Raw genomic sequence first — 57671 nt, forward strand, 5'->3', positions numbered from 1 at the left:
CGCGGTCGGGACTTCGGAGCGGTCCTGGTGGGCATCCTCGGGCCATGGCCCTGAAAATATCGTGGCTGAACCACGCGATCGCCGACGCCGGTCTCGTCACCCTGTACTGGTTCCCCGAGGAGGCCGACGAGGCCGAGGGCGCCGTTCCGGGCGGGCTGGACTCCTCACGCGTGTCGCGCACCCGCCTGCGGGTGGCCAGCACCCAGCAGGAGGTGACCGCCTGGAATGCCGCTGCCCTCGCCTACCTGGGTGAACTCGCTCCTGCCATAGCGGAATTGGAGCGGGTCGAGGAGCGTGTCCGGCGATGGCGCAGGCGGTTGGTGAGCCGACGGTGGGCCGAGGCAACGTACGGGCGGGCCAAGGCGGCCTTCCTGGACCGGGTGGAGCCCGCGGCAGCCGCCTACCGGCCGGTGCGGGAGGCGGTGGAGCGGCGGATCGCCGAACAGGAGGCCCAGCGTATCGAGGCGGGCCGACGTGCCTACCGGGAACAGGAACGGCGGCGGTCGGAGGCCCGTGCCCGGTTCGAGGAGTGGGAGTGGCGCCAGGCGGCCGCGGACCGCCCGCTGCCGCTGCCCGGCGGGAGCACTCCGCGGGAACTGGCGGCGCGGGGCGAGACACCGCAGGCATGGCCCGCCGAACTCCGGGAGACGGTCGGTGACATCGACGCGTGGTGGCAGCGCGTCCGCGCCTCGGTCCGCAACGAGCGGGCCCGCGAGGAGGCCGTACGAAAGGTGGCCGGGGTGATCACCGCGACCGCGGCGGCCCTGGAGGCCGCCGGCCGGCCCGGCATCAGCGCGGTCAAAGACAGGCCGTCCGAGGTGCGCCACGGCTGGTGGGTGTACTTCACCTGGTCCGGCCTCCCGGACGCCACCTGGCTCAGGACACCGCCGGACATGCCGATGGGGCACTTGTACGCAGGGCAGTGGCACGACGACTCGTACCAGCCGAGCCGGATCCTCCTCATGTGGAGGCCGTCCGGCGCCTACGGTCTGGCGGGCGTGACCAGTGAGAGGATCGCGAACGGACTGGCCACCCGGCACATGTGGTGGGAATGGGAGATCGAACGGTTCGCGCAGGCGCTGGTCCCCGACGGACTCGTCTACCGCACTACCCACACGTTCGAGGCCGCGGTGCGCCTGCGCGTCACCGACCACGCCGACCCGGCCGTCTTCGTGCCGTACGCCGACGCGGACGCCGCGCAACCGCGGCCTTCCGGGCGGTGGCGGCCGGTTCGGGCCTGGCCTGATCCGGAAGACGCGGCCTAGCCTGAGGGAATGCGGCCCGACGCGACCACGCCCGACGGCACCACCGACGACGCCGGGACGCCCGACGGCGCCCCGGCATCCGGTCCGGACCCGGGGCTCTTCGGCCCCGGGTCCGTCACCTGGCAGCTCCACGGCGACCCCGTCATGTGGATCGGCGGGGTGCGCGCCCTGTACCTCCAGGCGCTGCACCCGGTCGCCGTCCGCGGAGTCATGATCAACAGCGACTTCCGGCGGGACGCCTGGGGCCGCCTCATGCGGACCGCCGCCTTCGTCGGCGCGCTCAGCTACGACACCAGCGAGGCGGCCGAGGCCGCGGGCGCCCGGGTGCGCAGGATCCACCGGCTGCTCGGCGTGGACGACCCGCACCTGCTGCGCTGGGTGCACTGCGCCGCGATCGACTCGTACCTCCACGTCCTACGCCGCTCCGGCATCCCCCTCACCGACGCCCAGGCCGACCGATATGTCGACGAACAGCGCGTTTCCGCCCGGCTCGTGGGCCTCGACCCCGACGAGGTGCCCGGCAGCACCACCGCCCTCGCCCGCTACTTCGAGGACATCCGGCCGGAACTCGCAGGCGGCCAGGACGCGCGCACCGTCGACGCCTTCCTGCGCCGGCCCCCGGTGCCGCCGGTCCTCCGGCCCGCGCGCGAGGTGATCTGGCGGCGCGTGGCGGCCCTCGCGTACGACACCCTGCCTCCGTACGCCCACGCGCTCTACGGCCGGCCGGCGCCGCCGCCCGAGACCGTCACCCACCGGCTCACCGCCACCGCGAACCTGCTGCGCTGCGTGCCGGACCGGCTGCGCTGGCGGCTGCCGCCGCGGCACATCCTGCGCGCGATGGAACGGCTCGGCCCGGAGAGCCGACCCGCGCCGTACAGACTGCGCGCCACGGCCGCCATACTGGACGGGCCGGGGAAGGAGCGGCACGACAACGGGGCAAACGGGGGCGACAGCACGCGATGGCGGACACGGACACCAGGCTGATCCAGGGCCGGTACCGGCTGCACGAGGTGATCGGTCGCGGCGGTATGGGCGAGGTGTGGCGCGCGACCGACGAGTCGCTCGGCCGGCGCGTCGCCGTGAAGTGCCTCCGGCCCCTCGGCCAGCAGCGCGACCCGGCGAACATGGCCGTGCTGCGCGAACGCTTCCGGCGCGAGGCCCGGGTCGCCGCCGCCCTCCAGCACCGCGGCATCACCGTCGTGCACGACTTCGGCGAGTCCGACGGGGTGCTCTTCCTCGTCATGGAGCTCCTCGACGGGCGCAATCTGAGCCAGTTGCTCGCCGACAACCGCAAGCGGCCGCTGCCCGTCGCCGAGGTCGTCGACATCGCCGAGCAGGTCGCCGACGCCCTCGCCTACACCCACCGCCAGGGCGTGGTCCACCGCGACCTCAAGCCGGCGAACATCGTGCGGCTCGTCGACGGCGCCGTGAAGATCTGCGACTTCGGGATAGCGCGGCTCGGCGCCGACATCGGCTTCACCTCCCGCCTCACCGGCACCGGCATCGCCATGGGCACCCCGCACTACATGAGCCCGGAGCAGATCGGTGGCGGCGAGGTCGACCACCGCAGCGACCTGTACTCCCTGGGCTGCGTGCTCTACGAACTGGCCACCGGCGTTCCGCCCTTCGACCTGGGCGACACGTGGGCCATCCTCATCGGGCACCGTGACACCGCGCCCGCGCCGCTGCGCAGCCACCGCGCCGACCTCCCGGGCTATCTCGACCTGGTCGTCCTCGACCTGCTCGCGAAGACCCCCGACGGCCGTCCGTCCGACGCGGCCGTGCTCCGCGACCGCCTCGCCTCGGGCCGCGGCACGGCCTTCCCGGTCTTCTCGTTCCCGACGTCGGCGTCCGTGTCGGCGTCCGTGTCGGCGTCCATGTCGACGCCGATGTCGACGTCGGCGGGCCTGCCCGAGCTCCCGGCCTGGGCCCGCGCCATCGGCACCGGCCGCGCCGCCACCACGACCCTCGCGGGGCGCGCCGCGCCGCCGTACGACCCGGCCACGGCCCTGACGGGCGAGTGGACCCGCGCGGGGCGCCTGACGGCGTCGGGCCCGGTACCGGTCCGGCCCGAGCCTCCCGCTTCCCCTGCTTCCCCTGAGTCCCACCCTCATTCCGCTTTTTCGTCCCGGCCGTCCGGCGCCGCCCCGGAGCTCGTCGCCGTGCTCGCCGGGCGGCACCGGGCCGGGCTGGGGCTCGGACGGCTCGGCCGGTGGGAGGAGGCCGCCGATCTGCTGCGTACGGTCGTACGGGACCGGGCGCACGTCCTCGGCGCCGACCACCCCGACACCCTCGCCAGCGGCTACGAACTCGCCTTCGCCCTGGCCCGCCTCGGCCGGTCCGCCGAGGCCCTCGGCCAGTTCGGCACGGTCGCCGAGGGGCGGGCCAGGGCCCTCGGCGCCGACCACCCGGAGACCCTCGCGGCACGCCAGGAGATCGCGTACGTCCTGGGCGGACTCGGCCGTCACGCCGAGGCGCACGCGGTGTACGAGGCGGTGCTCGCGGCCCGCGAACGGACCGTGGGCGCCGAGCACCCCGACACCCTGCGCTGCCGCCACAACCTGGCCTTCACGCTCGGCCGGATCGGCCGGGTCGCCGAGGCGTACGCGACCGCGTGCGAGGTCGCCGACGCGCGGGCCCGGCTGCTCGGCGCGGAGCACCCCGACACGCTGGCCACCCGCCACGAGGTGGGGCACGCGCTCGGCCGGCTCGGACGCTGGGCCGACGCGCTCGGCCACCACCGCGAGGTGGCGGACCTGCGCGGCACGGTCCTGGGCCCCGAGCACCCGGACACGCTCGCGGCCCGCTACGAGGTCGGCATCTGCCTGGGCCGCCTCGGGCGCGCGGAGGAGGCCGCCGCGCTCTACCGGGAGCTCGTCGACGCCCGCACCAGGACCGCCGGCCCGGAGGACCCGGAGACCCTGCGCGCCCGGCACGGCCTCGGCGTGAACCTCGGGCGCCTCGGCCGCTGGGACGAGGCCCTCGCCGAAGCCCGCGCTGTCTGCGCCGCCCGCGCCCGCGTCCTCGGCGCCGACCACCCGGACACGCTGATCAGCCGGCGCGAGACCGCCATCGCCCTGGGCTGGCTGGGCCGTTGGACGGAGGCCCTCGCCGAATACCGCGGCGTGACCGAGGCCCGCACCCGCCTCCTCGGCCCCGACCACCCGGCCACCCGCTCCGCCCGCGCGGACGAAACCCACTGCCGCGAACGCCTGGGCACCGCCGCCCCCTAGCCCCGGCCCGCCGCCCGGGCCGGGCTCGACCCCCCCCGGGAGTCTGGGCGACCTGGCACCCCCCCCGGTGGTCTGCTTGCCCTCAACGCCCTCCGCTCAGAGGTTCCCCCTCACCTGGACGAACCGGTGGCCGCCCAGCGCCGACGCGAAGTCGGCCAGGAAGTCCGGGGCGAGGGCCGGCCAGTCCCAGAAGGCGAAGCCCAGGTGGGCGAAGGCGAAGAAGTTCTGGTCCCAGGTCCACGCGGTCAACTCGGTTGCGCGGCCGCACGTGTCGCAAGCGGCCGTGGCCGTTCCCGTGCGCTGCCATACGCCTATGGACGCGGCGAAGGAGTCGAAGGCGCCCTCGACGGCCTCCCCTTCGTCGTCGAAGAAGCGGGTGCGGGCCTCGCAGTGCGGGCAGACCGCGTGCGCGCAGAAGAACGGGCAACCGTGGAACACCGTCCGCCCGGCGTGGACCGCGACGCCGCCGCCGGACCCCCGGCGCGGATCGGCGACCGCCCGCGCCCACCCGGGGCCCGGCAGGTGCCCGTACTCCGCGAAGAAGACGCAGTCACGGACCCGTTCGGCGCGCACGATCCCGGCCGCGACCAGCCAGCCGAGCCCCCGCCCGGCCAGCTCCTCCGCCTCCTCCGGCCCGACGTCCGGGACGACCAGCGTCCGATAGTGGTTCCCCATGGCCCCCGACCGTAGAGCACGCCACTGACACCGGCGCCCTACCGGCCGCCGTCTCCCGCCGGTTCGGGGTCGAGCGAGTCCGCCGAGGTCAGGCGCTCGACGAAAGACCGGAAGTCCCGGGCCAACGGAAGCTCCGTGACGGAATCCGTGCCCGACTCCGTGTCGAACCATGTCACCGACGGCTCCCCGTGCGGTCCGCAGGCCCGGTAGTCGAGCGCGATCCAGCAGTGGCCGTCGCCGGAGAGCAGCACCAGGGGCGACGGCAGACCCCACTCCTCGACCAGCGAGGGGGACTCCAGCAGCGACCACTCGTCCCCGGGACGGCCGACGCCCAGCAGCTCGTCGAACGGGACATGGGTCTCGCTCCAGGAGGTCGCCACGTCCGTGGGGAAGGCGTTCCAGGCGTCCGCCACCAGGCCGCCGTTGCGGATCCGCAGGATCTCCAGGAGCGCCTGCGGCAGACGGACGCCGAGCCGGCGCTCGGCCTCCCGCACGACCGGGTCGGTCAACGGGGCGAGCGACCCGTGCGGGTCCTCGTCCCAGAAGGTCGCGCAGATGTCGTCGAAGCGTGCCACCCGCCGATCGTACGCAGCCCCGCGGCCGGACCGGACTCACCGCCCCGGCCCCTGGTGGCAGCGCCGCCGAGGTGCTAGCAAGAGGCATGACCGCACCGCAGAGCTCCTACGACGCCGTCATCGTCGGCGGCGGACACAACGGCCTCGTCGCCGCCGCCTACCTCGCCCGCGCCGGGCGACGGGTCCTCGTCCTCGAGCGGCTCGGTTCCACCGGCGGGGCCGCCGTCTCCACGCGGCCCTTCGCCGGGGTGGACGTCCGGCTGTCCCGCTACTCGTACCTCGTCTCGCTCCTCCCCGAGAAGATCGTGCGCGACCTCGGGCTGCGCTTCGCGGTGCGAAAACGGTCCGTCTCCTCGTACACGCCCTACCGCACCCCGGCCGGCGGCTCCGGCCTCCTCGTCGGCGGCGACGCCGACCGCACCCGCGCCTCCTTCGCCGCGCTCACCGGCTCCGACCGCGAGTACGAGGCATGGCGGGCCTTCTACGGCCGCACCGCGCGCGCCGCGCGCCGGATCTTCCCGACCCTCACCGCACCGCTGCCGAGCCGTGCCGAGCTGCGCGCCCGGGTCGACGACGCCGAGACCTGGGACATGCTCTTCGAGCAGCCCATCGGCGTCGCCGTCGAGAAGCACTTCGCCGACGACCTGGTCCGCGGGGTCGTCCTCACCGACGCCCTCATCGGCACCTTCGCCGACGCCCACGACCCCTCCCTGCTCCAGAACCGCTGCTTCCTCTACCACGTCATCGGCGGCGGCACCGGTGACTGGGACGTCCCCGTGGGCGGCATGGGCGCCCTCACCGACGCCCTCGCGGACGCGGCACGCGCCGCCGGGGCCACGATCCTCACCGGCCACGAGGTCAACCGGATCGACACCGACGGCACCCGCGCCGAGGTCGCCTACCGCACCGCCGACGGCGAGGGCGTCGTCGCCGCCGGACACGTCCTCGTGAACGCCTCCCCGCACGCCCTCGCCGCCCTCCTCGGCGAACCGGCCCCGCCGCCCGCCGAGGGCGCCCAGCTCAAGGTGAACATGGTCCTCACCCGGCTGCCGAGGCTCCGCGACCGCGCGGTCGACCCGCGCGAGGCGTTCTCCGGCACCTTCCACATCGCCGAGGGCTACGCGCAGTTGGCGACCGCCTACGCCGAGGCCGCCGCCGGGCGCCTGCCCGCCGCCCCGCCCTCGGAGATCTACTGCCACACCCTCACCGATCCCGGCATCCTCGGCCCCGAGGCCGCCGCCCGCGGCTACCAGACCCTCACCCTCTTCGGACTCCACGCGCCCGCCCGGCTGTTCGCCGCCGACCCCGACGGCACCCGCGACGCCCTCCTGAAGGCGACCCTGGAGCAGCTCGACGCCTGCCTCGACGAACCGATCGCCGACTGCCTGGCCCGCGACGCCGACGGCCGGCCGTGCGTCGAGGCGAAGAGCCCGCTCGACCTCGAACACGAGCTGCGGCTGCCCGGCGGCCACATCTTCCACCGCGACCTCTCCTTCCCCTACGGGGAAGAGGAGGGTGGAGCCTGGGGTGTCGAGACCGCCCACGCCAACGTCCTGCTGTGCGGGGCGGGCGCCGTCCGCGGCGGCGGGGTGAGCGGTGTCCCCGGCCACAACGCGGCCATGTCGGTGCTGGAAGGGGCGGCGGGTTGACGTTCGGACCGCCCGCCGCCAGCGGCGTGAAGCTGATCTGCGAGGCCGCTTAAGAAAACCTCGATGGACCACGGGCCCGACGTACGGAAGATTTCCTCCAGGGATCTTGGGCGCTTCGCCGCGCCCTGACCCGTACATCACAAGGACGCGTACGTCGGGAGCCGTGACATTGAAGGCACTGGTCAAGCAGAAGGCGGAGCCGGGACTCTGGCTCACGGACGTGCCCGAGCCGGAGACAGGCCCCGGTGACGTCCTGATCAAGGTCAAGCGGACCGGGATCTGCGGCACCGACCTCCACATCCGCTCCTGGGACGGCTGGGCCCAGAAGACCATCGACACCCCGCTGACCCTCGGCCACGAGTTCGTCGGCGAGGTCGTCGAGACCGGCCGCGACGTCACCGACGTCCAGGTCGGCGACCTGGTCAGCGGCGAGGGCCACCTGGTGTGCGGCAAGTGCCGCAACTGCCTGGCCGGCCGCCGCCACCTGTGCCGCGCCACCATCGGCCTCGGCGTCGGCCGCGACGGCGCCTTCGCCGAGTACGTCGTGCTGCCCGCCTCCAACGTCTGGGTCCACCGCGTCGCCGTCGACCTCGACGTCGCCGCGATCTTCGACCCCTTCGGCAACGCGGTGCACACCGCGCTCTCCTTCCCGCTCGTCGGCGAGGACGTCCTGGTCACCGGCGCGGGCCCGATCGGCATCATGGCCGCGGCCGTCGCCAAGCACGCCGGCGCCCGCCACGTCGTCATCACCGACGTCAGCGAGGACCGCCTCGACCTGGCCCGCAAGACCGGCGTCTCGCTCGCCCTGAACGTCGCCGAGCAGACCATCGCCGACGGCCAGCGCATCCTCGGCCTCAAGGAGGGCTTCGACGTCGGCCTGGAGATGTCCGGCAACCCGCGCGCGATGCGCGACATGGTCGCCAACATGACCAACGGCGGCAAGATCGCCATGCTCGGCCTGCCCAGCGAGGACTTCTCCGTCGACTGGGCGAAGATCGTCACCTCGATGATCACCATCAAGGGCATCTACGGCCGCGAGATGTTCGAGACCTGGTACGCCATGTCGGTGCTCCTCGAAGGCGGACTCGACCTCTCCCCGGTGATCACGGGCCGCTACGCGTACACCGACTTCGAGGCCGCCTTCGACGACGCCGCCTCCGGCAGGAGCGGCAAGATCATCCTCGACTGGACCGTCTGACCTCCGGACCACAGCACTCAGGAGCCCTTTCCATGTTCGACTCCGTCCGCGACGACCTGCGCGCCACCCTCGAAGACATCCGGCAGGCCGGACTGCACAAGCCCGAGCGGGTCATCGGCACCCCCCAGTCCGCGACCGTGGCCGTCACCTCCGGCGGCCGCCCCGGCGAGGTGCTGAACTTCTGCGCCAACAACTACCTGGGCCTCGCCGACCACCCCGAGGTCGTCGCCGCCGCCCACGAGGCCCTGGACCGCTGGGGCTACGGCATGGCGTCCGTCCGCTTCATCTGCGGCACCCAGGAGGTCCACAAGGAGCTGGAGGCGCGCCTGTCGGCCTTCCTCGGCCAGGAGGACACGATCCTCTACTCCTCCTGCTTCGACGCCAACGGCGGCGTCTTCGAGACCCTCCTCGGCCCCGAGGACGCGGTCGTCTCCGACGCCCTCAACCACGCCTCCATCATCGACGGCATCCGCCTCTCCAAGGCCCGCCGCTTCCGCTACGCCAACCGCGACATGGCCGACCTGGAGCGGCAGCTCAAGGAGGCGACCGAGGGCGGCGCCCGGCGCAAGCTGGTCGTGACCGACGGCGTGTTCTCCATGGACGGCTACGTCGCCCCGCTCGACGAGATCTGCGACCTGGCCGAGCGCTACGACGCCATGGTCATGGTCGACGACTCGCACGCCGTCGGCTTCGTCGGCCCCGGCGGCCGCGGCACCCCCGAGCTGCACGGCGTCATGGACCGCGTCGACATCATCACCGGCACCCTCGGCAAGGCCCTCGGCGGCGCCTCCGGCGGCTATGTCGCGGCCCGCGCCGAGATCGTCGCCCTGCTGCGCCAGCGCTCCCGCCCGTACCTCTTCTCCAACACCCTCGCCCCGGTGATCGCCGCCGCCTCGCTCAAGGTCCTCGACCTCCTGGAGTCCGCCGGAGACCTGCGCGAGCGGCTGAACGCCAACACCGAGCTGTTCCGCCGCCGGATGACCGAGGAGGGCTTCGACATCCTCCCCGGCGACCACGCCATCGCCCCCGTGATGATCGGTGACGCCGCCGAAGCCGGACGCATGGCCGAGCTGCTCCTGGAGCGCGGCGTGTACGTGATCGGCTTCTCGTACCCGGTCGTGCCGCAGGGCCAGGCCCGCATCCGCGTCCAGTTGTCCGCCGCCCACTCCACGGACGACGTCAACCGGGCCGTCGACGCGTTCGTCGACGCGCGCGCCGCCCTGCGAGACTAGGGGCATGATCGAAGCGCGGCGGCTGCACATCCTCCGGGCGGTGGCCGACCACCGCACCGTCACGGCGGCGGCCGCCGCGCTGTATCTCACCCCGTCCGCCGTCTCCCAGCAGCTCGCCGCCCTGGAACAGGAGACCGGGCACCGTCTGGTGGAGCGGGGCGCCCGGGGCGCCCGGCTGACGCCGGCCGGCGAGATCCTGCTGAACCACGCCAACGCCGTCCTGGCGCAACTGGAGCGGGCGGAGGCCGAGCTCGCCGCGTACGGCTCGGGCGAGGCCGGTACGGTGACGGTGGCCGCCTTCGCCACCGGCATCGGCCTCGCCGTCGCCCCCGCCATCGGCTCCCTCGCCCGCACCGCGCCCGGCATCCGGGTCCGGGTCCGGGACGCCGAGGGCGACGAGAGCCTCCTCATGGTCCTGGACCGGCAGGTCGACGTGGCCGTGGCCGTCGAGTACCGGGGCGCGCCCGGTGAGGACGACGCCCGGCTCACCCGCGTCCCGCTCTACGCGGAGCCGTTCGACGCGGTCCTCCCGCCGGACCACCCGCTCGCCGCCCGGGAGCGGATCGCGCTCGCCGACCTCGCGAAGGACCCCTGGATCGGCCAGTCCGCCGGCAACCCGTGTCATGACGTGACCGTCCTGGCCTGCGAGTACGCCGGTTTCGCGCCGCGTCTGGAGCACTCCTCCGACGACTTCCGGGCCGTCGTCGCCCTCGCGTCGGCGGGTGCGGGCGTGGCCCTGGTGCCGCGCTCGGCCCTGCGCGGCACGGACCTCACCGGGGTGTTCGTCCGTCCGGTGGACGGCGTCGCCCCCACCCGCCGCGTCTTCGCGGCGGTCCGCCGCGGAGCCGAGGACCATCCGCTGATCCGGCCGGTCCTCGACGCGCTGCGGGACGCGGCCGTTCCGCGGGACTGAGCCCGCCGGGACCCGGCGACCTCGGTCCCACCACCGTGACCGTGGCCCAGGACCGTGGCCCGGGACCGTGTGCGACGCGGCCGGCTCGACGGCGGTCGACGCGGTCGTCGCCGTCGGGCCGGTCGTGGCGGCCGCGGGGGACGGCGCCGCGAGCGCCGTGATCAGCGTGGCGAGGAGGGCCAGGGACAGCGCCCCCCGGCCACGCGGACAGGACGGAGCGGCGCGCGCCCGGCGCATCCGTGCGCAGACCGCCCCCGGGCGCGGACAGGGTGTCAGTCCGCCGACCGCACCCAGCCCTGCGCCTCGACGCGCGCCCCGTCCGCCGGCCGCATCTCGTCGAACAGCGGGCGCCCCGCCGCGTCGAGCACCCGCAGCGCGTCCACGTACACGCCCCGGCCCACGTACCGCCGGTCGGTGGCGTAGCGCCAGCGCAGCCGTACGGGCCCGGTGGCCGGGTGCGGGCCCTGGGGCAGCGCGGCCCTGACGGTGTGCCAGGCACGGCCGGACCAGCCGCTCGCCGCGCCCGAGGGGTGCGAGCGGGGCTCCTCGCCGGGCCGCGCGCTCGTGAACGGCACCGCCGACCAGCTCGCCCCGCCGTCCCTCGACGCCTCCAGGAACGCGCCGTCCGCGCCCGGTTCGGTGTCCCACCACAGGGCGCACTCGAGGCGCGCCGCCTCCGGGAGGTCGGGCAGGGTCAGCGTGGCGGTCGTGGCGCTCGCCATGCCGGCGAACCAGGCGGTGCGTCCCCGGGCCGGGCGTACGGGCACGGCGCGGGCGAGGGCGTCGGCGGTGGCGACCCGGGGCGCGGAGCCGGAGCGCCAGCTCCGCACGGGGTGCACGGAGTTGCCGAGGACGACGAGGAAGGCGTCGGCGGTCGGGTCGAGGACGAGGCTGGTGCCGGTGAAGCCGGTGTGCCCCGCGGTGCGCGGGGTGGCCAGGGCGCCCATGTACCAGTGCTGGTAGAGCTCGAAGCCGAGACCGTGCTCGTCGCCGGGGAAGGCGGTGTTGAAGTCGGTGAACATGAGCTCCACCGAGGCGGGGGAGAGGATGCGGGCGTCGCCGTACGCCCCGCCGTTGAGCAGGGTGCGGGCGAGGACGGCCAGGTCCCAGGCGCGGGAGAACACCCCGGCGTGGCCGGCCACCCCGCTCATGGCGTAGGCGTTCTCGTCGTGGACCTCGCCCCACACCATGCCGCGGTCCAGACCGGACCACGGCTTGCGGGCGTCCTCCGTGGCGGCGATGTCCGGCCGCCAGGAGAGCGGGGGATTGAAGCGCGTGCGGTGCATCCCGAGCGGAGCGGTGATCTCGGTCCGGAGCAGGTGATCCAGAGTGTGACCGGTGATCTTCTCCAGGATGAGCTGGAGGGTGATCAGATTGAGGTCGGAGTAGAGGTAGACCGTGCCGGGCGGATGCGCCGGCTTCTCGTTCCACAGCAGCCGCAGTCGCCCCTCCCGGGTCGGCTCCTTGTAGAGCGGGATCCAGGCGCGGAAACCGGAGGTGTGGGTGAGGAGCTGACGGACGGTGATGTCCTGCTTGCCGCCGCCCCCGAACTCCGGCAGATACGCCGTGACGCGCTCCTCCAGCGTCAGCGCGCCGCGCTCGATCTGCTGCACCGCCAGGATCGAGGTGAACAGCTTGGAGACCGAGGCCAGGTCGAAGACCGTGTCCTCGCGCATGGGGATCCGCTGGTCCTCCGGCAGCTCGACGCCGGTGTCGGTCTTCTCGTCGTACGCCGCGTAGCGCACGGCCATGCCGATCGGCCGGTGCAGCGCCACGGTCCCGCCGCGCCCGGCGAGCAGCACGGCGCCCGCGTACCAGGGGTGGACGGGAGAGGGGCGGAGGAAGGATTCGGCGTCGGTGACAAGCCGGTCCAGGTGCTCGGGCAGCAGTCCGGCCCGCTCGGCGGAGCCGCGCCGCAGGGTCGTCCGCCGCGCGCCGCCGCCCGTACCACCGTCGGCCGTACCACCGCCGCCCGCGGCGCCGCCCGAGTCGCCCTCCGCGGGCCCGTGGGCGGCCGCTCCCGGCACCGCACCGAACATCAGGGCTCCTCCCAGGGCCAGGACCCCGCCGCCGAACGCCCTGCGGCTCGGACCCCGTCCCTCGCTCCTCGACTGCTCCGTCATGTCCACCCTCTCACCGCTCCCTGAAAGAAAACTTCGGCTGCTCCGGCAAGATCTGAAACTTTCCTACCGGAGGGGGAGCGGGACACGGAAGCGCGCGGCACCGCAAAGAATCTGACATGGCATCAGAAAATCTCTTCCCTCGGCACGACCGCTGCGGCATCCTGCCGCCCATGAAGACGGAGCTGAGTCGCACCCTGGGGATCGAACACGCCATCTTCGGCTTCACGCCCTTCCCCGCGGTGGCCGCCGCCATCACCAGAGCCGGCGGGTTCGGCGTCCTCGGCGCGGTGCGCTACACCGCACCCGGCGACCTCGCCCGCGACCTCGACTGGATGCAGGCCCACACCGACGGACTGCCCTACGGACTCGACGTCGTCATGCCGGCGAAGAAGGTCGACGGCGTGACCGAGGCCGACGTCGAGGCGATGATCCCCGAGGGACACCGCGCATTCGTCCGCGCCACCCTCGCCCGGTACGGCGTCCCCGAACTCGCCGACGGCGAGCCGTCCGGCTGGCGCATCACCGGCTGGATGGAACAGGTCGCCCGCGGCCAGCTCGACGTCGCGTTCGACTACCCCATCAAGCTGCTCGCCAACGCCCTCGGCTCCCCGCCCGCCGACGTCGTCGCCCGCGCCCACGACCACGGCGTCCTCGTCGCCGCCCTCGCCGGCAGCGCCCGGCACGCCCGCCACCACGCCGACGCCGGCATCGACATCGTCGTCGCCCAGGGCTACGAGGCCGGCGGCCACACCGGCGAGATCGCCTCCATGGTGCTCACCCCCGAGGTCGTCGAAGCCGTCGCCCCGCTGCCCGTCCTCGCCGCCGGCGGCATCGGCAGCGGCGAGCAGATCGCCGCCGGACTCGCCCTCGGCGCCCAGGGCGTCTGGCTCGGCTCGCTCTGGCTCACCACCACCGAGGCCGAACTCCACTCCCGGGCCCTCACCGAGAAACTGCTCGCCGCCGGCTCCGGCGACACCGTCCGCTCCCGCGCCCTGACCGGCAAACCCGCCCGCCAACTGCGCACCGAGTGGACCGACGCCTGGGACGACCCGGCGGGACCCGGACCGCTGCCCATGCCGCTCCAGGGCCTGCTGGTCGCCGAGGCCGTATCCCGGATCCAGAAGTACGAGGTGGCGCCGCTGCTCGGCACGCCCGTCGGCCAGATCGTCGGCCGGATGAACTCCGAGCGCAGTGTCCGGCAGGTCTTCGACGACCTCACCCGGGGCTTCGAGAGGGCGGTCACCCGGATCAACCGCATCGCCGGAAGGAGCGCGCGGTGACCGAGAACCCCACCGGCTTCTGGGCACAGGCCGCCGCCGACCCGGGCCGTACCGTCCTGATCGCCCCCGACGGCGAGGAGTGGACCGCCGGACGGCTGCTCACCGACGCCAACCGCCTCGTCCACGGCCTGCGCGCCGCCGGAATGGAGCAAGGCGACGCCTTCGCCGTCGTCCTGCCCAACGGCACCGCCTTCCTCACCGCCTATCTCGCCGCCGCCCAGGCGGGCTTCTACCTCGTCCCCGTCAACCACCACCTGGTCGGCTCCGAGATCGCCTGGATCGTCTCCGACTCCGGCGCCAAGGTCCTCATCGCCCACGAGCGCTTCGCCGAGGCCGCGACGGCCGCCGCGGACGAGGCGGGCCTCGCCCGGAGCCACCGCTACGCCGTCGGCGAGGCCCCCGGCTCCCAGGCCCCGGGCTCCCGGGCCATCGGCTCCCGGGCCCCCGGCTCCCAGGTCCCCGGCTTCCGCCCGTACGCCGAACTCCTCGACGACCGCCCGGACTCGACGCCCGCCGACCGCACCCTCGGCTGGGTCATGAACTACACCTCCGGCACCACCGGACGCCCCCGGGGCATCCGCCGCCCCCTGCCCGGCAGGCTCCCCGAGGAGACCCACCTCGGCGGCTTCCTCGGCATCTTCGGCATCAAGCCCTTCGACGGCAACGTCCACCTGGTCTGCTCGCCGCTCTACCACACGGCCGTCCTCCAGTTCGCCGCCGCCGCGCTGCACATCGGCCACCCGCTCGTCGTCATGGACAAGTGGAGCCCCGAGGAGATGCTGCGGCTCATCGACACCCACCGCTGCACCCACACGCACATGGTGCCCACCCAGTTCCACCGGCTGCTCGCCCTCCCAGCGGAGACCCGGAACCGCTACGACGTCTCCTCCCTGCGCCACGCCATCCACGGCGCCGCGCCCTGCCCCGAGCACGTCAAGCGGGCCATGATCGACTGGTGGGGCCACTGCGTCGAGGAGTACTACGCGGCCAGCGAGGGCGGCGGCGCCTTCGCCACCGCCGAGGACTGGCTGAAGAAGCCCGGCACCGTCGGCCGCGCCTGGCCCATCAGCGAGCTCGCCGTCTTCGACGACGACGGCAACCGGCTGCCGCCCGGCCGGCTCGGCACCGTCTACATGAAGATGAGCACCGGCGGCTTCCGTTACCACAAGGACGAGGCCAAGACCGCGTCGAACCGCATCGGCGACTTCTTCACCGTCGGCGATCTCGGCCTCCTCGACGAGGACGGCTACCTCTTCCTCCGCGACCGCAAGATCGACATGATCATCTCCGGCGGGGTCAACATCTACCCCGCCGAGATCGAGGCCGCCCTCCTCGCCCATCCCGCCGTCGCCGACGCCGCCGCCTTCGGCATCCCGCACGCCGACTGGGGCGAGGAGGTGAAGGCCGTCGTCGAACCGGCCGAGGGCCACGAGCCCGGCCCCGAGCTCGCGGCGGCGATCCTCGCCCATTGCGCGAGCCACCTGGCCTCGTACAAGCGTCCCAAGTCGGTCGACTTCATCGCCCACATGCCCCGCGACCCCAACGGCAAGCTCTACAAGCGCCGCCTGCGCGACCCCTACTGGGAGGGCCACGACCGCCCCTTGTAGCGGGCCGCGGCGCACGGACGGCGGACCGGCCCCGAACGGAGGGCGGTCCGTGCCGGTATGGCAGGATTCACGGCATGAGTGCGCGTACGGCAGGACTGACACGACAGTGGACCACCTGGGGGCCGGTCGTCGCGGCCGTGGGGCTCGCGCTCGGCTGGGGCCGCGACCTGCCGGGCTTCGCCGTGGCCCTCATCGCGGTCTGCCTCTTCGCCGCCGTGCTCGCCGCGGTCCACCACGCCGAGGTCGTCGCCCACCGTGTCGGCGAGCCCTACGGCTCCCTCGTCCTCGCCGTCGCCGTCACCGTCATCGAGGTCGGACTGATCGTCACCCTGATGGCCGGAGGCGGCGACAAGGCCGCGACCTACGCACGGGACACCGTCTTCGCCGCCGTCATGATCACCTGCAACGGCATCGTCGGTCTGTCCCTGCTCGTCGGCGCACTGCGCAACCGCGTCGCCGTCTTCAACGCCGAGGGCTCCGGCGGTGCGCTCGCCACGGTCTGCACCCTCGCGACCATGACCCTCGTCCTGCCGACCTTCACCACCAGTCACGCCGGACCCGAGTTCTCCCCCGCCCAGCTCGCCTTCGCCGCCGTCGCCTCCCTCGGCCTGTACGGGGTGTTCGTCGCCGTCCAGACGGTCCGGCACCGCGACTACTTCCTGCCGGTGCCCCGGCCGGTCGCCGCGGACGGCAACCTGGCGGAGTCCGAGGACGAGCACGCCGAACCGCCGACCGCCCGCGCGACCTGGATCAGCCTCGGCCTGCTCGTGCTCGCCCTCGTCGCCGTCGTCGGCAACGCCAAGCTCGTCTCGCCCACCATCGAGGACGGCGTCGAGTCCGCCGGCCTGCCCAAAGCCGTCGTCGGCGTCGTCATCGCCCTCATGGTGCTGCTCCCCGAGACCCTAGCCGCCGTCCGCGCGGCCCGCCGGGACCGGATGCAGACCAGCATGAACCTGGCCTACGGCTCCGCCATCGCCAGCATCGGCCTGACGATCCCCGCGATCGCGCTCGCCTCGATCTGGCTCTCCGGCCCCCTGGTCCTCGGCCTGGGCGCCCTCCACATGGTGCTGCTCGTGCTCACCGCCGCGGTGAGCGCCCTGACCGTGGTGCCCGGACGGGCCACGCTCCTCCAGGGCGGCGTCCACCTCTCGATCTTCGCCGCCTTCGTCTTCCTGTCGATCAGCCCCTGACCGGCCTCAGCCTCTGACCGGCCTCAGTCCCTGACCACCACGACCCGCAGCTCCGGCGAGCGCAGGATGTCCTTCTCGCAGAAGCGGGAGGTCACCCACCGCTCGCCCGCGTACAGACGCGTCTGGTCGCTGTGGTGCGGCGAGTTCGGGTTCGAGGACTGGGAGTACGTGAGCAGGGTGCGGGCCACCGGGCAGCGGCCGCCGTCCCAGCCCACCGCCTGGACGTGGCTCGTGCCGTGCGCCACCTCCGTGTAGCCGCCGCTCGCCGGGTTCCACACGGGCTCGGTCTTGTTCCAGACGCCCAGCGCCTCCGTGCCGCCGCTCACCGGGATCCGCGCCCCGTTCCGTACCACGAACTGGTGCGCGCCGAGCGGGGCGTCGAGGGCGATCCCGGCCGCCCGCAGCTCCGCCACCGCGCCCTTGAGGGCCGCGGCGAAGGCGGGGGAGTCCGTGTCGAGGGTGTGCGGGGTGCGCACGGGATCGGCCGCCGAGAACGGCACCTTCCACTGCTCGGCCGGCTTCGCCGCCGCCGTGAACTTCCGCCAGAAGCGGTCGAAGAGCAGCGCGCCCCGGCTGCCGGCGTCCATGGTGCGGTCCCAGGCCGCGATCACCCGGCAGGGCTCGGGGTCGTCGGCGAGGACGGCCGCGCAGGCGCGGGCCGTGTCGGCCGCCGCCAGGTCACCGGCCGGGGCCCGGTCGGCGAACTGCTGGCGCTGGAGGTCGGCCACGGTGAGGCCGCCCCGCCCGGCCATCGCCGCCACGTCCTCGATGCCGCCACGGGTGCGCAGCGAACGCGGGGTGCCGAGGGTGCCGAAGATCCGCTCGTAGCCGGTGATCGGCCGGTCCGCGTGGGTGAGCCAGGCGCTGTCGTTGGAGTTCGCCACGTACGGGGCGTCCCGCAGGACCGGCATCCGTGCGGGCCCGAACACCCCGGGCTGCACCGCGTCCGGGTCCGAGCCGAGCGCGCAGTCGCCGCGCGAGCCGTCGAGGACCGCGACGCCGGACGCCGGATAGGTGGCGCGGCCGAGCGGCGTGGAGCAGCGCCGGTCCAGTTCGTCGGTGATCCGCGGCAGCACCTGCGCCTGCGTGAAGAGGGTGTGGCCCGCCGCGTCGGCGGCGATGGTGTTGACCCAGGGCAGCCCCTGGGTGCGGCGCAGCGTGTCGGCGATGTCCGCGGTGGAGCGGGCCTTGGCGAAGCCGAGCGCCGTGTCCGAGCCCCGCAGGTTGAGCGCGTTGGGGTCGCCCAGGGCGAAGGCCGTCGTCGCGGTCCACGGCAGCGGCAGTTGCGCGCCGAGCCCGGAGACGACCGGCCCGTAGCGGGTCCACCACTGGGTGCGGGTGACCGGGGCGCCGTCCTCGACCGCGACCGTGACCGTGCGCGGGGTCATCCGCTCGGGCCTGCCGTCCACCAGGTACGTGGTGGGGTCGGCCGGGTCGAGGGTCAGTTGGTGCAGGTTGAGGGGGACGCCGGTGGCGACGGTGTGGCTCCAGGCGACCTTGTCGTTGAAGCCGATGTTGACGACGGTGGTGCCGAGCAGGGAGGCGCCGGAGACGTTCAGCTCGCCGGGTATGGTCTGCTGGGACTGCCAGAAGCGCCGGCCGCCGTGCCAGGGGTAGTGCGGGTTGCCGAGCAGCAGCCCGCGGCCGTTCGCGGTGGTGGAGCCCTGGAAGGCGACGGCGTTGGACCCCATGGTGGCGTGTTCGGCCGCGAAGAGCTCACGGGCGGCGGCGGCCGTACGGGCCGGGTCGGGCACTCCGGCTTCCGTCGCCCCGGAGGCCGTCGGTCCGGAGGCCGGCGGGCCGGCCGGTGGGCGGGCCGCGACGATGCCGTCCACCGCCCGGCCCTGGCCGCCGAGGACGGAGACCGCCCAGCCGCGGCGCGCCACGTCGAGCGCCGTCACCGGCCGCACCCAGTCGGCGCCCGCACAGGCCGGATCGGTGACGCGGTTCTTCCGCAGCCAGGCGTTGTAGCCGGCCGCCCAGCCCCGCATGAGCTCCCTGAGCTGCCGGCTCGGCCCGGCCGGGGCGGGCAGGGCGAGCACCGCCTCGACCGTTCCCGCCTCCTTCACCCCGCGGAAGAAGAGGTCGCTGGACAGGTTCTTCGTCGCCGACGACAGTGAGCCGTCGGGGGCGGCGTCCGCGCCGAAGTACCGGGAGCGCTCGCCGTTCACGGTCACGAAGCCGTCGGCGAGGACACAGACCTGGTCGGCCGCCTGCGCCCAGCCGGTGCCGAAGCCGAGGCTCGCGTAGTCCTTGCCGACGATGTGCGGGATGCCGTACTCGGTGTAGCGGATGACGGCCGACAGGCCCCGGTCCGAGGGGTGATGGGTCCGGTCGGCCGGGTCGGCCGCAGCGGCCGGCAGCGAGGCGGTGACGGTGGCGAGGGCGGCACCGACGAGCGCCAGACGCCTCAGCCGGGTGGGGAAGAAGGTGCGGAAGTGCAACGTGCCTCCCAACGAGCATGCGGGTCGTGCGGGTTGGGGTCATGCACTCAGGTGAGCGCTTGCTTTGTCAACATGCCGTTCGGTATCCGAGGTCCGCCGCGGGGTCCGCAGCGGGGTCCGCGCGGGGCCCGCCCGGCGCCGGCCGGGTACTTGACCGTCCGCCCGGCCCCACCGAGGATCGTCGGTCATGGACCGAGTACCGCGCAGACTGCTCACCCGCACCGTCGACGGCGTCCTGCGCATGAGCGCCCAGCGCGTCCCCGACCGGATCGCCGTGCGGTACGCGGACCGGACCTGGACCTACGCCGAACTGGACGCCGCCGTCACGACCGCCGCGGCCGTGCTGCGCGAGCGCTGGGGCCTGGCTGAGTACGACCGGGTGGCGGCCTACGGGCACAACTCCGACGCCTACCTGATCGCGTTCCTGGCCTGCTCCCGCGCCGGCCTCGTCCACGTGCCGGTCAACCACCACCTCACCGGTGACGACCTCGCGTACGTCCTGGAGCAGTCGGGCAGTTCGCTCGTCCTCGCCGACCCGGCCCTCGCGGAGCGCGTACCGGACGGCTTCGCCGTGCGGCCGCTGCGGGACGGCACCGGTTCGCTCCTCGCCGAGGTCTCCGGCCGCCCCGACACGTACGACACGGACCGCGACGCCCGCGATCTGGTCCAGTTGCTCTACACCTCGGGCACCACCGCCCTGCCCAAGGGCGCGATGATGACCCACCGGGCCCTGGTCCACGCCTACGCGAGCGCGATCGAGGCCCTCGACCTGGACGAGGACGACCGTCCGGTGCACTCGCTGCCGCTCTACCACTCGGCGCAGATGCACGTCTTCCTGCTGCCCTATCTGGCGGTCGGCGCGGAGAACACCATCGTCGACGGGCCGGAGGCCGGGCTCCTCTTCGACCTGGTGGAGTCCGGGCGCTGCGACAGCCTGTTCGCCCCGCCCACCGTGTGGATCGGGCTCGCCCGGCACCCCGAGTTCGCCACCCGTGACCTCTCCGCCCTGCGCAAGGCGTACTACGGTGCCTCGATCATGCCCGTACCGGTCCTGGAGGGGCTGAGGTCCCGCCTGCCGGCCCTGCGCTTCTACAACTGCTTCGGCCAGTCGGAGATCGGCCCGCTCGCCACCGTCCTCGGGCCCGACGAGCACGAGGGCCGGATGGAGTCCTGCGGACGCCCGGTCCGTCACGTCGAGGCGAAGGTCGTGGACGAGGACGGCCGGGACGTGCCGGACGGCACCCCCGGCGAAGTCGTCTACCGCTCGCCCCAGTTGTGCTCCGGATACTGGGACAAGCCCGACGAGACCCGGGAGGCGTTCCGGGACGGGTGGTTCCGCTCGGGCGACCTCGCCGTGCGCGACGCGGAGGGCTACTTCACGGTCGTCGACCGGGTCAAGGACGTCATCAACTCCGGCGGCGTCCTCGTCGCCTCCCGCCAGGTCGAGGACGCCCTCTACACCCACCCGGCCGTCGCCGAGACCGCCGTCGTCGGCCTCCCCGACCCGCGCTGGATCGAGGCGGTCACCGCCTTCGTCGTGCCCCGGGGCGAGGTCACCGAAGCCGAGCTCCTCGCCCACGCGCGGGACCGGCTCGCCCACTTCAAGGCCCCGAAGCGGGTGGTCCTGGTCGAGTCGCTGCCCCGCAACGCCAGCGGCAAGATCCTCAAGCGGGAGTTGCGGGACCGTCACGCGGCCCCGTGAGACCGCCCCGCCGATCCGCTCAGTCCCGCCCGTCCTTCGGGGCGCGCAGGTCCACGATCCGCCTGATCTTGCCCACGCTCCGCTCCAGCGTCTCCGGATCGACGACCTCGACCGCGACCGAGACGCCGATGCCGTCCTTGACCGCCGCGGCGATCACCCGGGCCGCCTCCGCGCGCTGCTCGGGGGTCGCCTCGGGGCGCGCCTCCGCCCGTACGGTGAGGGCGTCGAGCCGGCCCTCGCGCGTCAGCCGGAGCTGGAAGTGCGGTGCCACGGCGGGCGTGCGCAGCACGATCTCCTCGATCTGGGTGGGGAAGAGGTTCACCCCGCGCAGGATCACCATGTCGTCGCTGCGGCCCGTGACCTTCTCCATGCGCCGGAAGACCCGCGTCGTCCCCGGCAGCAGCCGGGTCAGGTCGCGGGTGCGGTAGCGCACCACCGGCATGGCCTCCTTGGTGAGGGAGGTGAAGACCAGCTCGCCCGCCTCCCCGTCCGGCAGCACCTCGCCGGTCATCGGGTCCACGATCTCCGGGTAGAAGTGGTCCTCCCAGACGTGGAGTCCGTCCTTGGTCTCCACGCACTCCTGGGCCACACCGGGGCCGATCACCTCCGAGAGCCCGTAGATGTCGACCGCGTCGAGGGCGAAGCGCTCCTCGATCTCCCGGCGCATCTCCTCCGTCCAGGGCTCGGCGCCGAAGACGCCGACCTTCAGGGAGGTGCCGCGCGGGTCGACGCCCTGGCGCTCGAACTCGTCGAGCAGGGTGAGCATGTACGAGGGCGTCACCATGATGATCTCAGGGCGGAAGTCCTGGATCAGCCGCACCTGGCGGGCCGTCATGCCGCCGGAGGCCGGGATGACCGTGCAGCCGAGCCGTTCGGCTCCGTAGTGCGCGCCGAGGCCGCCGGTGAACAGCCCGTAGCCGTACGCCACATGGACCTTGTGGCCGGGCCGGGCGCCGGCCGCGCGCAGGGAGCGGGCGACCACCTCCGCCCAGGTGTCGAGGTCCCGCTGGGTGTAGCCGACGACGGTCGGCTGCCCGGTCGTCCCGCTGGAGGCGTGGATGCGGCGGATCCGGGACGGGTCGACGGCGAACATGCCGAAGGGGTAGTGCTCGCGCAGATCGGCCTTGGCGGTGAAGGGAAAGCGGGCCAGGTCGGCGAGCGAGTCGCAGTCCTCGGGGCGGACGCCCGCCTCGTCGAAGGCCCGCCGGTAGAACGCCACGTTCTCGTAGGCGTGCCGCAGGGTGGCGCGCAGCCGCTCGAGCTGGAGGGCCTCCAGTTCGTCCCGTCCGAGCCGCTCGCCCGCGTCCAGCAGGTCGTCCATGCGCCGCCGCTCCCTCCGCCCAAAACGGGCGACCGATCATTCGGTAGATCCTGTGTCGGCTAGTTAAACCGGCGCTCCCCGGGTCTTGGCAAGAGGGCGGCCCGGGATTTCCCGGCTCGTACGCGTGCACGGACGGCGGAGCACGCACGGCGCTCGGCGGGCGGTCGCACCCTCGCGGCGCACCGGCCCGGCCACGCCGGTCGTCCGGGGCGACGGCGACCATGCGTTCCCGCGCGGCGCCGGGGCGCGCTCATCTCTTCGGGTGCGATTGCCCGCGCGAGCGCGCGATCCGCGCCGGGGGAGGGAAGGGACCGACGATGAGGCCGTCCGGCTTCCCCTGCCCGCCCCCGGACGAAATGGACCGTCATGTCCGACCGCACTCGCCCCACGACAGCGGCGGTGGCCCGATGACCACGACCACACACCCCGAGACCCCCGACGACGCGACCGAACCCCAGGTGCACTTCTGGGCCGTCCCCGACCTCGACGGACTCACCTTCGACCCGCTCCTCGCCAAGCTCCTCCACGAGGACCCCGTCACCCGCGTCCGCCTCCCGCACGGCGAGGGCCACGCCTGGCTCGTCACCCGCTACGAGGACGTCAAGTTCGTCTCCGTCGACCCCCGCTTCAGCCGTCAGGCCGTCTACGGACGCTCCATCACCCGGCTCGCGCCCCACTTCATCCCCATGGAGGGCGCCGTCGGCTTCGCCGACCCGCCCGACCACACCCGGATGCGCCGCGTCGTCGCCCGCGCCTTCAGCGCCCGCGCCCTGCGCTCCCTGCGCGACCACGCCCAGGACGTGATGGACCGGCTCCTCGACCGGCTGGAGGAACACGGCCCGCCGGCCGACCTCATGGAGATGGTCAACCGGCCCTTCCCGCTCGCCATGGTCAGCGAACTCATGGGCGTCCCCGAGGGCGACCAGCCCCTCATGGCCCAGTGGTCCGACACCATCATCTCCGCCGGCGCCGGACGCGAGGCCAGCGAGAAGGCCAAGGCCGAGATGGCCCGCTACTTCACCGAGCTCATCGGACGCAGCCACGGCACCGGCAAGGAGTTCCTCGCCGCCGTCCTCGCCGACGCCGTCGACGACACCACCCTCGACGAGCAGGAGGCCGTCGGCCTCGCCGTCCTCATCCAGATCGGCGGCGCCCACGCCGTCCGCAACAACAGCGCCAACATGGTCTACGCGCTGCTCACCCACCCCGAGCACCTGGCCAGACTGCGCGCCGAACCCGACCTCCTCCCGCAGGCCGTCGACGAACTGCTCCGCTACATCCCGCACCGCAACGCCGTCGGCCTCTCCCGGATCGCGATGGAGGACGTCGAGGTCGGCGGTGTCACCATCCCCGAGGGCGACCCCGTCTACGTCTCCTACCTCACCGCCAACCGCGACCCCTCGGTCTTCCCCAACCCGGAGAAGCTGGACTTCGACCGCGGCTACAACCCGCACGTCGCCTTCGGCCACGGCCCGCACTACTGCCCCGGCTCCGCCCTCGCCCGCATCGAGTCCGAGATCCTCCTCGACTCCCTGTGGACCCGCTTCCCCGACCTCAGGCTGGCCGTCCCCGAGGAGCGGATCCGCTGGCAGCGCGGCGCCCTCATCCGCGGCCCCGAGACCCTGCCCGTCACCTGGTGAGAGGAACGACGCCACGATGCCCCTCAGCGGACTCATCGTGCCGCCCGGGGAGGGCAGGACCCTGTCCACCCCGGCCCAGCACGTCACCTTCAAGGTCACCGGCGAACACACCGCCACCGCCTCCACCTTCGAAGTCCTCGTCCCGCCGGGCTTCGACGTCGGCGCCCACACCCACGGCCGCGCCGAGGAGCTGTTCTACCTCCTCGACGGCGAACTGGAGGTGCTCGCCTTCGAACCGGAGGTCCGCACCGCCGACAGTTGGCGCGGCTGGCGCTCGGCCGACGGGCGGCACCCGGTGCGCGCCACCCCCGGCACCCTCATGCTCGTCCCGCCCGGCTGCCCCCACGCCTTCGCCAACCTCGGCGACACCCCCGCCCGCATGCTGTTCCAGGTCTCGCCGCCCACCTACCACGAGACCTACTTCGAGGAGCTCATGGAGATCCTCGGCGCCACCGGCCCCGGCGGCGAGGTCGACCACGACGCCATCGCGCGGCTCCGCGTCCGTTACGACATCGAACAGATCACCCCCCTCCGGCACGACGCCGGCGCCCGCCAGGAGACATCGCCCACCCCATGACCCCCGCCGAGCGGCACGGCCCGGTCGTCCACGACTGGGCCGTGGTCCCCCTGCCCGCCACCGCGTTCGACCCCCTGCCGTACCGGCTCCTCCACGAAGAACCCGTCGCCCGCGTCCGTCTCCCGCACGGGGAGGGCCACGCCTGGCTCGTCACCCGCTACGAGGACGTCCGGCGGATCGCCGCCGACCCGCGGCTGAGCCGGGCGCTCACCGTCGGCCGGCCGATCACCAGCACGACCCCGCACACCCCCGCCCCGGCCGGCGGCGTCGGCCGCGCCGACCCGCCCGACCACACCCGGCTGCGCCGCCTCATCGCCCCCGCCTTCGGCCGCCGCCGCATGCGGGCCCTGCGCGCCCACACCGCGCGCCGGGCCGACACCCTCGCCCTGCGCACCCTCGACGCCGGCCCGCCCGCCGACCTCACCGAGACCTTCATCGGCCCCCTGTCGGCCGCCGTCGTCGCCGAACTCCTCGGCCTGCCCGCGGCCGACCTCGACCGCGTCCAGGAATGGCGCGCCGGACTGCTCCGCCACGACACCACCGCCGCCGCGGCGGCCGCCGTCAAGAAGGACATCGCCGGCTACTTCGCCGACCTCGCCCGGCAGCGCGCCGAGCACCCCGCCGACGACCTGATCAGCGCGCTCGCCGCGGCCCGCGCCGCCGGCGGGATCAGCACGCCCGAACTCGTCTCCCTGGCCGTGATGCTCACCCTCAACGGCCTCGACGCCGTCCGCAACATCGTCGCCACCATGGTCTACGTGCTCCTCGACCACCCCGACCAGACGGCGAAACTCCGCGCCGACCCCGACGGCCTGCCCCGGGCCGTCGACGAACTGCTCCGCTACATCCCGCAGCGCGGCGGCGTCGGCCTGCCCCGGGTCGCCACCGCCGACCTCGACATCGGCGGCGTCACCATCCGCGAGGGCGAGGCGGTGTACGTCTTCTACCCGGCCGCCAACCGCGACCCCGCCGTCTACACCCACCCCGACCGCCTCGACCTCACCCGCGACGAGGCCCCCCACCTCGCCTTCGGCCACGGCGCCCACTACTGCGCCGGCGCCCAACTGGCCCGCATGGAGGCCGAGGTCATGCTCGCCACCCTGCTCTCCCGCTTCCCCGGCCTCGCGCTCGCCGTCCCGCCCGAGCGGGTCGCCTGGCGGTCCGGCTCCGTCAACCGGGGACCGGAGACCCTGCCCGTCACCTGGTAAAACCGGTGGCGCCACGGCCGCCGCCGGTGCTGGGGTGGGGGCCATGGACCTCACCGCGCTGCGCATCCGCTACGACCGACAGCTCCGCCTCGGCGCCCGCCCCGACGGGCCGGGCGCCCGGGTCGAGCGCGACGGGCTCGTCGTCTGCCAGACCGGCCCCGCGCACGGCTGGAACGGCGTGCTGTGGTCCGGCCTCGGCACCTACGACGCGGACGCCGCCATCGCCGCGCAGATCCGCCACTTCCGGGCCGCCGGCCGCTCCTTCGAATGGAAGCTGTACGGCCACGACGGCCCCGCCGACCTCGCCGCACGCCTCCTCGCCGCCGGCTTCACCGCCGACGAGCAGGAGACCCTGATGGTCGCCGAGAGCACCTGCCTGCCGGCGCACGAGGGCCTCCCCGAGGGCGTGGAGATACGACCGGTCACCGACGAGACCGGCGTACGGAACGTGGTCGAGGTGCACGAGCGGGCCTTCGGCACGGACTCCTCGCACATCGGACGGCGCCTCCTCGACCAGCTCGCCGCCGCACCCGGCACGGTCGCCGCCGTCGTCGCCCTCGCCGACGGCGAGCCCGTGAGCGCCGCCCGCCTCGACCTCCCGCCCGACACCGACTTCGCCGGACTGTACGGCGGCGGCACCGTCGAGGCGTGGCGCGGCCGCGGCCTCTACCGCGCCCTCGTCGCCCACCGCGCCCGGATCGCCGCCGAGCGCGGCTACCGCTACCTCCAGGTCGACGCCGCCCCGACCAGCCGCCCCATCCTGGCCCGCCTGGGCTTCGCGGAGCTGACCACCACGACGCCGTACGTGTACGCGATCGAGGGCCGGGACGACTGACCGCTAACGGGTCCAGTGCGCGGGGCGCTCGAAGCCCTCGGGCAGACGGGTGGCCGCGTCACCGCGGGCCGCGTTCAGTTGCGGCTGGGTCAGGAAGAGAGCACCCGTCAGATCGGCCCCCGACAGGTCGGCGTCCCGCAGGTCCGCGCCGATCAGATCGGCCAGCGAGAGGTCGGCCCCGCTCAGGTCGGCCGCGATGAGCAGCGCCCCGCGCAGGTCCGCGCCGCGCAGCTTCGCCCCGCGCAGCCGCTTGCCGATGAGATCCGCGCCCCGCTTGTTCTTCGGCCTGCCCCCGGCCGCCGCCCGGGCCAGGGAGCTGCTCTTCAGCAGAAGGGGATTCACCTCGGCGCGTACGGGGCCGACGTCCAGCTTCTCCAGCTCGGCGGCCGTCCCGGCGGTCAGCTCCGTCACCCGGGCCAGGGCGCGGTCGAGCTCGCGGTGCAGCGGGCGGGTGGCGGCGAGGCCCCGGGCCTCGGTGAGGTGGCGCAGCAGCTCGTGCAGGTGCCGCATCACCGGGAACACCTCGTACATCCGGCGTGCGGTCGCCGGATCCTCCCGCCAGGACACGCCGCCGAAGGTGACCTGCGAGACCTTCTGGCCGGCGCCGAAACAGTCGTAGACGGTGCAGCCGGGAAAGCCGCTGTCCCGCAGCTTGGTGTGGATGCCGCAGCGGAAGTCCTCCTGGAGGTTCCGGCACGCCTCGCCCGAGGACTTGTCCACCGCGAAGTCATGGGACCTGGCGAAGGGCAGGGCCACACAGCACAGTCCGAAGCAGTTCGCGCAGTCACCGCGCAGCTCGGCCGGGAGGAGGGCGGCCTGACGGGTCTCGGACACGGTGAAACGCATTCCTTCGCTGGTGGGGCGGGCCGGCGGCGGCGGACGACGGCGGACATCCCACCGTATCGCGCTCCCGGAGAACCCGGTTGCCGTGCCCTTCCGCCGACCTCCATGATCGACGGCATGCCTCAGTTCACGACGTACGACGGAACCGTGCTCTCCTACCGGACCCAGGGCACGGGGGAGCCTCTGCTCGTGCTGCCCGGCGGCCCCCTGCGCGACGCCGGCTACCTCGGCGACCTCGGCGGACTGACCGCACACCGCACCCTGCTCGTGCTCGACCCGCGCGGCACGGGCGGCAGCGAGGTGCCCGCCGACCCCGCGAGCTACCGCTGCGACCGCCAGGTCGCCGACGTCGAGGCGTTCCGCGTCCACCTCGGCCTCGACCGGATCGACCTCCTCGGCCACTCCGCCGGCGGCGCCCTCGCCCTCCTCTACGCCGCCGCCCACCCCGAGCGGATGCGCTCGCTCGTCCTGGTCACCACGGGCGGCCGGGCCGTCGGGCTCGACACGAGCGACGAGGAGTGGGACGAGGCCGTCGAGGTCTTCGCCGACCGGCCCTGGTACCCCGAGGCACGGGCCGCCCTGGAGACCATCGGCCCGGACACGCCGATGGAGGAGGCCGCGGCGATCGTGATGCCCTTCTCCTACGGCCGCTGGGACGAGGCGGCGCGGGCACACGCCGCGGGACTCCGGGAGCAGACCAACTGGGCCGGCGCGCGGGAGTACTACGCCGAAGGGGCCTTCGACCCCGAGGCCATCCGGCGCGCGCTGCGGGAACTGACCGCCCCGGTCCTCGTCCTGGCGGGCGCGTACGACGGCGGACCCACCCCCGCGAAGGCCGCCGCGATCGCCGCCTGCTTCCCGCACGCCGAGCTGGTCGTCCAGCCGGCCACCGCCCACTTCCCGTGGGTCGACGACGCCGGGGCCTTCCTGCGCCCGGTCGCCGCCTTCCTGGACCCGGAGGTCCGCACGGTCACCGTCGACGGCGTCCGCCTCGCCTACCGGGTCAGCGGACCCGAGGGCGCCCCGCCGGTGGTGCTGGTGCACGGCCGCGGCGAGAACGGCGCCGACTGGACCGACCTCGCGCGGGAGCTGGCCGCAGACCGGCGGGTCTACGCCCCCGACCTGCGCGGCCACGGGCTCAGCGACTGGCCCGGCACGTACGGCTTCGGTGTCTTCCGCGACGAACTGGGCGGCTTCATCAAGGCCCTGGGGCTGGCCGGCGCGACCGTGGTCGGGCACTCGATGGGGGGCGCGGCGGCCTGTCTCCTGGCCCAGCGCGAGCCGGAACTGATCGGCCGGCTGGTGCTCGAGGAGGCTCCGGTCTTCTTCCCGCTCGACCCGCCGCGGGGGCCCGCCGAGCCGCCGAGCGGCCCGGTCGGACTCGACTGGGCGGTGGTGGGCGCCACGGACGCGGAGCTGAACGACCCCGACCCGGCCTGGCGCGCGGACCTCTCCCGGATCACCGCGCCCACCCTGATCGTCGCCGGCGGCAGGAGCAGCCATCTGCCCCAGGAGCAGCAGGCATGGATGGCGGAGCAGATCCAGGACACCGCGCTGGTCACGATCAAGGGCGGGCATCTGGTCCATCGGAACCGGCCGGAGAAATTCCTGGCTGCGCTGCGGAAGTTCGGGGTCTGATCCGGCAGGTCAGGCGGTGTCCGCCTCCGCCGCCACCGAACGGGCCCAGCGGTAGTCCGCCTTGCCGCTGGGGGAGCGCTGGATGCGGTCGGTGAGGACGAGCCGGCGCGGCACCTTGTAGCCGGCGAGCCGGGTGCGGCAGTGGTCCTGCAGCGCCGCCAGGTCCAGCGGCGACGAGCCGGGACGTAGCTGCACCACGGCCGCCACATGACTGCCCCAGGTCGCGTCCGGCACGCCCGCCACCAGCGCGTCGTACACGTCCGGATGGGACTTGAGGGCCTGCTCGACCTCCTCCGGATAGACCTTCTCGCCGCCCGTGTTGATGCACTGCGAGCCGCGGCCGAGGACGGTGACGATGCCCTCCTCGTCCACGGTGGCCATGTCGCCGAGCAGCACCCAGCGCTCGTCGCCCTTCGTGAAGAAGGTCTCGGCGGTCTTGGCCGGGTCGTTGTAGTAGCCGAGGGGTACGTGGCCGCGCTGGGCGAGCCGGCCGATCTCGCCGACGGCGACGGGTTCGCGGGTGGCCGGGTCGACCACCTGGGTGCGCTCGTTGACGTGCAGCCGGAAGCCCTTCGCGGGGCCCGAGTCGTCGGTCGCCCGGCCGTTGGAACCGGACTCGGACGAGCCGAAGTTGTTGAGCAGCAGCACGTTCGGCACCAGGGCCTGGAACTCTTCGCGCACGGTGTCCGACATGATCGCGCCGGACGAGGAGACGCTGAACAGCGAGGACAGGTCGGTGCCCTTCAGCGGTCCGTGCAGGGCGTCGACCAGCGGCCGCAGCATCGCGTCGCCGACCAGGGAGACGCTGGACACCCGCTCCTTCTCGATGGTGCGCAGCACCTCCTCGGGCACGTACTTGCGGTGGATCACCACCCGCTGCCCGTAGTGGAAGGCGATGAAAGCGGTGAGGGTGGACGTGCCGTGCATCAGCGGGGGAGTGGGGAAGAAGGTGATGCCCGCGCCGCCGGCCGCGACCCGCTCGGCCAGCTCCTCGGGCCGCTTCACCGGCTCGCCGCTCGGGTCGCCGCCGAACAGACCGGCGAAGAACAGGTCCTCCTGCCGCCACATCACGCCCTTCGGCATGCCCGTGGTGCCGCCCGTGTAGATGATGAACAGGTCGTCGCCCGAGCGGGGCGGGAAACCGCGCCCGGGTGAGCCGGCCGCCTCCGCCGCCGCGAAGTCCACGCAGTCGAGCGCCGGGGCGTCCCCGGGCGGGGTCCCCACCCGCACGAGGTGCCGCAGCCTCTCCGTCCGCGGCAGCGCGGCCGCGACCCGGCCGGTGAACTCGGCGTCGAAGACGAGTGCCGCCAGGTCGGCGTCCCGGTAGAGGTAGACGAGCTCCTCCTCCACGTACCGGTAGTTGACGTTCACCGGCACGAGCCGGGCCTTCAGACAGGCCAGCACGGTCTGGAGGTACTCGACGCCGTTGTACAGGTGCAGCCCGACGTGCTCGCCGGGCCGCAGTCCCGCGTCGGTGAGGTGGTGGGCGAGCCGATTCGCCGCCGCGTCGAGCTCGGCGTAGGTCAGCCGGCGCTCGGCGCCGGTGCCGGGATGGTCGACGTAGACCAGCGCCTCGCGGTCCGGGACCACGTCGACGACCGATTCGAACAGGTCGGCAAGGTTGTACTCCACCGTTCCTCCTGATCCTGGCCCGGACTGACCCGTCGGTGACTGGCGCGGTCATTAGAGCGCCGACGGGCGGAGGGGGGAAGGGGCCGCGCAGAAGAATCTGACTGAGTGTCAGAAAACTATTGAAGTGAACTCCGCACTCCTGCAACCTGTTCCGGAAATGCCGGACGGCACCGCAGAGGAGACGCCCATGGGCGGCAGCACCGAGCACCTCGACGTGCGGCGCGAAGGCGCCACACTCGTCCTCACCCTGAACCGGCCCGAGGCCAGGAACGCGCTCTCGCTGCCGATGCTCGTCGGCCTCCACGACGGCTGGCTCGCCGCCGACGCCGACGACACCGTCCGCTCGGTCGTCCTCACCGGCGCCGGCGGCTCCTTCTGCGCGGGCATGGACCTCAAGGCCCTCGCCGGCAAGGGCATGGACGGCGACGAGCGCTACCGCGACCGCATGACCGCCGACCCCGACCTGCACTGGAAGGCGATGCTGCGCCACCACCGCCCCCGCAAACCCGTCATCGCCGCCGTCGAGGGCCCCTGCGTCGCCGGCGGCACCGAGATCCTCCAGGGCACCGACATCCGCGTCGCCGGCGACACCGCCACCTTCGGACTCTTCGAGGTCCGCCGCGGCCTCTTCCCGATCGGCGGCTCCACCGTCCGCCTGCCCCGCCAGATCGCCCGGACCCACGCCCTCGAAATGCTCCTCACCGGCCGCCCCTACACCGCCGAGGAAGCCGCCCGCATCGGCCTCGTGGGCCGCGTCGTCCCGGCCGGCACCGCCCTGGAGTCCGCCCTGGAGATCGCCGAGCGGATCAACGCCTGCGGCCCGCTCGCCGTGGAGGCCGTCAAGGCGTCCGTCTACGAGACGGCCGGGATGACCGAGGAGGAGGGCCTGGCGGCGGAACTCAAGCGCGGTTGGCCGATCTTCGCCACGGCGGACGCGAAGGAGGGCGCGAGGGCGTTCGCGGAGAAGCGCCCCCCGGTGTACCGGCGCGAGTGACCTCCCGGCCACAGGCACCACCCACCGCCGCCCCGCTCGCGCCCCCGCACCCACCAAGGAGCCCCATGACCGCCACCCCCGAAACGCTCCGCGCCCCCCTCGTCGTCGAGTTCCCCTTCACCCGGTCCCTCGGCCCCGTCCAGTCCGCCTTCCTCACCGGCCTGCGCGAGCGCACCCTCCTCGGCGTCCGCACCGAAGCGGGGCGCGTGCTCGTCCCGCCCGTCGAGTACGACCCCGAGACCGCCGCCGAGCTGCGCGACCTCGTCGAGGTCGACGCCACCGGCACCGTCACCACCTGGGCCTGGAACCCCGAACCCCGCCCCGGCCAGCCCCTCGCGACCCCCTTCGCCTGGGTGCTCGTCCGCCTCGACGGCGCCGACACCGCCCTGCTGCACGCCCTCGACGCGCCCCACCCCGACGCCGTACGCACCGGCATGCGGGTCCGGGTCCGCTGGGCCGCCGAACGGCACGGCGCCATCACCGACATCGCCTGCTTCGAACCGTACGAGAGCACACCGCGGCGGACTCCGCCCCGCCCGCACGACGGCCGGTTCGACGCGCCCGTCACCGGCATCGTCGCCCCCGCCCGCCTCGACTACACCTACAGCCCCGGCCGCGCCCAGACCGCCTACCTCCACGCCCTCGCCGAACGCCGCACCGTCGGCGAACGCTGCCCCTCCTGCGCCAAGGTCTACGTCCCGCCCCGCGGCGCCTGCCCCACCTGCGGCATCGCCACCACCGAGCGGGTCGAGGTCGGCCCCCGCGGCACGGTCACCACCTTCTGCATCGTCAACATCAAGGCGAAGAACCTGAACATCGAGGTCCCGTACGTCTACGCCCACATCGCCCTCGACGGCGCCGGGCTCGCCCTGCACGGCCGGATCGCCGGGATCCCCTACGACCAGGTGCGGATGGGCCTGCGGGTCGAACCCGTGTGGAGCGACGACGGGCGCTACCCCGACCACTACCGCCCCAGCGGAGAACCGGACGCCGACTACGACACGTACAAGGAGCTCCTGTGACAGCCTCCGCACGCCGGGACGTCGCCATCGTCGCCTTCGCCCAAACCGACCACACCCGGCGCAGCGACGAACTGTCCGAGGTCGAGATGCTCATGCCCGTCCTCCACGACGTGCTGCGGCAGACCGGCCTCAGGACCTCCGACATCGGCTTCACCTGCTCGGGATCCTCCGACTACCTCGCCGGCCGCGCCTTCTCCTTCACCATGGCCCTCGACGGCGTCGGCGCCTGGCCGCCGATCCCCGAGTCCCACGTCGAGACCGACGGCGCCTGGGCGCTGTACGAGGCATGGGTGAAGCTCCTCACCGGCGTGGCCGACACGGCGCTCGTCTACGCCTACGGGAAGTCCTCGGCCGGCTCCGTACGCGACGTCCTCACCCGCCAGCTCGACCCGTACTACCTGGCGCCCCTGTGGCCCGACTCCGTCGCGCTCGCCGCCCTCCAGGCACGGGCCCTGATCGACGCGGGCGACACCGACGAGCCCGCGCTCGCGGCGATCGCCGCCCGCAACCGCCGGGACGCCACCGCCAACCCGCACGCCCAACTGCCCGGCGCCCGCCCGCAGGGTGATTATCTGGTCGCCCCCCTGCGCACCGGCGACTGCCCGCCCGTCGGCGACGGCGCCGCCGCCGTGATCCTCGCCGCCGGCGACCGCGCCCGCGACCTGTGCGCCAGGCCCGCCTGGATCACCGGCATGGACCACCGCGTCGAAGCCCACTCCCTCGGCGTGCGCGACCTCACCGACTCGCCCTCCACCCGCCTCGCCGCCGAACGGGCCGGAGCCTTCGACCCGTCCGCCGGCCGGCCCCTCGACACCGCCGAACTCCACGCGCCCTTCACCTCCCAGGAGGTCGTCCTGCGCAAGGCGCTCCGCCTCGGCGACGATGTCCGCGTCAACCCCTCCGGCGGCCCGCTCGCCGCCAACCCCGTGATGGCCACGGGACTGATCCGCCTTGGCGAGGCCGCCGCCCGCATCCACCGCGGCGCCTCCGACCGGGCCCTCGCCCACGCCACCTCCGGCCCCTGCCTGCAACAGAACCTGGTGGCCGTCCTGGAAGGGGACCCGCGATGAGCAAGGAGCCCGTGGCCGTCGTCGGCATCGGCCAGACCAAGCACGTCGCCGCCCGCCGGGACGTCTCGCTCGCCGGCCTGGTCCGCGAGGCCGCCGTACGCGCGCTGGAGGACGCCGAACTGACCTGGGCGGACGTCGACGCCGTCGTCATCGGCAAGGCCCCCGACTTCTTCGAGGGCGTGATGATGCCGGAGCTCTACCTCGCCGACGCGCTGGGCGCGGTCGGCAAGCCGATGCTCCGCGTCCACACCGCCGGCTCGGTCGGCGGGTCCACCGCCCTGGTCGCGGCCGACCTGGTGGCCGCCCGGGTCCACCGCACCGTCCTCACCCTCGCCTTCGAGAAGCAGTCCGAGTCCAACGCCATGTGGGGCCTCTCCCTGCCCGTCCCCTTCCAGCAGCCCCTGCTCGCCGGCGCCGGCGGCTTCTTCGCACCCCACGTGCGCGCCTACATGCGGCGCACCGGCGCCCCCGACACGATCGGCTCCCTCGTCGCGTACAAGGACCGGCGCAACGCCCTCAAGAACCCCTACGCCCACCTCCACGAGCACGACATCACCCTGGAGAAGGTGCAGTCCTCCCCGATGCTGTGGGACCCGATCCGCTACTCGGAGACCTGCCCGTCCTCCGACGGCGCCTGCGCCATGGTCCTCACCGACCGGGCGGGCGCGGCCCGTTCGCCCCGCCCGCCGGCCTGGATGCTCGGCGGCGCGATGCGCAGCGAGCCCACGCTCTTCGCCGGCAAGGACTTCGTCTCCCCGAGGGCGGGCCGCGACTGCGCCGCCGACGTCTACCGGCAGGCCGGCATCACCGACCCGCGCCGTCAGATCGACGCGGTCGAGATGTACGTGCCGTTCTCCTGGTACGAGCCGATGTGGCTGGAGAACCTCGGCTTCGCGGAGGAGGGCGAGGGCTGGAAGCTCACCGAGGCCGGGGTCACCGAGATCGGCGGCGACCTGCCCGTGAACCCCTCCGGCGGGGTGCTGTCCACCAACCCCATCGGCGCCTCCGGCATGATCCGCTTCGCGGAGGCCGCCCTCCAGGTGCGCGGGCAGGCCGGCGCACACCAGGTCGAGGGGGCGCGCACGGCGCTCGGACACGCGTACGGAGGCGGCGCGCAGTTCTTCTCCATGTGGCTGGTCGGGGACCGGCCGCCCACCGCCTGAGGTCTGTCCGCGGCGCGGACCGGTCGCTACGCTGAGGCCCGGACACGCGGCACAGCGTGACGTGTGCGAGGCGAGCGTGACCCGTGCGAGGCGTGATGTGTGCGAGGCGAGGGGAGAACGGACGTGGCGGACAGCACCATGACCCAGGACACCTGGTCGGGGCGGGACCTGCCGGACCTCGACCTGTCGGGGGCCGACTGGCGCTCCGGCAGCCAGGGGGTGGGGGACGTCCAGATCGCGTTCGTCGAGGGCTTCGTCGCGATGCGGAACGGGCGGCGGCCCGGAGCGCCGTCGATCCTCTTCGACCCGGCCGAGTGGCGGGCGTTCGTCGCGAACGCCCGCGAGGGCGAGTTCGACCTCACCTGACGCGGGCCGGCCGGCACTTTCCGGGCACCGCCTAGGGTGGTGCCCATGCACGCAGAGCGCGATCTGACCCGGCTGCTCGCCGGGATGCGGCCGGAACTCCGTTCCGGCCGCTATGTCTTCACCACCGTGTCCGGCCCCGCGCCGGCGGGTCTCACCCCGGTCGTCACCGTCGCCGAGCGCGAGGGGTTGACGATGGTCGTACGTCAGGAGGAGGCCGACGCGGCCTCGCTGCCGTACGACTACGTGGCCGGCTGGATCACCCTGCGGGTCCACTCGGCGCTCGACGCGGTCGGCCTGACGGCGGCCGTCGCGGGAGCGCTCGCGGACGCCGGACTGAGCTGCAACGTGGTCGCGGGCTTCCACCACGACCACCTCTTCGTCGAGCACGCCCGCGCGGACGAGGCGTTGGCCGTGCTGGAAGCACTCGCCCGACGCGCCTGAGGCTTCTTCACGCCACCTTCACCATCCCGAGCGGTGAGGGCGGCACCCGGCGTACGCTGGGGCTTTCACGGGGCACCGCCTCGTGCGCACCCCTCGTGCGCCGGGCGTGCGCCCCTTTGTGCGGGGTGGGGGGACGATGACAGCACACACCGGCGGACCGTCCGGCCACGGCTTCCGTCTCTTCGAGCGCGAGGCCGAACTGGCCGTGGCCGAGGAGGCCCTGAACCTCCTGACGGGCCACGCCACCGACCCTTCCCGGCCGCCGCGGGATCCGGCCGCCACCGAGGGACCTACCGAGGGACCCGCCGACGGGCCCGTCCCGCCCGCGCGCCGCACCGGGACGGCGACGGTACTGCGGCTGGTGCGCGGGACGGGCGAGCCGGGTGAGTCGGATGGGTTGGGCGAGCCGGACGGCCCGGGGGCGCCTGATGGGTCGGGTGCGTCTGACGAGACGAGTGAGCCGGGTGGGTCCGGCGGTTCGGGCGACCCGAGCGGGCCGGGGGCGTCGGGTGGGTCCGGCGGTTCGGGTGACCCGAGTGCGCCGGGGGCGTCGGGTGCGCCGGATGGGTCCGGCGGTTCGGGTGAGCTGAACGGGCCGCGTGAGCCGCGCGGGCCGGGCGTGCCTGGTGGCTCGGGTGGGTCCGACGGGTCGACCGACCCGAGCGAACCTGGTGGCTCGGATGGGCCCGGCGGGGCGGGTGAGCCGGGTGAGCCGAGCGACCCGGACGCGCCCCGGGCGCCTCGTGGGGCCGGCCAGGGCGCGACGGAGCCCGCACGTCGGGCGGACCGGGCCGTACGCCGGGGCGGCGTGCTCGCGGTCGCCGCGGGTGCCGGGCTCGGCAAGACGACCCTGCTCGCCGAGATCCGGCGGCGCGCCACGGCCAAGGGCTGCACCGTCCTGTCCGCCCGCGGCGGCGACGAGGAGCGGTCGGGCGCCTTCCACGTGGCACGGCAACTGCTCCAGCCGCGGCTCGCCGCCGCCTCCCGCGCCGAGCTGCGGGAACGGCTCGGCGACCGGTACGACCTCGTCGGCCCCGCGCTCGGACTGTGCCCCGCCGGCGAGGACGGAACGCCGGACCCGCGCGAGCTGAGCGACGGGCTCGACCGGCTCCTGACCCACCTCGCCGTGCCCGGCGCCCCCCTCGTCGTCGTCCTCGACGACGCCCACGGGGCCGACCCCGAGTCCCTCCGCTGGCTCGCCGCCCTCGCGGCCCGCGCCGAGGAGCTTCCCCTGCTCCTCGTCGTCTCCTACCGGCCCGGTGAACTCCCCGCCGACGCCGCCGTGTTCACCATCACCCGCTCCGGCCGGCCGCCCCTCGCCCTGGAGCCGCTCACCCCGACCGCCCTCGCCCGGCTCGTCCGCGACCGCGTCGGCGCCCACGCCGACGACGGCTTCTGCCGCGCGTACTGGACGGCCACCTCCGGCAACCCCCTCCAGGCCGTCCGGCTCGCCGCCCGGATCCGCGACCGCGGTCTCGCACCCACCGCCGACCACATCGCCGACCTGCGCCACCTCGCCGCCGCCACCGGCGAGGACGGCGACCTCGTCGCGCGGATCGAACGGCTCGGCACCGACACCGTCCGCCTCGCCTGGGCCTGCGCCGTCCTCGGCACCGACATCACCCCGCGGCTCGCCGGTGCCGTCGCCGGACTCGGCGGCGAGGAAGTCGCCCGCGGCGCCGCCCTGCTGCGCCGCGCCGGCGTCCTCGCCGAGGCCCGGGGCGGCAGGGGAACGGACGAGGAGACCGCCGAGCTCGTCTTCGTCCACCCCTTCATCGCCACCGCCGTCTACGAGGCCATCCCCGCCGCCACCCGCGTCGCCCTGCACGGCCAGGCCGCCTGGTGCGTCGTCGAGGCCGGACTCGGCTCCACCGCCGCCGCCCGCCACCTCGTGGAGACCCACCCCGACGGCGACCCGTGGGTCGTACGGCACCTGCGCGCCGCCGCGCGGGACAGCCTGCGGGCCGGCGCCCCCGACACCGCCCGCCGCTACCTCGCCCGCGCCCTGCGCGAACCGCCCGACCGCGACGAGCGCGCCGCCATCCTCCGCGAACTGCGCCGCGCCCCCCTCCTCACCGAACCCGCCTCCCCGCTCGCCGAACCCGCCACCCCGATCGACCACGCCCGCGCCACCCCCGCGGACCCGCCGCCGTCCCCCGCCCCGCCGCACCACGGCACCGCCGACCGCCACTCCCAGGCCCTCACCCCCGGCGACCACCCCGTCGAACAGCTCGACGCCCCCGGCCGGCCGCGCACGCGACCCGACACACCCCTGCGCGCCGTCACCCCCGCCGACGGACCCGACTCGCCCGCCTTTCCCTCCTAGCGGACTGCCCCGCCGGGCGGGAACGGCAGGACACCCTGCGCGATCGCGCGGGCGCCCCATGTCACCGGCGGCCGGCGGAACGCCGGGACCCGCCCCGGCGCGCCGCATCCCGCGGCGGGGCACGTACCATGGCGGTATGTCCTTCCTCCGCCGCCGCAGCGCCGCCACACCCGCGGGCCCGGACTTCGACGTCCTGGCCATGGACCCCGGGGACTGGCCCGGCAATCTCGGCGCCGGCCTGCTTCCGGCTCCCGACGGAAGCTGCCAGGGCGTGTTCCTCCGCTACGACCTGTTCGGCGGCCGCGGACCCGCGATGATCATCGGCAATCTGCCGGAGGGCTCGCCCGCCCGCGAGCTCGCCGAGGGCCAGGTGCCCTTCGAGGTCGCCCAGCTCCTCGCCGCGCTGGAGAACGACGAGCCGGTCGAGGTCGTCGACAAGGAGGACGTGCCGGTGATGCAGGGCGACAACCTGCTCATCGTGCGCCGCCTGAAGCTCTCCGAGAGCCGGATCTCCTGCGTGCAGTTCGACCGCAGCGACAACGTCCTGGTCACCATCGCCAGTTGGGACCGGCCCATCACCGACGACCTGTATGCGCTGCTCAAGCCGCTGCCCGCCGAGCTGTTCCAGCAGGGCTGACCGGGAGGCGGGGGCCGATGAGCGCACGCGTCGACAGTTGGATCTGGGCCGTCCGGCTCACCAAGACCCGTTCCCAGGCCGCCGCGGCCTGCCGCGCCGGACACGTCAAGGTCAACGGGGAGCGGGCCAAGCCCGCGCAGCCCGTGAAGCCGGGCGACGAGATCCGCGTCTTCCACGGCGGCCGGCAGCGGATCGTCGAGGTGAAGCAGCTCCTCACCAAGCGGGTCGGCCCGGCCGTCGCCGCCGAGGCGTACGTCGACAACAGCCCGCCCCCGCCGCCGCGCGAAGAGGTCGTCGTGGCCGGTGTGCGCGACCGCGGCGCCGGCCGCCCCACCAAGCGCGACCGCCGCGAGCTCGACCAGTTGCGCGGCCTGCGCCCCTGACGACGGCGGTCCGCCCCCGGCTGACGGGGGCGGACCGTTTACGTCATGGCACCAGCGAACCGAACGCCGACGCGAGCCGCGCCGCCGAGGTCCCGAGACCGGTCGGCCCCCGGCGCGCGAGCGACGTCCCCGCTCCCATGTGGACGTCCCCCGGCCCGTAACGCCGTACGCCCCGGTGCCAGTTGAGGATGCCGGCGAGCCAGTCCTCCAACTCCCGCAGATACGCGCCGAACGCCGCCCGGCCCTCCGCGCCCAGGCCGAAGTCCTCGTACAGCAGCGGCACTTCGTGTCTCTTCACATGCTCGTACTGGCGCAGCCGGCCCCGCATCAGATCGTCGACCATCGCCACCGCCGTCGGATAGTCGCAGTCGAAGAACTTCTGCAGCACCAGGACGCCGTTGTGGATCTCTCCCTCGACCTCGATCTCCTTCTGGTACGAGAAGAGGTCGTTGAGCAGCGTCGCGTAGTCCATCACCGAGCCCTCCAGGGCCCGCACCGTGCCCGAGCGGAACAGCTCCGGCGGCAGGTCCCCGGAGTGCCGCAACCGGCACAGCGACATCGTCAGCTCCGAACCGAAGGTGCTCCGGCGCATCTCGATGTAGTCGACCGGATCGGGCACCCGGTGCTGCGCCTGGTTGTGCAGCTCCCACAGCCAGCTTTCGAGCATCGCGTCCAGCGCCGCGCGGAACTGGCCACGGGCCCCGTCGGCCATCGGACCGGCCGTCCGGGCCCACAGATCGGCGAGCGAGCGCTCCATCGGGTTCGCCGCGAGCGCCGCCCCGGCGGCCGGATCGTCCAGCGGCATACAGGACTTGAACCGCTCCGTCTGCTCCTTGGCGCCCGCCAGATTGCGCGGCCGGCCGAAGACGAGGGGGTAGTAGTCGTCCCCGTAGGTGCCCCAGGTCAGCCACTGGGCGCTGAGCACCAGCTCCTCCAGGGTGGCGTCCGGGTCGAGCCCCGCCGCGCACAGGGCCAGGTCGAAGCCCTCGGCCATCGGCCGGTCCCAGATGTCGTCGAGCAGCCCCATCTCCTCCGCCCAGTCCAGGGACCGGCGCCTCGCCTCCGCGTGGTGCGGGCTGAGCGTCAGCGGGTACGGCAGGTCGAACTCCGGCAGCAGCGACGGCCCCACCTTCTGGTGCGGCAGGTGCGTGAGGGCGCGCAGCCGGCTCGCGGCGGGACGGCCGAAGAGGTTCCGGATGTCCAGGGCCGAGGTGCCGATCACCCCGCCCGTGCGCGAAGGACCGCTCACCATGCCCTCGTTCATGTAGCGGCTGGAGCGCATGTGCCACTCGTGACCGCCCGACTGCCAGTCCTGAAGCCCCTTGGTGTACGCGGCGATGGCCGCGGCCTCCTCGGGGCCGAGCCCGTGCTCCAGGCACAGCGCGGGCACCTCGGTCAGCGCGGTGTTCTCGAACTGCTGGAGCCGGGAGGTCAGCAGGTCGTTGACGGCGTCGGCCGCCTGCTGCGTCGTACAGCCGAGGAACTTCTCCAGGACGAGGACGCCGTTGCTGTTCTCGCCCTCGTCCTCGACCTCCCGCTGGTACGAGAACAGGTCGTTGCGCAGATGGACCGCGTCGGAGAAGGCGTCCCGCAGCACGCGCAGCGGCCGTGCGTGCGCGACCCGTTCGGGCACCTCGGCACCCGCCGCGTACTCGACGAGCCCCGCCGACCAGGGGGCGCCGCCCACCTTGCGGCGCATCTCGATGTACTCGACCGGGTTGGCGATGCGCCCCTCGTTGATGTTGTCGAGCTCCCACAGCGACTCGTACAGCAGGTGCTCCGTCGCCTCGGCGAAGCGCACCCGCCAGGCCGCCGACATCGACGGCACGGTCCGCCGCCACAGATCCGCCAGACCCGCCTCCACCGGATTGGTCGGCTCCGGCATGCCCGCCGCCGGATCGGCGGGCATGAACAGCGGCAGCCGGTCGAGGTATGCCTTTCCGCCGGCCCGGTCCTGGGAGCGCTTGAAGATCTCCAGGAAGTGGTCGTCGAAGAAGAACACCCACGTGTACCAGTCGGTGACGAGGGAAAGGGCCTGCTCGTCGCAGTCCGGGTGGGTGTAGGAGCAGAGCAGCGCGTAGTCGTGGGACTGGAGGTCCTCCTCCTCCCAGATGCCGGAGCCCTCCAGCATGCCCATCTCTCGCGCCCAGTCCCGCGTGTGCGTGCGGGCCGCCTCCACATGGGGATTGAGCCGCGCCGGATACGGGACGTAGAAATCCGGCAGAACGAAGGGCTGAGCCATGCCAGAGGGGCCTTTCGGTGAGCGTGGACTGTCGTCCGGCCGAGCATTACCCCTCGACCCGCACGCCCACGCGAACACCGCAATAGTCATATGAGCGACAGGCGGTGTCGCACGGACCCCGATCCGGCGACACCCCCGTCCCGAGCGGCGGGTTTCGGACCCGCTTCCCCTCAGCCCTGCGAAACCCGCACGTCAGCGGCCTTCACAAAGGCCACCCGATGGCCGAACTGGATCTCGTAGTACTCCTCCTGGCCGCGTACGACCGTGTGACCCGAAGGATCGAACACCGGCGCGAAGTAGTACTCACCCGGGGTTAGGCCCCCCACCACATACCGCTGACCGGCGAGCAGCCGGTACGGCAGCGGGGACACCGACTGCACCGGAACCCCCGCCGGATAGGCCGACGCCTCCGGATACGCCCGCCCGTACACCGGCACCGACGCCAGACCCTCCCGCGGGGTCAGCACCCGACCGCGCGCGTTCACCGCCGTCGGCTCCTCCTTCGGATTGTGGAACCACGCCTTCTGCCCGAGATACCAGACCGCCGTCCACTCGCCCCGCCGCTCCGCCACGGCGTAGCTCTGCCCCGTGGACGCCCGCGCCCCCGTGTCATTGACCCCGGTCGTCGAATCCTGCCCGCCCGGCCGCAGACCGATGTCCTTCACCAGGGGCGCGTCGGCGCTCGGCGCGGTGTGCAGGCGCACCGCACCGCTCCCGTGCGGCGCGCACGCCTCCCCGGCCTTCACACATCCCGTGTACACCGGCCGGTGGGCGACGTAGTCCGGCCGGATCGTCACCACCCCGGCGTCCGGGCCCGCGCTCGGCGTGATCGGCCGGCCGAGCAGCCGGAAGTAGTGCGCCCAGTCCCAGTACGGCCCCGGGTCCGTGTGCATGGTCCTGATCGTCGAGGCGACCGTCCCCGGCACGTTGTCGTGACCCAGCACGTGCTGCCGGTCCAGCGGAATCCCGTACCGCTGCGCCAGATAGCGCACCAGACGCGCCGACGTCCGGTACATCGCCTCCGTGTACCAGGAGTCCGGCGAGGTCAGGAAGCCCTCGTGCTCCAGACCCACCGACTTGGCGTTCACGAACCAGTTGCCCGCGTGCCAGCCCACGTCCTTCAGCGGCACGTGCTGCGCGATGTGCCCGTCCGAGGACCGCAGCGAATAGTGCCAGGACACGTACGTCGGGTCCCGCACCAGCTTCAGCGTGGTGTCCCAGGTCGCCTCGGTGTCATGGATCACGATGTAGTCGATCGACTGCGACACCGGCCGGTCCGCCTTGTCGTGGTTGCCGTAGTCGCCGTCCCCGAACTCCTCGTACGGTGCCGGGATCCACTCGCACGCCACCGTCGGCGGGCACTCCACCGGCCCCTTCGCCGGCGCCCGCAGACCCAGCGCGGCCAGTTGCCCGGTGGCCGGCGCCACGCCCGGATCGGCCGGCAGGGTCACGAGCTGCCCGCTGTCCGTCCGGCGCGACTCACCGCTCCGGATCACGTCGAACACCTCGTCCGCGTACACCGCCGCCGTGCCGCTGTCCTCCGCACCCGAGTACCGCGCCACCGCGCCGTACCAGTCGGCCGGATCGGCGCTCGCCGGCAGCCCCGCCTCGCGCTGCGCCGCCGCGAGCAGCGCCGCACCGCCCTCGATGTTCGCCGCCGTACCGGTACGCAACTCCTCGGCCGACCGGCCCGACAGCGCCGCCGCCCGCTCCAGCGTCCGCAACCGCGCCGGCAGCGCGCCCGCCGCGGGCAGCGGCGCCTCGGCCCCCACCCGAGGGGCCCGCGCATCGTCCCCGCGCGCGTCCTCCTCGCCCTCCGAGTGGTGCGGCGCCTCGGCGAGCGCGCCCGCCGCGTCCGTCAGGTGCATCGGACCGTAGCCGCCCGTCACACTCGGCGCGCCGCCGTGGGCGTCCCAGCGCGACTGGAGGTACGACACGGCGAGCAGCACGCTCGGCGGAACACCGTGCCGCTCGGCCGCCGCCGCGAACTGCCCCTGGAGCGAGCCCGCCGCAGGCCCCTCGGCGGTGGCCGACGGCACACCGGCCACCAGAGGAAGGATCAGGAGGGCGGGCGCCACCCGTCTGAGCGAGAGGGAACGGAGCAAGGCAGCCTCCAGGCACGGATGGGGGGAGCGGGGGCGTGCGGAACCGAACCCGTACAGGGGTAGCCGCTTCCGGACCATCCGTCAATGACCCCTTCACCCCGACGATTTCGCACGTCAGAGCGGCTGGAGCGGAGTTTCGCGCGGGCGGTGCGCCCGCCTGCGGCGCGTCAGTGGAGTGGACCAATGGACCAGACCCGCGCGGGCGGCTTTCCTCTCCGAGCGGAACGAAGAAGCGCCGCGCTCCCGGTGTGTCGGCACCGGGCGCGCGGCGCCCACCCCCGTCTCGTGCCGGAACCGCTCAGCGCGTCCCGACCGCCGCGCGCACGGCCCGCCGTGCCATGGCGCAGTCGTCGTGCAGCCGCCGCAGCAGCAGCCGCTGTTCCTCACCGGGCGAGACCGCCCCGGCCGGCACCGGCACCGAACCCGCCGGCGGCGCCTCCTTGATCGTCCGCTGCACCGCCGTCTCGTACGTACGAATCTCCCGGGTCAGCACGATCATCAGGTTCACCAGGAACGCGTCCCGCGAGGCCGTGCCCGCCTGCTGCGCGAGCTGACTGATCTGGCGCCGCGCCAGCGGCGCGTCACCCAGCACCGCCCACAGCGTCGCCAGGTCGTAGCCCGGCAGATACCAGCCCGCATGCTCCCAGTCGACCAGCACCGGCCCGGCGGGCGACAGCAGCATGTTGGAGAGCAGGGCGTCACCGTGACAGAACTGCCCCATGCCCTGCCGGCCCCCCGCGTGCGCGAGCCCGTGCAGCAGCTTCTGCAGATCGTCCCGGTCCCGGTCGGTGAAGAGCCCCAGCTCGTGATAGCGGGCGATCCGCGCCCCGTAGTCGAGCGGCGCGTCGAACGTCCCGGCCGGCGGCCGCCAGGCGTTCAGCCGGGCGATCGCGCCGAGCGCGGCCCGCACGTCCGCCCGCGGAGGTGCCTCCACCGGGTGACGGGTCAACGCCGCCGCCCGCCCCGGCATCCGCTCGATGACCAGCGTGCAGTTCTCCGGGTCCGCGGCGATCAGCCGCGGCACGCGCACCGGGGGACGGTGCCGGACGAACGTGCGGTAGGACGCTATTTCGTGCCGGAACCGCTCGACCCACGCGGGGGAGTGGTCCAGTAAACACTTCGCGACCGCCGTCGTCCTTCCGGTCGTCCCGACGATCAGCACGGAACGTCCGCTGCGCCGCAACACCTGCACCGGGTTGAACTCCGGGCAGATCCGGTGGACGGACGCGATGGCCATGCGTAGCTGCGCCCCCTGGGGGCCGGACAGGTCGATCCTCCCGCTGGGCGGCTGGACGGTGCTCCCCGCCCAGCGCCTCGGCCGCGCCGCTGCCTGTGTCGGAACGGGGGCGAGGTAGGGTCCGGAACCGGCCGGAACGGTGCGGTGCAGCGGCCGGGGCGGGGCGGTCACGGAGGACGATGCTGTGTACATGGAGGTGACAGATCCCTTCGTGCGCCGACGATTTGCGTGCGTCGCCCCGCCCGCCCGACCGATCCGCACCCTGGGGAAAATGAGGGCCGGTCGACGGGGCGGGGTGGCGCGTTCCTACCTGACACCCGGGCGCGGGTGGCGGAACATCGGGCGCACCCTGGCGAACCCTGGCGAATAGTCGCCAGCCCTATGACAGGGGGTTAGTGTCAAGTCAGCCGAGAACCTGGGGGCTTAGACGTGACCGGACAGACCAACACCCGCCTGGCAGACCTTTTCGGCCTGGCCGGCTGGTCCAAGGGCGAACTCGCGAGACTCGTGAACCGGCAGGCGGCGGCCATGGGCCACCCCCAGTTGGCGACCGACACCTCGCGGGTGCGGCGCTGGATCGACATGGGGGAGACCCCGCGCGATCCCGTACCCCGGGTGTTGGCAGCGCTGTTCACCGAGCGACTCGGCCGTGTCGTGACCATCGAGGACCTCGGGTTCGTACGACACGGGCGCGCCGGCAAGCGGCGGGACGTCAGGAACGACGACAACCCTGACGGGCTGCCCTGGGCGCCCGAGCGTACGGCAGCGGTCCTCACCGAATTCACGGGAATGGACCTCATGCTCAACCGACGCGGCCTGGTGGGCGCGGGTGCCGCGCTTGCCGCCGGCTCCGTACTCACCAACGCCATGCACGACTGGCTCCACACCGACCCCGCACGCCCCGGCGCCGCCCCCCGCGCCGTCGATCCCCTCCACGCCGACCCCGCTGGGTACGACCGTTACGAGGCCGCCCCCATCGGGTCGGAGGAGATCGAGGCCCTGGAGCGCTCCGTCGAGGTGTTCCGCGCCTGGGACGCCTCCCGCGGCGGCGGCCTGCAGCGCAAGGCCGTGGTGGGCCAGCTCAACGAGGTGGGCGGCATGCTCGCCTACCACCACCCCGACCACCTCCAGCGGCGGCTGTGGGGCGTGGCCGCCAACCTGGCCGTACTGGCCGGCTGGATGTCCCACGACGTGGGCCTCGAACCCACCGCCCAGAAGTACTTCGTGATCGCCGCGCACGCGGCCCGCGAGGGCGGCGACCGGCCACGGGCCGGCGAGGCGCTCTCGCGCGCCGCCCGCCAGATGGTGCACCTCGGCCGGCCGGACGAGGCCCTCGACCTGATGAAGCTGGCCAGGTCCGGCGCGGGGGAGCGGCTGCTGCCCCGCACCCAGGCCATGTTCCACACCATCGAGGCGTGGGCGCAGGCGTCGATGGGCCGGGGCCAGGCGATGCGCCGCACCCTGGGCGAGGCCGAGGACCTGTTCGTCTCCGACCGGGGCGACGAGAAGCCGAGCTGGATGCAGAACTTCGACGAGGCCGACCTCCACGGCATGGAGGCGCTCGCCTACCGCACCCTCGCCGAACACGACCCGGCCGCCGCCGTCCCGGCGCAGCGGCACGCCAAGATGGCCCTGGAGCTGCGGCGCCACGGGCACGACCGCTCGAAGCTCTTCGACCACATCTCGCTCGCCTCGGCCTGCTTCATCGCCGACGACCCGGAACAGGCGGACCGTTACGCCCGGCTCGCCCTGGTCTCCATGGGCGACACGTCCTCGCACCGGACGTGGGACCGGCTGCGCGAGATGTACCGGCTGACCGGGCAGTACGCGGGCTACAGCAAGATCGAGGACCTGCGCGAGGAGATCGAGATCGCGCTCCCGAAGGCGCCCGCGAACCGTCCGAGGGCCGGAGAGGCATGAAGGGTGTGAGGGGTGTGAAGGGCGTGAGGGGTGTGAAGGGCGTGAGGGGTGTGAGAGGCGTAGGAGGCGCAACAGGCGTCAGGCGCGTCCCCGGTGGGGCGGAGGGCGCCGAGAGGCGCGGCCGCCCGTCGGCTCCTGATGCCTGTACGGCGCCACGGCGGTGATCCGCAGGAGGAGGGACCCGTGTCCGGGCAGGGGGACGGGACCACCGGTCGAGCCGGGCTCGCACCGCACGGCCCGCTCCCGGACGGGTGGCCCCCCTAGCCTTCGAAGCCCCCGACCCGCACCACCATCAGGCAGGCGTCGTCCTCGCGCGGCCCCTCGCCGAACTCCTCCACCACCGCCCGGACACAGTCCTGCGCGTCGCGCGCGGCGGCCAGCCGCGGGGCGAGGGCCAGCAGGCGCTCCGTACCGCCGTCGTCCATGCCGTCACCGGTCCGGGTCAGCCCGTCGGTGTGCAGCAGGAGCAGGTCGCCGGGGAGCAGTCGGGTCTCGGCCTCCTCGTACGCCGCGCCGGTCGTCGCCCCGAGGAGGACTCCTTCCGGCCGGGCGAGCGCCCGCCCCGTCCCGCCGCGGAAGAGCAGCGGGGCGGGGTGGCCGGCCTGGGACCAGGACAGGATCTGGGTGGCCGGATCGTAGCGGCAGCACATCGCGCTGCCAAGGGCGGGCTGTACGGAGGTCTCCAGGAGCTGGTTGAGGTGGCCCATCAGGGCACCCGGCCGGATCCCGGCCACCGCCATGCCGCGCAGCGCGCCCAGCAGCATCGCCATCGAGGAGGTCGCCGCGACGCCGTGCCCGGTCAGGTCGCCGACGGTGAGCAGCGCGTCCCCGTCCGGGAGCGCCAGCGCGTCGTACCAGTCACCGCCGATCAGACCGGTGCTCGCCGCCGGCAGATAGTGCCCGGCCACGTCGAGCGGGGCGGCACCGTCGTGGGCGAAGCGGAGCGAGCCGCGCCAGGGCGGCAGCACGGCCTCCTGGAGCTCGACGGCGACCCGGCGCTCGGTGTGCTCGATCTGCTGGTGGCGCTGGAGGCTGTCCCGGCTCTCGCGGACCGCGCGCTCGCTGCGGCGCAGCTCGCTGACATCACGTAAGACGGCCCACATGGACGCCGTGCAGCCGTCGGAGTCGAGGACCGGCTCGCCGGTCATGTGCACCGTGCGGACCCGCCCGTCGGTGCGGACGATCCGGAACTCGCCGTCGATCGGCTTCCCGTCGATCAGGCAGTCCGTCACCATCGCCTGGAGAATCGGCTGGTCCTCGGCGAACACCATCGACGGCAGCTCGTCGAGCGACATCGGACCGCTCTCCCGTGGCCGGCCGAAGATCTGGAACAGCTCCTCGGACCAGTGCACGGCGTCGGTGAGCAGGTCCCACTCGGCGCTGCCGACCCGGGAGAGCAGCGAACCGGTGAGGGGAGGAGCGGACTCGGACCGGGCGTAGGCCGCGGCGGAGTCCTGATACGCCGCATCCTCATACGGCGAGTCCTGATACGCCGAGTCCGTCTCGTCCTCGTACGGCGGGGCGTCCGGGTGGTCACCGGGGAGACCGGCCTTGAGTTGGCCCAGTTGGGCGCGAAGGTCGTCGAGTTGATGCACGGCCAGATCGCACAGGGCGCGCTGCCACCGACCCTGCGGGTCGTCCTCGTCCGTGACGGCGTCCCGGAGCACCGCGTCCACGTCGCCGCGCAGACGGCGCGTCTGCGAGATGAGTGCGTCCACCGCGCCGGGCTCGGGCGGTTGGGCGGGACGGTCCGCGAAGAGAGGGGACGGCATGTCGTACTCCGATGCAGGCGACGTGGCGCGGCCAAGTCTGGAAAGTGAAGCCCGAGTACGACTTTGGCACAGCCGATGGCAGCTCGTAAGCCGTTTGGCAACACTCGATACGGTGGTGCTTCTGGCATATGTCAAAGGCCCACATGGGGACCGGTAGACATTCGGCCACGCGGCCACGGGTTACGGTGCTGCTGTGGTGAGCGACGAGGTGAACTCAATGGGTACGGCGGTACTGCTGGCCGCGGCGCCGGCCGGACGGGGACGGGCCATGGACGCGGCGTCGGTGCTGCCCGCGCTCGCGGCGGTGCCGGCCGGAGCGCTCGCCGGTACGGACATGGCGACGGTCGTCGAACTGGCGGACCCGCTCGACCCGCAGGCCGTCCTCACCCGGCTCCGCTCGGCCGCGGCGGCCCCCGGCCCCCTGGCCCTGTACCTCGCGGGCCAGCTCCAGCTCGACCGGCGCCAGCGACTGCCGCACCTCGCGCTCGCCCGCAGCACGCCGACGACCCTGCGCTATACGGGACTTCCCTGGCACTGGCTCGCCGCGGAGCTCGCCCCGCGCCGGCCCGGCACGACCACGGTCGTCGCCGACCTCGCGGTCGACCCGGAGATCTGGCAGCGCCTCGCCGCCACCCCGGACGCGCTCGCCTTGGGCCCCGCCGTCCCGCTCTTCGCCCGCGTCACCCCGTTCCCTCGCCGGGGAGCCCTCACCACCCCCGACTACCTCCGCCACTTCGCCACCCTCTGGCGCACCGGCGCACGCCCCCCGTTCGCCGCCCTCCACGCGGAGGCGGCCGCAGCGGCGGCCCTGACGACCCCCCAGACGGAGACGATCTTCCTCTCCCCACCCGCTTCCCCCCAGCCCCAGCCCCTGCCCGCAGCCCCGCCCGTCCAGGCCGCCCCCGTCGCCCTCCTGGAGTCCCCGCCCACCCACCGCCTGCGCGCCGCCGGCCCGACCCGCCCTCCTGCCGGCGCGCCGATTCCGGCGCCCGGGGTCCCTGCGCTCCCGTCCGGGCACGATGGCTTGTTGCCGCAGGGCCCGACCTCGCCCGCGGTCGGCGTGATGGCGGCGGAACCGGAACGCTTGCGGCCTGCCGAGGCCGTCGACGACACCGTCGGTGTGCCGGCGCCGTCCAAGGAAGGCGCGTCGAAGGCACGCGCCGGCGCCCCGGGCGACAGCCTCGGCGAGCCGCCGCCGTCTGTTCCTTCCGGGGATGGGCGTGTCGCCGCCGTTGTCGGGGCAGCGGGTCTCGGGTCCGCAGCCGTCGCAGAGCTCGCGCCCCCGCAGCCGGCGGCCCCGTCGGGCGGGCGCGACGGCGTGCCGTTCGAGGTCTCCGCGGCTGCCGCGCGGCCGGGTGGAGCTGGGGCGGGTGAGCGTGCTGGCGGGGCGGTCCCGACGGCCGGTCGGGCTGCGTCTGTTGCCGGGCCGGCGGGTGAGGTTGAGACCGGTGAGCCCGTGTCTGTTGCCGGGCCGGAGCGGGTTCGGTCTGCCGCCGGGCGGCCGGGTGCGGTCGAGGCCGGTGAGCCTGGCGCCGAGGCCGTCCCGACGGCCGGTCGGCCTGTGTCCGCCGCCGGGCCGGGTGCTGACGTGGGACTCGTACCGGTAGGCCCGGTGTCGGCGGCTGGTGCTGAGAGTGCGGGGCCGCAGCCCGACGCGGCTGTGCGTACGTCGGGGGAGGCCAGCCCCCCGGCGGCCGAGGTGAGTGGCGGCGGCTCGCAGGCTGCCGAGGCCCCTCCGGCCGCGCCTGCGCCCGACCCCCGCGAGGTGCCGGTCGTGCCGGGTGCGGGAACCCGCAAGGTGTCGGTCGTGCCTGCGACCGGACAACGTGACGTGCCGGTCGTGCCTGGCGCCGGACCCCGCGAGGTGGTCGAGGCCGACGCGCCCCTGACCGAGCCGCCCAGCGGTCGCGACGGGACCGCGCCAGCCGGTGGCGTGCCCTCCGCGTCCCGCCCGGCGCCGGCAGACACAGGTACGTCCGACTCCCGGCCCGCGCCGTCAGGCGCCGTCGGCTTGCCGGGGGCCGCGCCCGGACCGTTGGACGGCGGGACGCCGGAGTCCGGGCCCTCGGGCCCGGGCCTGGCCGCGTCCCGCCCCGCGCCGTCGGGCACGGGCAGCGGTGCCGACGTGTCCGGGGCGGCGTCAGTGCCGTCGGGGACGGGCACAGCCGAACCCCGGCCCGCCCCGTCAAGCACCGGAACCGGCAATGGAGTTGCCGCGCCTCCACCCGCCCCCGCCCCCGCCTCCGCCCCCGTGACCGTGCCGCCGCGCCCCACCCACGCCCCCGGCGTGCCGGGGCCCGGTGGGGGTGTGGATCCGCATCCGGCGATTCTGGAGGCGGCGATGGCCGGGCGGCACGGGGAGGCGGCGGCGATGGCGGCCGCTTGGGAGAGTGACGCGTTGCGGCGGTACGGGCCCCGGTCGAGCGAGGCCGTGCACTGGGTCGAGGTGCGGGCGGATCTCGCGCGGCTCGCCGGGGAGCCGGCGCGGAGCTGCGAGCTGTGGATCGCCGCCGCGCAGGCCCGGCTCGGGATGCGGCAGGGCCCGGACGAACCGGACGTGGAGGGCGCGGTGGACCGGGCCCACCACCAGTGGGAGCAGATCCGGGACCCGGCCAGGGCCCGCGCCCTCGGGCCCGCGCTCGTCGAGCTGCGCCGCGCCGTGCCCGGCCGCCGTGCCGGCGCGCTCGCCGCGCTCCAGCGGAGACTGGGCTGATGGGCTCCCTCGCCACCGCCCAGCGCTCGCTCCGCGACCCCGCCGTGCGCCACCCCCTGTGGCCCCCGCTCACCGCGGGCGACCCCGTCACGTCCACCGACGCCGTCGCGTACCCGCTGGACGTCGATTACGCCTACGACCGCGTCCCGGACGACCTGTTCGGCCGCCCCGCCGCCCACGGTCTGGAACGCTGGGCGCCCCTGCTCCCGCCGCTCGCCGCGCCCGGACTCGGCGAGGGCGACACGCCGTTGGTGCGGCTCGCCGACGGGGTCTGGATCAAGGACGAGTCCCGCAACCCGACGTGGAGCCACAAGGACCGCCTCAACCGGGTCACCGTGAGCGCCGCCGTGGCGTCCGGCGCGCGCGGGATCGTCGTGTCGTCCTCGGGCAACCACGGCGCGTCGGCCGCCGCGTACGCCGCCCGCGCCGGGCTGCCCTGCGTCGTCTTCACGTCCCCCCTCGCACCCCCGGCCGTCGCCTCCCATGTGCGGGCCTACGGGGCGACCGTGCTGACCGTTCCCCAGGAGTCCGTCCGGCCGTTCATGCGGCGGATCGTCGACGAGCTCGGCTACCAGCCGGTCAGCAGCGTGACCGACACCGCGCACACCGGCCACCCGTTCGGACCCGAGGGGTACAAGACGATTGCGTACGAGATCGCCCTCGCCCTCGGGCGCGCCCCGGCCGCCGTCCATGTGCCCACGGGCTACGGCGAGTTGCTGTACGGCGTGGCCAAGGGCTTCCTGGAGATGGCCAGGCTCGGCGTCACCGACTCCGTCCCGCGCGTGTACGCGGCCGAGCCGGCCGCTGCGGGCGCGCTCACCGAGGCCATGCGCTCCGGAGCCGACACGGCGCGGGTGCCGGTCGGGCCCACCGCCGCGTACGCCATCGACTGCGAGATCAGCGGGTACCGGGGCGTCGTCGCGCTGCGCGAGACGGGCGGTACGGCTCGTACCGTGACGGACGGTCAGATGGCGGAGGCGCAGGCCGAGTTGGCGGCGCAGGGACTGTGGTGCGAGCTGTCGTCCGCGGCCGGGCTCGCGAGCCTGCGCGCCCACGGTCCGGCCGACGAGGACGGGCCGGTCGTCTGCGTGGTCACGTCCAGCGGCTACAAGGACACGGCCACGGCCCGCGCCACCCACGCGCCCATGGACCTGGAGTGGGCGGAGGTCAAGGCCCTGCTGACCGGGCCCCTCGCGCCCGAGCTCAGGTCATGTTGAATTGGCGATCTCGGCCAGCGCGGACGTGGCGATCAGGGCCTGGACGACGACGGCCGGTCCGGCGGGGTTGCGGAACAGATGGCGCGGACCGCGTACGGAGGCCGGCCTACGAGGCGGACTCCGCCGCGGCCTGGGCCTGCTCGTACGACTCCGTCACGTCGTCCGACAGCTTCACCACCTGAAGCCCGAAGCGGTAGGAGCCGATGGCCTGCGCGACGGGGATGAAGAGGAGGCTGAAGTGCTCCTGGCCGCGGGCCGTGGCGATGCCGCCCAGGTCGAGGACCGAGTCCGGGGACCAGCCCAGGTCGTGGAGGAGACGGCGGACGGTGTCCTTGGCCGTCGGGTCGTCGCCGGAGAGGAAGACGGTGCTGGGGCCCTCCAGGGACTCGGGGGCGATCATGACGAGGCGGTCGAGGGTGCAGAGGGACTTCACGACCCGGGTGTCGGGGAAGGCGCGCTGGAGTTCCTCACCGAGGCTTTCGCCGGGGTGGGAGAGACCGCCGTCGTCGGTGAAGCCGACGGCGACGTCGAGCAGCACCTTGCCCGCGAGGGCCGGTGCGCCGAGGGAGGTGAGCAGGTCGAGGGAGGCCGTGCCGGGGGTGGCGTTGACCACGACGTCGGCGGACGCGACCGCCGCCTGTGTCGACACGACCGGCACGTTCCCGCCGCGTGCCGCCGTCTCGTCCGGCTTGCGCGAGCCGAGGACCACCTCATGTCCCGCCGCGCTCCACGCGCCGCCAAGTGCGCGACCGACATTGCCTGTTCCGAGGATTCCGATTCTCATGGGCCCGACGCTACGGCGGACCGTTCCCCCTCACCTCCGCCCGGGGGCGGGAGGCCCGTACACCGTCGGTCGTACGTCCGGTCGTAGGTCCCGGGCCCGGGACGGCCTCGGACCACCTGACATCATCGGCGTATGGCCCCGACGACGCCCGGCACCGACCCGACCACCCCCGGCGCCGCCCCCTCCGCACCCTCGGCGCCGCTCCTCACCGACCGGCTCGTGCTCCGCCCCGTACGCGGCGGGGACATCCCGGCGGTGACGCGGCTGTGGACCGACCCGGACGTACGGCGTCATCTCGGCGGCCCGGTCGTCGAGTCCGTCATCCGCATCCGGCAGCGGCGGATCGTCGGCGCGCCCGGCGTCCACGCCGTCGAACGGGCCTCCGACGGCGTGCTGCTCGGCCTGGTCACCGTGGAGAAGGCGGCGCGGAACGGGGAGACGGAGGTCTCCTACCAGTTCCTGCCCGAACACTGGGGGCGGGGCTACGCGCGCGAGGCGGTCGCCGCGGCCGTGGAGCGGGCCCTGGAGGAGGTGCCGGTGGTCGTCGCGGTCACCCAGGAGGCGAACGTCCGCTCGCGCCGGCTTCTGGAGGCCGTCGGCATGGGCCATGCGGAGTCCTTCGTGGAGTGGGACGCCCACCAGGTGCTCTACCGGCGGCAGCGCCGCCGCGCCGACTGACGGCCGGGAGGCGGTACCCGACTCCGGACCCGGAACCGGCCCCTCCGACCAGGCAGGCCCCGGGACCCCGTACGTCCAACCGGCCCCGGCCCGCCCCCCGTTCAGTCCTTCCGCTCGCCCTCGGCGAGTGCCGCGACCGCCCGTTCGAGGCGGGCCTGCCGGGTCTTCGCCGTGCGGGCCTGCCACAGGCTCAGGATGATCAGGTAGCGGTCGGTCTTCCCCAGCGCCTCGAAGGCGGAGGCCGCCCGCGGATCCGCCGCCAGCGCGGCGGCGAGGTCGTCCGGTACGGTCGCGTCCCGCTGCGAGGGATACGCCTGCTCCCAGCGCCCGTCCGCCTGCGCCGCCCGTACCTCGGCCAGCCCCGGCTCCCGCATCCGGCCCGCCGCGAGGAGCGCCTCGACCTGGCGGACGTTGACCTGCGACCACAGGCTGCGGGGCCGGCGCGGGGTGATCTTCTGCACGTAGGAGCGCTCGTCGCGGGCCTTGCGCTTGCCGGTGATCCAGCCGAAGGCGAGTGTGGCGTCGAGGATCTCGTCCGCGCTGGGGGAGGGGAGGTCGGAGCCGCGACGGCCGAGCAGCAGCCAGATGCCCGGCGTGTCACCGTGGTGCTCCTCCAGCCACGCCTCCAACTCCTGGCCGTCCGCGAACGCCATGACCGCGAGTCCCTCGATCGTCTCCACCCGGCACATCCTCCCCGACCGTCCCACCGTTCCCTGGATCACCCTAGGGCCTGAGGCGGCCGTGGAGTTGAGGAGCGACGGGTGGGCCGGGTGCGACGGGCGGGCCCGGTGGCGGGACCGCCGGGCGGATCAGAGGCGGGCGTGGGTCGTGATGTCCGATTCGAACTGCTCGATCAGCGCGGGCGTCACGGTCGGCCGGCACTGGCCGATCGCGTCGAGGTAGTCCGCGGTGGTCGCACCGGGCGCGGCCCCGGGCCCCTCCGCGGCGCGGCCGCCGACCGCGACCAGGTCCCGTTCGAAGGAGTTCTGGGCGGCGATCCGCGCCGCGTGCTCGATGTCGGCCGGGGTGAACAGATCGCTCGCCGCGACGAGCGCGTCCACGTCGACGTCCGGCCGGGCGTCGGTGTAGCGCGACCAGATCGCGGCCCGGGCGCCCTTGTCCGGCGTACCGATGGGGATGAGGTAGTCGAAGCGGCCCGGGCGCAGGAAGGCGGGGTCGAGGGAGCGGATGGAGTTGGTGGCGCAGACGAGGAGCCGTTCGTCCCGCTCCCGGAACCGGGGGATGAGCTTGAGCAGTTCGTTGGTCACGCCGTGCATGCCGCCCGGCTGCACCGGTTCGGCCCGTACGGGCGCGATCTCCTCGACCTCGTCGATGAAGACGAGCACCCGCTCGAGCTCGGCGATCCGTGCGAACGCGGAGCGCAGCGCCGCCGCCAGGTTGCCGCCGTCGGCGAGGCGGGACGGCAGGATCTCGACGAACGGCCAGCCGAGCCGCGAGGCGATGGCCCGGGCGAACGTCGTCTTGCCGGTGCCGGGCGGCCCGAACAGGCCGATGGCGCGCGGCGGGCGCACCCCGTGCCGTGCGGCGCGCTCGGGCTCGGCCAGCGGAAGGACGACACGCCGTTCGATCAGGTCCTTCTCCCGTTCCATGCCGGCCACCTTGGCCCACAGGTCGGTGGGCAGGACCCGTCCGCCGAGGTCGTCGAGGAGGCCGGCGGCCGGGCCGTGCAGCGGCTCGACCTTCTCGAAGTAGGCGACCGCGGGCTGCCGGGTGTATCCGGCGTTGAGCAGTCCTTCGCCGAGGAGTTCCTCCTCGGGCAGCACATAGGCGATCCGGGCGACCCGCGCGGCGACCAGCCGCCGTTCCAGTTCCACCAGGAGGGCGCTCGCGAGGCCACGGCCGCGCCATGCCGACGAGATCGCGATCCGCATCACCCAGGCCCGCTCGCCGGCGACGCAGGCGAGCGCGGCGCCGATGGGCGCGCCCTGGTGGACGGCGACGACGGCCGGCTGCCGGGAGGTGAGGGCGCCGATGCACTCGGCGAGCGAGAAGACCGACTCCTGGCCGAGTCCGGCCGTGGTGTCGATCAGATGGACGACCGCGGCGAGATCGCTCTCGCGGTAGTCGTGGATGAGCCAGTTCACCGGTGTACCGCCCCTCGTTCGTGCTGTCGCGCTCCGTTTCGGCGAGGCTAGGCGGGGCGACGGGGGCGGGTCGTGTGCCGCCCTGCACAAGCGGGGGCCGGCGATTGTGCCGTACCGGCTCTGTACGGGAGCCCCCGGCCCCGGCCCTTGCCCCGGACTGGGCCGGGCACGCCGAGGACGCGGGGGATGCCGGGGACGCGGGGGATGCCGGGGACGCGGAAAGCCCCCGGAAGGCGGACCTTCCGGGGGCTTCCCGCGTGTGCCGGTGCGCTGCCGGCCGACCGTCAGTAGGCCGGGGCGAGCTTCGGGTTCGGGCCGTGGGCGTTCTGCTGGGCCTCACCGTCGCTGGCGAGGAACACCAGCAGGATGATGCCGCCGACGAGCGGCACCAGGGAGATGAGGATCCACCAGCCGGAGCGGCCGGTGTCGTGCAGACGCCGGACGGTGACGCCCAGGCTCGGCAGGAAGGTGGCCAGCGCGTAGATGCCGTACAGCAGCGGGTAGGTGCTGATGGCCTGGTCGATGACGGCCACAATGATCAGCGCGATGACGTTGAACAGCGTGTACATCCAGTATTCCTTGCGGCGCGCGCGACCGCTGAATACGGCGTACTTCTTGAGAACGTCGAGGTACCAGTTCACTTCGTCCCCCCAAGGACTGGGTTGTGAGTGGGAGCCTGTCCCTGTGGAGCAAGGCTTACGCAGAACTTATGTGGCTGAAACGGCGTGGGTCAATTCGTTACCTGGCAGTGGCCGTTCACAGACCTTGGCGGGACGAAAGTGAACGGCGTCGCCTCCTCGTGCGAGGGGGCGACGCCGTTCCTGAGGGGATCGGAGAGGACGGGAGAGGATCAGACCGCTATGTCCTTCTCCTGCTCTTGCTGATGAGGAGTCCGCCGGCCACCAGGGCGAGCAGACAGACGCAGGCGCCGGTGATGACATTGCTGAGGATCGCGCCGGTACCGGCGTCCCGGGAGACCACCCACGGGGAGACGATCAGCCACGCACCGAGCAGCAGGACCACGAAGTTCAGGTCCTGTGACCGCTCCGGAGCCATCGACATGCACAGTCCGAGGGCCGCGATGGTGACGCCGACGATCAGGTTGCTGATCGCGAGTTCCGGCTTCGCGGCGGAGAAGTGGACCGTCCATGCGGAGACGGCGGCGTAGATTCCGCCGAGGATCACCAGTTCCTCGACCGCCGCCACACCTCGGGTCTGGAGCATGCGGGCATAACGGTCCCGCATTTCTCCGGCGTCGGGGTGTCCCCTGATATCACCGGGACGGTGAGAGACGTCGGCCATGTGACTCGCCTCCTTCTGGCGTCTAGCGTGTCTGACCGCGCTCGCGGCATCGATACCGCGGTTTCATTGTGCTCTTATCTGGCCTTTATGTGTAGATGTGTCCGATAGGGGATCCATACAGAAAACCCCTTCGGGATATGCACGGAATCGCCAAATCCACCGTGGGTTCAACAAAAGTTCAGTGTGATCGATCAGGCGCGGGCGTACGGGCGGGTCATGATCTCCATGTTGTGCCCCGACGGATCGTCGAAGTAGGCGCCGCGGCCACCGAAGAGCCGGTTGATCCTCCCCGGCTCGGTGTGGCTCGGATCCGCGTAGTACGTCACGCGCATCCGCTCCAGGCGGTCGATCATCACGTCGAACTCCTCGTCGGGAACGAGGAACGCGTAGTGGGTGGGGGTGAAGGAGGCGTCC

General features: G+C 73.7%; 46 protein-coding genes (1 of these 46 running past the window's edge). 29 read left to right on the forward strand and 17 right to left on the reverse strand.

Features of this window, described 5'->3' with window-relative positions:
• Positions 1-44 precede the first annotated feature (44 nt).
• The 3 genes from ABZ135_RS30380 to ABZ135_RS30390 are packed head-to-tail and all read left to right on the forward strand — an operon-like array spanning position 45 to position 4498.
• Positions 45-1265 (forward strand): hypothetical protein, encoded by a 1221-nt coding sequence (locus ABZ135_RS30380; RefSeq protein WP_356700135.1) that lies wholly within the window; start codon positions 45-47, stop codon positions 1263-1265.
• A gap of 9 nt (positions 1266-1274) precedes the next feature.
• Positions 1275-2249: an oxygenase MpaB family protein gene (locus ABZ135_RS30385; RefSeq protein WP_356700137.1), complete on the forward strand. Its 975-nt coding sequence runs from the start codon at positions 1275-1277 to the stop codon at positions 2247-2249.
• Positions 2225-4498: a serine/threonine-protein kinase gene (locus tag ABZ135_RS30390; RefSeq protein ID WP_356700139.1), complete on the forward strand. Its 2274-nt coding sequence runs from the start codon at positions 2225-2227 to the stop codon at positions 4496-4498. The genes ABZ135_RS30385 and ABZ135_RS30390 overlap by 25 nt, the downstream gene beginning before the upstream one ends.
• A 96-nt stretch (positions 4499-4594) precedes the next feature.
• On the opposite strand, the gene ABZ135_RS30395 is transcribed toward ABZ135_RS30390, so the two are convergent.
• The gene (locus tag ABZ135_RS30395) at positions 4595-5173 is read right to left on the reverse strand and encodes a hypothetical protein (protein ID WP_356700141.1); all 579 of its coding nucleotides are present in this window, start codon (positions 5171-5173) and stop codon (positions 4595-4597) included.
• 38 nt (positions 5174-5211) lie between these two features.
• A complete protein-coding gene (locus ABZ135_RS30400; RefSeq protein ID WP_356700143.1) occupies positions 5212-5748 on the reverse strand; it encodes an SMI1/KNR4 family protein in 537 nt (178 codons plus the stop codon).
• A gap of 86 nt (positions 5749-5834) precedes the next feature.
• Between ABZ135_RS30400 and ABZ135_RS30405 the strand changes: the two genes are divergently transcribed.
• The 4 genes from ABZ135_RS30405 to ABZ135_RS30420 all read left to right on the forward strand — a co-directional run bounded on the left by ABZ135_RS30405 (position 5835) and on the right by ABZ135_RS30420 (position 10740).
• Entirely contained in the window at positions 5835-7397 is a 1563-nt protein-coding gene (locus tag ABZ135_RS30405) for an NAD(P)/FAD-dependent oxidoreductase (protein WP_356700145.1), read from the forward strand.
• A gap of 169 nt (positions 7398-7566) precedes the next feature.
• Positions 7567-8595, forward strand: a complete 1029-nt coding sequence (tdh, locus tag ABZ135_RS30410) for an L-threonine 3-dehydrogenase (protein WP_356700221.1) — start codon at positions 7567-7569, stop codon at positions 8593-8595.
• A 32-nt stretch (positions 8596-8627) separates the two neighbouring features.
• Positions 8628-9827, forward strand: a complete 1200-nt coding sequence (locus tag ABZ135_RS30415; protein WP_356700147.1) for a glycine C-acetyltransferase — start codon at positions 8628-8630, stop codon at positions 9825-9827.
• Positions 9828-9831: 4 nt separating this feature from the next.
• The gene (locus ABZ135_RS30420; protein ID WP_356700149.1) at positions 9832-10740 is read left to right on the forward strand and encodes a LysR family transcriptional regulator; all 909 of its coding nucleotides are present in this window, start codon (positions 9832-9834) and stop codon (positions 10738-10740) included.
• Between the two features lie 272 nt (positions 10741-11012).
• Here ABZ135_RS30420 and ABZ135_RS30425 read toward each other — a convergent pair whose 3' ends face one another.
• Positions 11013-12863 (reverse strand): serine hydrolase, encoded by a 1851-nt coding sequence (locus ABZ135_RS30425; protein ID WP_356700151.1) that lies wholly within the window; start codon positions 12861-12863, stop codon positions 11013-11015.
• 170 nt (positions 12864-13033) lie between these two features.
• On the opposite strand from ABZ135_RS30425, the gene ABZ135_RS30430 reads away from it, so the two are divergent.
• From ABZ135_RS30430 to ABZ135_RS30440, 3 genes are all read left to right on the forward strand, one after another.
• A complete protein-coding gene (locus ABZ135_RS30430; RefSeq protein WP_356700153.1) occupies positions 13034-14143 on the forward strand; it encodes a nitronate monooxygenase family protein in 1110 nt (369 codons plus the stop codon).
• Positions 14140-15750 carry an acyl-CoA synthetase gene (locus tag ABZ135_RS30435; RefSeq protein ID WP_356700155.1) on the forward strand — a complete coding sequence of 537 codons (1611 nt, stop codon included), beginning with the start codon at positions 14140-14142 and terminating at the stop codon, positions 15748-15750. Before ABZ135_RS30430 ends, ABZ135_RS30435 begins: the two co-directional genes overlap by 4 nt.
• Positions 15751-15824: 74 nt before the next feature.
• The gene (locus tag ABZ135_RS30440) at positions 15825-16940 is read left to right on the forward strand and encodes an ionic transporter y4hA (RefSeq protein WP_356700157.1); all 1116 of its coding nucleotides are present in this window, start codon (positions 15825-15827) and stop codon (positions 16938-16940) included.
• A 23-nt stretch (positions 16941-16963) separates the two neighbouring features.
• Here ABZ135_RS30440 and ABZ135_RS30445 read toward each other — a convergent pair whose 3' ends face one another.
• Positions 16964-19384, reverse strand: coding sequence for a penicillin acylase family protein (locus ABZ135_RS30445; RefSeq protein ID WP_356700158.1), 2421 nt, complete (start codon positions 19382-19384; stop codon positions 16964-16966).
• 187 nt (positions 19385-19571) lie between these two features.
• On the opposite strand from ABZ135_RS30445, the gene ABZ135_RS30450 reads away from it, so the two are divergent.
• Positions 19572-21086: a fatty acyl-CoA synthetase gene (locus ABZ135_RS30450; protein WP_356700160.1), complete on the forward strand. Its 1515-nt coding sequence runs from the start codon at positions 19572-19574 to the stop codon at positions 21084-21086.
• A gap of 19 nt (positions 21087-21105) precedes the next feature.
• Here ABZ135_RS30450 and paaK read toward each other — a convergent pair whose 3' ends face one another.
• A complete protein-coding gene (gene paaK, locus ABZ135_RS30455; protein WP_356700162.1) occupies positions 21106-22407 on the reverse strand; it encodes a phenylacetate--CoA ligase PaaK in 1302 nt (433 codons plus the stop codon).
• 407 nt (positions 22408-22814) lie between these two features.
• Here paaK and ABZ135_RS30460 point away from each other — a divergent pair, with 407 nt between their 5' ends.
• From ABZ135_RS30460 to ABZ135_RS30475, 4 genes are read left to right on the forward strand one after another with little or no spacing between them, the layout of a single operon-like run.
• Positions 22815-24047 (forward strand): cytochrome P450, encoded by a 1233-nt coding sequence (locus ABZ135_RS30460; protein ID WP_356700164.1) that lies wholly within the window; start codon positions 22815-22817, stop codon positions 24045-24047.
• 16 nt (positions 24048-24063) lie between these two features.
• Complete coding sequence (locus tag ABZ135_RS30465; RefSeq protein WP_356700166.1) at positions 24064-24624, forward strand: cupin domain-containing protein; 561 nt, start codon at positions 24064-24066, stop codon at positions 24622-24624.
• Positions 24621-25832, forward strand: coding sequence for a cytochrome P450 (locus ABZ135_RS30470; RefSeq protein ID WP_356700168.1), 1212 nt, complete (start codon positions 24621-24623; stop codon positions 25830-25832). Before ABZ135_RS30465 ends, ABZ135_RS30470 begins: the two co-directional genes overlap by 4 nt.
• Positions 25833-25875: 43 nt before the next feature.
• A complete protein-coding gene (locus tag ABZ135_RS30475) occupies positions 25876-26667 on the forward strand; it encodes a GNAT family N-acetyltransferase (RefSeq protein WP_356700170.1) in 792 nt (263 codons plus the stop codon).
• 3 nt (positions 26668-26670) lie between these two features.
• Here the strand turns inward: ABZ135_RS30475 and ABZ135_RS30480 are convergent, their stop codons facing one another.
• Positions 26671-27501, reverse strand: a complete 831-nt coding sequence (locus ABZ135_RS30480) for a pentapeptide repeat-containing protein (protein WP_356700172.1) — start codon at positions 27499-27501, stop codon at positions 26671-26673.
• 126 nt (positions 27502-27627) lie between these two features.
• Between ABZ135_RS30480 and ABZ135_RS30485 the strand changes: the two genes are divergently transcribed.
• Positions 27628-29148, forward strand: coding sequence for an alpha/beta hydrolase (locus ABZ135_RS30485; RefSeq protein WP_356700174.1), 1521 nt, complete (start codon positions 27628-27630; stop codon positions 29146-29148).
• Between the two features lie 9 nt (positions 29149-29157).
• On the opposite strand, the gene ABZ135_RS30490 is transcribed toward ABZ135_RS30485, so the two are convergent.
• The gene (locus tag ABZ135_RS30490; RefSeq protein WP_356700176.1) at positions 29158-30780 is read right to left on the reverse strand and encodes an acyl-CoA synthetase; all 1623 of its coding nucleotides are present in this window, start codon (positions 30778-30780) and stop codon (positions 29158-29160) included.
• A 187-nt stretch (positions 30781-30967) separates the two neighbouring features.
• Between ABZ135_RS30490 and ABZ135_RS30495 the strand changes: the two genes are divergently transcribed.
• The 9 genes from ABZ135_RS30495 to ABZ135_RS30535 all read left to right on the forward strand — a co-directional run bounded on the left by ABZ135_RS30495 (position 30968) and on the right by ABZ135_RS30535 (position 39182).
• Positions 30968-31774, forward strand: coding sequence for a crotonase/enoyl-CoA hydratase family protein (locus ABZ135_RS30495; protein WP_356700178.1), 807 nt, complete (start codon positions 30968-30970; stop codon positions 31772-31774).
• A 65-nt stretch (positions 31775-31839) separates the two neighbouring features.
• Complete coding sequence (locus ABZ135_RS30500; protein ID WP_356700180.1) at positions 31840-32796, forward strand: OB-fold domain-containing protein; 957 nt, start codon at positions 31840-31842, stop codon at positions 32794-32796.
• Positions 32793-33866, forward strand: a complete 1074-nt coding sequence (locus tag ABZ135_RS30505; protein WP_356700182.1) for a thiolase domain-containing protein — start codon at positions 32793-32795, stop codon at positions 33864-33866. Before ABZ135_RS30500 ends, ABZ135_RS30505 begins: the two co-directional genes overlap by 4 nt.
• A complete protein-coding gene (locus ABZ135_RS30510; RefSeq protein ID WP_356700184.1) occupies positions 33863-35029 on the forward strand; it encodes a thiolase domain-containing protein in 1167 nt (388 codons plus the stop codon). The genes ABZ135_RS30505 and ABZ135_RS30510 overlap by 4 nt, the downstream gene beginning before the upstream one ends.
• 123 nt (positions 35030-35152) lie before the next feature.
• Positions 35153-35395 carry a DUF397 domain-containing protein gene (locus ABZ135_RS30515; RefSeq protein WP_356700186.1) on the forward strand — a complete coding sequence of 81 codons (243 nt, stop codon included), beginning with the start codon at positions 35153-35155 and terminating at the stop codon, positions 35393-35395.
• 45 nt (positions 35396-35440) lie between these two features.
• Positions 35441-35836: an ACT domain-containing protein gene (locus ABZ135_RS30520; RefSeq protein ID WP_356700188.1), complete on the forward strand. Its 396-nt coding sequence runs from the start codon at positions 35441-35443 to the stop codon at positions 35834-35836.
• A gap of 136 nt (positions 35837-35972) precedes the next feature.
• Positions 35973-38162 (forward strand): AAA family ATPase, encoded by a 2190-nt coding sequence (locus ABZ135_RS30525; protein WP_356700190.1) that lies wholly within the window; start codon positions 35973-35975, stop codon positions 38160-38162.
• 136 nt (positions 38163-38298) lie between these two features.
• The gene (locus ABZ135_RS30530; protein WP_345491425.1) at positions 38299-38799 is read left to right on the forward strand and encodes a hypothetical protein; all 501 of its coding nucleotides are present in this window, start codon (positions 38299-38301) and stop codon (positions 38797-38799) included.
• Between the two features lie 17 nt (positions 38800-38816).
• Complete coding sequence (locus ABZ135_RS30535; protein WP_356700192.1) at positions 38817-39182, forward strand: RNA-binding S4 domain-containing protein; 366 nt, start codon at positions 38817-38819, stop codon at positions 39180-39182.
• Positions 39183-39225: 43 nt separating this feature from the next.
• Here ABZ135_RS30535 and ABZ135_RS30540 read toward each other — a convergent pair whose 3' ends face one another.
• The 3 genes from ABZ135_RS30540 to ABZ135_RS30550 all read right to left on the reverse strand — a co-directional run bounded on the left by ABZ135_RS30540 (position 39226) and on the right by ABZ135_RS30550 (position 44958).
• Entirely contained in the window at positions 39226-41424 is a 2199-nt protein-coding gene (locus ABZ135_RS30540; RefSeq protein ID WP_356700194.1) for a terpene synthase family protein, read from the reverse strand.
• A 170-nt stretch (positions 41425-41594) separates the two neighbouring features.
• Positions 41595-43529 carry a peptidoglycan recognition family protein gene (locus ABZ135_RS30545; protein ID WP_356700196.1) on the reverse strand — a complete coding sequence of 645 codons (1935 nt, stop codon included), beginning with the start codon at positions 43527-43529 and terminating at the stop codon, positions 41595-41597.
• Positions 43530-43827: 298 nt separating this feature from the next.
• On the reverse strand, positions 43828-44958 hold the full coding sequence (locus ABZ135_RS30550) for an aminoglycoside phosphotransferase family protein (protein ID WP_356700197.1): 1131 nt from the start codon (positions 44956-44958) through the stop codon (positions 43828-43830).
• A gap of 237 nt (positions 44959-45195) precedes the next feature.
• On the opposite strand from ABZ135_RS30550, the gene ABZ135_RS30555 reads away from it, so the two are divergent.
• On the forward strand, positions 45196-46686 hold the full coding sequence (locus tag ABZ135_RS30555) for a hypothetical protein (RefSeq protein WP_356700199.1): 1491 nt from the start codon (positions 45196-45198) through the stop codon (positions 46684-46686).
• Between the two features lie 260 nt (positions 46687-46946).
• Here ABZ135_RS30555 and ABZ135_RS30560 read toward each other — a convergent pair whose 3' ends face one another.
• Positions 46947-48458, reverse strand: coding sequence for a SpoIIE family protein phosphatase (locus tag ABZ135_RS30560; RefSeq protein WP_356700201.1), 1512 nt, complete (start codon positions 48456-48458; stop codon positions 46947-46949).
• 217 nt (positions 48459-48675) lie between these two features.
• Between ABZ135_RS30560 and ABZ135_RS30565 the strand changes: the two genes are divergently transcribed.
• Positions 48676-51171 carry a hypothetical protein gene (locus ABZ135_RS30565; RefSeq protein ID WP_356700203.1) on the forward strand — a complete coding sequence of 832 codons (2496 nt, stop codon included), beginning with the start codon at positions 48676-48678 and terminating at the stop codon, positions 51169-51171.
• Positions 51171-52388, forward strand: a complete 1218-nt coding sequence (locus ABZ135_RS30570; protein WP_356700205.1) for a pyridoxal-phosphate dependent enzyme — start codon at positions 51171-51173, stop codon at positions 52386-52388. Before ABZ135_RS30565 ends, ABZ135_RS30570 begins: the two co-directional genes overlap by 1 nt.
• A gap of 106 nt (positions 52389-52494) precedes the next feature.
• Here ABZ135_RS30570 and ABZ135_RS30575 read toward each other — a convergent pair whose 3' ends face one another.
• Positions 52495-53172 (reverse strand): NAD(P)-binding domain-containing protein, encoded by a 678-nt coding sequence (locus tag ABZ135_RS30575; RefSeq protein WP_356700207.1) that lies wholly within the window; start codon positions 53170-53172, stop codon positions 52495-52497.
• A 132-nt stretch (positions 53173-53304) separates the two neighbouring features.
• On the opposite strand from ABZ135_RS30575, the gene ABZ135_RS30580 reads away from it, so the two are divergent.
• Complete coding sequence (locus ABZ135_RS30580) at positions 53305-53850, forward strand: GNAT family N-acetyltransferase (RefSeq protein WP_356700209.1); 546 nt, start codon at positions 53305-53307, stop codon at positions 53848-53850.
• 101 nt (positions 53851-53951) lie between these two features.
• Here the strand turns inward: ABZ135_RS30580 and ABZ135_RS30585 are convergent, their stop codons facing one another.
• From ABZ135_RS30585 to ABZ135_RS30605, 5 genes are all read right to left on the reverse strand, one after another.
• Complete coding sequence (locus ABZ135_RS30585) at positions 53952-54503, reverse strand: YdeI/OmpD-associated family protein (protein WP_356700223.1); 552 nt, start codon at positions 54501-54503, stop codon at positions 53952-53954.
• A 156-nt stretch (positions 54504-54659) separates the two neighbouring features.
• Entirely contained in the window at positions 54660-55955 is a 1296-nt protein-coding gene (locus ABZ135_RS30590; RefSeq protein ID WP_356700211.1) for a bifunctional GNAT family N-acetyltransferase/ATP-binding protein, read from the reverse strand.
• A gap of 284 nt (positions 55956-56239) precedes the next feature.
• Complete coding sequence (locus ABZ135_RS30595; RefSeq protein ID WP_356700213.1) at positions 56240-56596, reverse strand: DUF805 domain-containing protein; 357 nt, start codon at positions 56594-56596, stop codon at positions 56240-56242.
• Positions 56597-56813: 217 nt separating this feature from the next.
• Complete coding sequence (locus ABZ135_RS30600; RefSeq protein WP_356700215.1) at positions 56814-57179, reverse strand: SPW repeat protein; 366 nt, start codon at positions 57177-57179, stop codon at positions 56814-56816.
• A gap of 269 nt (positions 57180-57448) precedes the next feature.
• Positions 57449-57671, reverse strand: the 3' portion of a protein-coding gene (locus tag ABZ135_RS30605; RefSeq protein ID WP_356700217.1) for a VOC family protein. It continues 161 nt past the right edge of the window; the window shows 223 of its 384 coding nt (coding positions 162-384); its start codon lies beyond the right edge, outside the window — the gene reads right to left on this strand; it ends in the stop codon at positions 57449-57451.

Origin of the sequence: Streptomyces sp. NPDC006339, assembly GCF_040612775.1 — a bacterium.
GTDB lineage: Bacteria > Actinomycetota > Actinomycetes > Streptomycetales > Streptomycetaceae > Streptomyces.

Bases quoted from the DNA above. Each gene is read 5' to 3' on its own strand.
- ABZ135_RS30380 (WP_356700135.1), top strand. From the start codon at position 45: ATGGCCCTGAAAATATCGTGGCTGAACCACGCGATCGCCGACGCCGGT.
- ABZ135_RS30385 (WP_356700137.1), top strand. From the start codon at position 1,275: ATGCGGCCCGACGCGACCACGCCCGACGGCACCACCGACGACGCCGGG.
- ABZ135_RS30390 (WP_356700139.1), top strand. From the start codon at position 2,225: ATGGCGGACACGGACACCAGGCTGATCCAGGGCCGGTACCGGCTGCAC.
- ABZ135_RS30395 (WP_356700141.1), bottom strand. From the start codon at position 5,173: ATGGGGAACCACTATCGGACGCTGGTCGTCCCGGACGTCGGGCCGGAG.
- ABZ135_RS30405 (WP_356700145.1), top strand. From the start codon at position 5,835: ATGACCGCACCGCAGAGCTCCTACGACGCCGTCATCGTCGGCGGCGGA.
- ABZ135_RS30415 (WP_356700147.1), top strand. From the start codon at position 8,628: ATGTTCGACTCCGTCCGCGACGACCTGCGCGCCACCCTCGAAGACATC.
- ABZ135_RS30420 (WP_356700149.1), top strand. From the start codon at position 9,832: ATGATCGAAGCGCGGCGGCTGCACATCCTCCGGGCGGTGGCCGACCAC.
- ABZ135_RS30425 (WP_356700151.1), bottom strand. From the start codon at position 12,863: ATGACGGAGCAGTCGAGGAGCGAGGGACGGGGTCCGAGCCGCAGGGCG.
- ABZ135_RS30430 (WP_356700153.1), top strand. From the start codon at position 13,034: ATGAAGACGGAGCTGAGTCGCACCCTGGGGATCGAACACGCCATCTTC.
- ABZ135_RS30440 (WP_356700157.1), top strand. From the start codon at position 15,825: ATGAGTGCGCGTACGGCAGGACTGACACGACAGTGGACCACCTGGGGG.
- ABZ135_RS30450 (WP_356700160.1), top strand. From the start codon at position 19,572: ATGGACCGAGTACCGCGCAGACTGCTCACCCGCACCGTCGACGGCGTC.
- paaK (WP_356700162.1), bottom strand. From the start codon at position 22,407: ATGGACGACCTGCTGGACGCGGGCGAGCGGCTCGGACGGGACGAACTG.
- ABZ135_RS30460 (WP_356700164.1), top strand. From the start codon at position 22,815: ATGACCACGACCACACACCCCGAGACCCCCGACGACGCGACCGAACCC.
- ABZ135_RS30465 (WP_356700166.1), top strand. From the start codon at position 24,064: ATGCCCCTCAGCGGACTCATCGTGCCGCCCGGGGAGGGCAGGACCCTG.
- ABZ135_RS30470 (WP_356700168.1), top strand. From the start codon at position 24,621: ATGACCCCCGCCGAGCGGCACGGCCCGGTCGTCCACGACTGGGCCGTG.
- ABZ135_RS30475 (WP_356700170.1), top strand. From the start codon at position 25,876: ATGGACCTCACCGCGCTGCGCATCCGCTACGACCGACAGCTCCGCCTC.
- ABZ135_RS30485 (WP_356700174.1), top strand. From the start codon at position 27,628: ATGCCTCAGTTCACGACGTACGACGGAACCGTGCTCTCCTACCGGACC.
- ABZ135_RS30495 (WP_356700178.1), top strand. From the start codon at position 30,968: ATGGGCGGCAGCACCGAGCACCTCGACGTGCGGCGCGAAGGCGCCACA.
- ABZ135_RS30500 (WP_356700180.1), top strand. From the start codon at position 31,840: ATGACCGCCACCCCCGAAACGCTCCGCGCCCCCCTCGTCGTCGAGTTC.
- ABZ135_RS30510 (WP_356700184.1), top strand. From the start codon at position 33,863: ATGAGCAAGGAGCCCGTGGCCGTCGTCGGCATCGGCCAGACCAAGCAC.
- ABZ135_RS30520 (WP_356700188.1), top strand. From the start codon at position 35,441: ATGCACGCAGAGCGCGATCTGACCCGGCTGCTCGCCGGGATGCGGCCG.
- ABZ135_RS30525 (WP_356700190.1), top strand. From the start codon at position 35,973: ATGACAGCACACACCGGCGGACCGTCCGGCCACGGCTTCCGTCTCTTC.
- ABZ135_RS30530 (WP_345491425.1), top strand. From the start codon at position 38,299: ATGTCCTTCCTCCGCCGCCGCAGCGCCGCCACACCCGCGGGCCCGGAC.
- ABZ135_RS30535 (WP_356700192.1), top strand. From the start codon at position 38,817: ATGAGCGCACGCGTCGACAGTTGGATCTGGGCCGTCCGGCTCACCAAG.
- ABZ135_RS30540 (WP_356700194.1), bottom strand. From the start codon at position 41,424: ATGGCTCAGCCCTTCGTTCTGCCGGATTTCTACGTCCCGTATCCGGCG.
- ABZ135_RS30550 (WP_356700197.1), bottom strand. From the start codon at position 44,958: ATGTACACAGCATCGTCCTCCGTGACCGCCCCGCCCCGGCCGCTGCAC.
- ABZ135_RS30560 (WP_356700201.1), bottom strand. From the start codon at position 48,458: ATGCCGTCCCCTCTCTTCGCGGACCGTCCCGCCCAACCGCCCGAGCCC.
- ABZ135_RS30565 (WP_356700203.1), top strand. From the start codon at position 48,676: ATGGGTACGGCGGTACTGCTGGCCGCGGCGCCGGCCGGACGGGGACGG.
- ABZ135_RS30570 (WP_356700205.1), top strand. From the start codon at position 51,171: ATGGGCTCCCTCGCCACCGCCCAGCGCTCGCTCCGCGACCCCGCCGTG.
- ABZ135_RS30575 (WP_356700207.1), bottom strand. From the start codon at position 53,172: ATGAGAATCGGAATCCTCGGAACAGGCAATGTCGGTCGCGCACTTGGC.
- ABZ135_RS30580 (WP_356700209.1), top strand. From the start codon at position 53,305: ATGGCCCCGACGACGCCCGGCACCGACCCGACCACCCCCGGCGCCGCC.
- ABZ135_RS30585 (WP_356700223.1), bottom strand. From the start codon at position 54,503: ATGGCGTTCGCGGACGGCCAGGAGTTGGAGGCGTGGCTGGAGGAGCAC.
- ABZ135_RS30600 (WP_356700215.1), bottom strand. From the start codon at position 57,179: ATGCTCCAGACCCGAGGTGTGGCGGCGGTCGAGGAACTGGTGATCCTC.